The 55,990-nt window shown below is 74.7% G+C and carries 56 protein-coding genes (1 of these 56 only partly in view); 13 read left to right on the forward strand and 43 right to left on the reverse strand.

Going from position 1 to position 55,990, the window contains the following annotated elements:
• Window positions 1-183: 183 nt before the first annotated feature.
• Genes ccsB through hemL form a run of 6 tightly spaced genes read right to left on the reverse strand, consistent with a single transcriptional unit; the run spans window position 184 to window position 6,336 of the window.
• A complete protein-coding gene (ccsB, locus tag GV155_RS16880; RefSeq protein WP_160009841.1) occupies window positions 184-1,260 on the reverse strand; it encodes a c-type cytochrome biogenesis protein CcsB in 1,077 nt (358 codons plus the stop codon).
• Window positions 1,257-2,942: a cytochrome c biogenesis protein ResB gene (resB, locus tag GV155_RS16885; RefSeq protein ID WP_236554387.1), complete on the reverse strand. Its 1,686-nt coding sequence runs from the start codon at window positions 2,940-2,942 to the stop codon at window positions 1,257-1,259. The genes ccsB and resB overlap by 4 nt, the downstream gene beginning before the upstream one ends.
• Complete coding sequence (locus GV155_RS16890) at window positions 2,939-3,700, reverse strand: cytochrome c biogenesis CcdA family protein (protein ID WP_160009843.1); 762 nt, start codon at window positions 3,698-3,700, stop codon at window positions 2,939-2,941. Before GV155_RS16890 ends, resB begins: the two co-directional genes overlap by 4 nt.
• Window positions 3,693-4,274, reverse strand: a complete 582-nt coding sequence (locus GV155_RS16895) for a TlpA family protein disulfide reductase (protein WP_160009845.1) — start codon at window positions 4,272-4,274, stop codon at window positions 3,693-3,695. Before GV155_RS16895 ends, GV155_RS16890 begins: the two co-directional genes overlap by 8 nt.
• Window positions 4,271-4,972 (reverse strand): histidine phosphatase family protein, encoded by a 702-nt coding sequence (locus GV155_RS16900; RefSeq protein ID WP_160009847.1) that lies wholly within the window; start codon window positions 4,970-4,972, stop codon window positions 4,271-4,273. Before GV155_RS16900 ends, GV155_RS16895 begins: the two co-directional genes overlap by 4 nt.
• Window positions 4,969-6,336, reverse strand: a complete 1,368-nt coding sequence (gene hemL / locus GV155_RS16905) for a glutamate-1-semialdehyde 2,1-aminomutase (protein ID WP_160009849.1) — start codon at window positions 6,334-6,336, stop codon at window positions 4,969-4,971. The genes GV155_RS16900 and hemL overlap by 4 nt, the downstream gene beginning before the upstream one ends.
• Window positions 6,337-6,568: 232 nt before the next feature.
• On the opposite strand from hemL, the gene GV155_RS21010 reads away from it, so the two are divergent.
• On the forward strand, window positions 6,569-7,843 hold the full coding sequence (locus GV155_RS21010) for a lytic transglycosylase domain-containing protein (RefSeq protein ID WP_268892608.1): 1,275 nt from the start codon (window positions 6,569-6,571) through the stop codon (window positions 7,841-7,843).
• 435 nt (window positions 7,844-8,278) lie between these two features.
• Here the strand turns inward: GV155_RS21010 and hemB are convergent, their stop codons facing one another.
• The 7 genes from hemB to GV155_RS16945 form a co-directional block, all read right to left on the reverse strand.
• Complete coding sequence (gene hemB, locus GV155_RS16915) at window positions 8,279-9,283, reverse strand: porphobilinogen synthase (RefSeq protein ID WP_268892609.1); 1,005 nt, start codon at window positions 9,281-9,283, stop codon at window positions 8,279-8,281.
• Complete coding sequence (locus GV155_RS16920; protein WP_160009851.1) at window positions 9,280-10,920, reverse strand: uroporphyrinogen-III synthase; 1,641 nt, start codon at window positions 10,918-10,920, stop codon at window positions 9,280-9,282. The genes hemB and GV155_RS16920 overlap by 4 nt, the downstream gene beginning before the upstream one ends.
• An 80-nt stretch (window positions 10,921-11,000) precedes the next feature.
• Complete coding sequence (hemC, locus tag GV155_RS16925) at window positions 11,001-11,942, reverse strand: hydroxymethylbilane synthase (protein WP_160009853.1); 942 nt, start codon at window positions 11,940-11,942, stop codon at window positions 11,001-11,003.
• On the reverse strand, window positions 11,939-13,285 hold the full coding sequence (locus GV155_RS16930; RefSeq protein ID WP_160009855.1) for a glutamyl-tRNA reductase: 1,347 nt from the start codon (window positions 13,283-13,285) through the stop codon (window positions 11,939-11,941). The genes hemC and GV155_RS16930 overlap by 4 nt, the downstream gene beginning before the upstream one ends.
• Entirely contained in the window at window positions 13,282-13,995 is a 714-nt protein-coding gene (locus tag GV155_RS16935; RefSeq protein ID WP_236554388.1) for a redox-sensing transcriptional repressor Rex, read from the reverse strand. The genes GV155_RS16930 and GV155_RS16935 overlap by 4 nt, the downstream gene beginning before the upstream one ends.
• 196 nt (window positions 13,996-14,191) lie before the next feature.
• Window positions 14,192-14,437: a glutaredoxin family protein gene (locus GV155_RS16940; RefSeq protein WP_160009857.1), complete on the reverse strand. Its 246-nt coding sequence runs from the start codon at window positions 14,435-14,437 to the stop codon at window positions 14,192-14,194.
• The gene (locus GV155_RS16945; protein ID WP_160009859.1) at window positions 14,434-16,023 is read right to left on the reverse strand and encodes a class I adenylate-forming enzyme family protein; all 1,590 of its coding nucleotides are present in this window, start codon (window positions 16,021-16,023) and stop codon (window positions 14,434-14,436) included. The genes GV155_RS16940 and GV155_RS16945 overlap by 4 nt, the downstream gene beginning before the upstream one ends.
• A gap of 77 nt (window positions 16,024-16,100) precedes the next feature.
• Here GV155_RS16945 and GV155_RS16950 point away from each other — a divergent pair, with 77 nt between their 5' ends.
• The 3 genes from GV155_RS16950 to GV155_RS20855 all read left to right on the forward strand — a co-directional run bounded on the left by GV155_RS16950 (window position 16,101) and on the right by GV155_RS20855 (window position 19,353).
• Window positions 16,101-16,976, forward strand: coding sequence for an HAD family hydrolase (locus tag GV155_RS16950; RefSeq protein WP_160009861.1), 876 nt, complete (start codon window positions 16,101-16,103; stop codon window positions 16,974-16,976).
• A 93-nt stretch (window positions 16,977-17,069) separates the two neighbouring features.
• Window positions 17,070-17,825, forward strand: coding sequence for a sigma-70 family RNA polymerase sigma factor (locus GV155_RS16955; RefSeq protein ID WP_160009863.1), 756 nt, complete (start codon window positions 17,070-17,072; stop codon window positions 17,823-17,825).
• A 109-nt stretch (window positions 17,826-17,934) separates the two neighbouring features.
• A complete protein-coding gene (locus GV155_RS20855) occupies window positions 17,935-19,353 on the forward strand; it encodes a DUF5667 domain-containing protein (RefSeq protein ID WP_160009865.1) in 1,419 nt (472 codons plus the stop codon).
• Between the two features lie 43 nt (window positions 19,354-19,396).
• Here GV155_RS20855 and GV155_RS16965 read toward each other — a convergent pair whose 3' ends face one another.
• Window positions 19,397-20,482, reverse strand: coding sequence for a lysophospholipid acyltransferase family protein (locus GV155_RS16965; RefSeq protein ID WP_236554389.1), 1,086 nt, complete (start codon window positions 20,480-20,482; stop codon window positions 19,397-19,399).
• Window positions 20,483-20,607: 125 nt separating this feature from the next.
• Here GV155_RS16965 and GV155_RS16970 point away from each other — a divergent pair, with 125 nt between their 5' ends.
• Both GV155_RS16970 and GV155_RS16975 read left to right on the forward strand, forming a co-directional pair.
• Window positions 20,608-21,099 (forward strand): SigE family RNA polymerase sigma factor, encoded by a 492-nt coding sequence (locus tag GV155_RS16970; protein WP_160009867.1) that lies wholly within the window; start codon window positions 20,608-20,610, stop codon window positions 21,097-21,099.
• Window positions 21,100-21,136: 37 nt separating this feature from the next.
• Window positions 21,137-21,652 (forward strand): DUF2867 domain-containing protein, encoded by a 516-nt coding sequence (locus GV155_RS16975; RefSeq protein WP_160009869.1) that lies wholly within the window; start codon window positions 21,137-21,139, stop codon window positions 21,650-21,652.
• Between the two features lie 15 nt (window positions 21,653-21,667).
• Here the strand turns inward: GV155_RS16975 and GV155_RS16980 are convergent, their stop codons facing one another.
• The 3 genes from GV155_RS16980 to GV155_RS16990 are packed head-to-tail and all read right to left on the reverse strand — an operon-like array spanning window position 21,668 to window position 24,107.
• A complete protein-coding gene (locus GV155_RS16980; RefSeq protein ID WP_160011542.1) occupies window positions 21,668-22,315 on the reverse strand; it encodes a TrmH family RNA methyltransferase in 648 nt (215 codons plus the stop codon).
• Window positions 22,316-22,368: 53 nt separating this feature from the next.
• Window positions 22,369-23,148, reverse strand: coding sequence for a sugar phosphate isomerase/epimerase family protein (locus tag GV155_RS16985; protein ID WP_160009871.1), 780 nt, complete (start codon window positions 23,146-23,148; stop codon window positions 22,369-22,371).
• Window positions 23,148-24,107 (reverse strand): Ppx/GppA phosphatase family protein, encoded by a 960-nt coding sequence (locus GV155_RS16990; RefSeq protein ID WP_160009873.1) that lies wholly within the window; start codon window positions 24,105-24,107, stop codon window positions 23,148-23,150. Before GV155_RS16990 ends, GV155_RS16985 begins: the two co-directional genes overlap by 1 nt.
• Before the next feature lie 65 nt (window positions 24,108-24,172).
• Between GV155_RS16990 and GV155_RS16995 the strand changes: the two genes are divergently transcribed.
• The 3 genes from GV155_RS16995 to GV155_RS17005 all read left to right on the forward strand — a co-directional run bounded on the left by GV155_RS16995 (window position 24,173) and on the right by GV155_RS17005 (window position 26,420).
• Window positions 24,173-24,931: a hypothetical protein gene (locus tag GV155_RS16995; RefSeq protein WP_160009875.1), complete on the forward strand. Its 759-nt coding sequence runs from the start codon at window positions 24,173-24,175 to the stop codon at window positions 24,929-24,931.
• 121 nt (window positions 24,932-25,052) lie between these two features.
• A complete protein-coding gene (locus tag GV155_RS17000; protein WP_160009877.1) occupies window positions 25,053-25,688 on the forward strand; it encodes a VOC family protein in 636 nt (211 codons plus the stop codon).
• Window positions 25,689-25,691: 3 nt separating this feature from the next.
• Entirely contained in the window at window positions 25,692-26,420 is a 729-nt protein-coding gene (locus GV155_RS17005) for a class I SAM-dependent methyltransferase (protein ID WP_160009879.1), read from the forward strand.
• Window positions 26,421-26,473: 53 nt separating this feature from the next.
• Here the strand turns inward: GV155_RS17005 and GV155_RS17010 are convergent, their stop codons facing one another.
• The gene (locus tag GV155_RS17010; RefSeq protein ID WP_160011544.1) at window positions 26,474-27,511 is read right to left on the reverse strand and encodes a LacI family DNA-binding transcriptional regulator; all 1,038 of its coding nucleotides are present in this window, start codon (window positions 27,509-27,511) and stop codon (window positions 26,474-26,476) included.
• Between the two features lie 156 nt (window positions 27,512-27,667).
• On the opposite strand from GV155_RS17010, the gene radA reads away from it, so the two are divergent.
• Together radA and disA are read left to right on the forward strand one after the other, a co-directional pair.
• Window positions 27,668-29,134, forward strand: coding sequence for a DNA repair protein RadA (radA, locus tag GV155_RS17015; RefSeq protein ID WP_160009881.1), 1,467 nt, complete (start codon window positions 27,668-27,670; stop codon window positions 29,132-29,134).
• A 75-nt stretch (window positions 29,135-29,209) separates the two neighbouring features.
• Entirely contained in the window at window positions 29,210-30,292 is a 1,083-nt protein-coding gene (gene disA / locus GV155_RS17020; protein WP_160009883.1) for a DNA integrity scanning diadenylate cyclase DisA, read from the forward strand.
• A gap of 27 nt (window positions 30,293-30,319) precedes the next feature.
• On the opposite strand, the gene GV155_RS17025 is transcribed toward disA, so the two are convergent.
• A complete protein-coding gene (locus tag GV155_RS17025; protein WP_160009885.1) occupies window positions 30,320-31,162 on the reverse strand; it encodes a hypothetical protein in 843 nt (280 codons plus the stop codon).
• Between the two features lie 67 nt (window positions 31,163-31,229).
• On the opposite strand from GV155_RS17025, the gene GV155_RS17030 reads away from it, so the two are divergent.
• Window positions 31,230-32,096, forward strand: coding sequence for an A/G-specific adenine glycosylase (locus GV155_RS17030; RefSeq protein ID WP_160009887.1), 867 nt, complete (start codon window positions 31,230-31,232; stop codon window positions 32,094-32,096).
• 67 nt (window positions 32,097-32,163) lie between these two features.
• Here the strand turns inward: GV155_RS17030 and GV155_RS17035 are convergent, their stop codons facing one another.
• The 13 genes from GV155_RS17035 to GV155_RS17095 form a co-directional block, all read right to left on the reverse strand.
• Window positions 32,164-34,770 (reverse strand): ATP-dependent Clp protease ATP-binding subunit, encoded by a 2,607-nt coding sequence (locus tag GV155_RS17035; protein ID WP_201300218.1) that lies wholly within the window; start codon window positions 34,768-34,770, stop codon window positions 32,164-32,166.
• A gap of 209 nt (window positions 34,771-34,979) precedes the next feature.
• Entirely contained in the window at window positions 34,980-35,318 is a 339-nt protein-coding gene (locus GV155_RS17040; protein ID WP_160009889.1) for a histone-like nucleoid-structuring protein Lsr2, read from the reverse strand.
• 250 nt (window positions 35,319-35,568) lie between these two features.
• Window positions 35,569-36,360: a type III pantothenate kinase gene (locus tag GV155_RS17045; RefSeq protein ID WP_160009891.1), complete on the reverse strand. Its 792-nt coding sequence runs from the start codon at window positions 36,358-36,360 to the stop codon at window positions 35,569-35,571.
• Complete coding sequence (gene nadC, locus GV155_RS17050) at window positions 36,357-37,274, reverse strand: carboxylating nicotinate-nucleotide diphosphorylase (RefSeq protein ID WP_236554390.1); 918 nt, start codon at window positions 37,272-37,274, stop codon at window positions 36,357-36,359. The genes GV155_RS17045 and nadC overlap by 4 nt, the downstream gene beginning before the upstream one ends.
• Window positions 37,271-39,016 (reverse strand): L-aspartate oxidase, encoded by a 1,746-nt coding sequence (locus GV155_RS17055; RefSeq protein ID WP_160009893.1) that lies wholly within the window; start codon window positions 39,014-39,016, stop codon window positions 37,271-37,273. Before GV155_RS17055 ends, nadC begins: the two co-directional genes overlap by 4 nt.
• 9 nt (window positions 39,017-39,025) lie before the next feature.
• Window positions 39,026-39,448 (reverse strand): aspartate 1-decarboxylase, encoded by a 423-nt coding sequence (gene panD, locus GV155_RS17060; RefSeq protein WP_160009895.1) that lies wholly within the window; start codon window positions 39,446-39,448, stop codon window positions 39,026-39,028.
• Window positions 39,448-40,350, reverse strand: a complete 903-nt coding sequence (gene panC / locus GV155_RS17065) for a pantoate--beta-alanine ligase (RefSeq protein ID WP_160009897.1) — start codon at window positions 40,348-40,350, stop codon at window positions 39,448-39,450. Before panC ends, panD begins: the two co-directional genes overlap by 1 nt.
• A complete protein-coding gene (locus GV155_RS17070) occupies window positions 40,347-41,279 on the reverse strand; it encodes a Rossmann-like and DUF2520 domain-containing protein (protein ID WP_160009899.1) in 933 nt (310 codons plus the stop codon). Before GV155_RS17070 ends, panC begins: the two co-directional genes overlap by 4 nt.
• A gap of 185 nt (window positions 41,280-41,464) precedes the next feature.
• The gene (locus GV155_RS17075) at window positions 41,465-42,436 is read right to left on the reverse strand and encodes a hypothetical protein (protein WP_201300219.1); all 972 of its coding nucleotides are present in this window, start codon (window positions 42,434-42,436) and stop codon (window positions 41,465-41,467) included.
• 7 nt (window positions 42,437-42,443) lie between these two features.
• Window positions 42,444-43,493, reverse strand: coding sequence for a sulfotransferase family protein (locus GV155_RS17080; protein ID WP_160009901.1), 1,050 nt, complete (start codon window positions 43,491-43,493; stop codon window positions 42,444-42,446).
• A gap of 85 nt (window positions 43,494-43,578) precedes the next feature.
• Window positions 43,579-44,523 (reverse strand): ABC transporter substrate-binding protein, encoded by a 945-nt coding sequence (locus GV155_RS17085; RefSeq protein WP_160009903.1) that lies wholly within the window; start codon window positions 44,521-44,523, stop codon window positions 43,579-43,581.
• A gap of 114 nt (window positions 44,524-44,637) precedes the next feature.
• Entirely contained in the window at window positions 44,638-45,414 is a 777-nt protein-coding gene (locus GV155_RS17090) for an ABC transporter permease (RefSeq protein WP_160009905.1), read from the reverse strand.
• The gene (locus GV155_RS17095; protein WP_160009907.1) at window positions 45,411-46,136 is read right to left on the reverse strand and encodes an ABC transporter permease; all 726 of its coding nucleotides are present in this window, start codon (window positions 46,134-46,136) and stop codon (window positions 45,411-45,413) included. The genes GV155_RS17090 and GV155_RS17095 overlap by 4 nt, the downstream gene beginning before the upstream one ends.
• Before the next feature lie 3 nt (window positions 46,137-46,139).
• On the opposite strand from GV155_RS17095, the gene GV155_RS17100 reads away from it, so the two are divergent.
• On the forward strand, window positions 46,140-47,153 hold the full coding sequence (locus tag GV155_RS17100) for an ABC transporter ATP-binding protein (RefSeq protein ID WP_442938849.1): 1,014 nt from the start codon (window positions 46,140-46,142) through the stop codon (window positions 47,151-47,153).
• A gap of 30 nt (window positions 47,154-47,183) precedes the next feature.
• On the opposite strand, the gene GV155_RS17105 is transcribed toward GV155_RS17100, so the two are convergent.
• From GV155_RS17105 to tilS, 11 genes are all read right to left on the reverse strand, one after another.
• Window positions 47,184-48,272, reverse strand: coding sequence for a GNAT family N-acetyltransferase (locus GV155_RS17105; protein WP_201300220.1), 1,089 nt, complete (start codon window positions 48,270-48,272; stop codon window positions 47,184-47,186).
• A 48-nt stretch (window positions 48,273-48,320) separates the two neighbouring features.
• Window positions 48,321-48,920, reverse strand: a complete 600-nt coding sequence (locus GV155_RS17110) for a hypothetical protein (RefSeq protein WP_160009909.1) — start codon at window positions 48,918-48,920, stop codon at window positions 48,321-48,323.
• Between the two features lie 9 nt (window positions 48,921-48,929).
• Window positions 48,930-49,475: a DUF3180 domain-containing protein gene (locus GV155_RS17115; RefSeq protein ID WP_236554391.1), complete on the reverse strand. Its 546-nt coding sequence runs from the start codon at window positions 49,473-49,475 to the stop codon at window positions 48,930-48,932.
• Window positions 49,472-50,041, reverse strand: coding sequence for a 2-amino-4-hydroxy-6-hydroxymethyldihydropteridine diphosphokinase (folK, locus tag GV155_RS17120; protein ID WP_160009911.1), 570 nt, complete (start codon window positions 50,039-50,041; stop codon window positions 49,472-49,474). Before folK ends, GV155_RS17115 begins: the two co-directional genes overlap by 4 nt.
• Window positions 50,038-50,412, reverse strand: a complete 375-nt coding sequence (gene folB, locus GV155_RS17125) for a dihydroneopterin aldolase (RefSeq protein ID WP_160009913.1) — start codon at window positions 50,410-50,412, stop codon at window positions 50,038-50,040. The genes folK and folB overlap by 4 nt, the downstream gene beginning before the upstream one ends.
• Window positions 50,409-51,281, reverse strand: coding sequence for a dihydropteroate synthase (gene folP / locus GV155_RS17130; protein WP_160009915.1), 873 nt, complete (start codon window positions 51,279-51,281; stop codon window positions 50,409-50,411). The genes folB and folP overlap by 4 nt, the downstream gene beginning before the upstream one ends.
• A gap of 29 nt (window positions 51,282-51,310) precedes the next feature.
• The gene (folE, locus tag GV155_RS17135; protein WP_160011554.1) at window positions 51,311-51,916 is read right to left on the reverse strand and encodes a GTP cyclohydrolase I FolE; all 606 of its coding nucleotides are present in this window, start codon (window positions 51,914-51,916) and stop codon (window positions 51,311-51,313) included.
• 16 nt (window positions 51,917-51,932) lie between these two features.
• Window positions 51,933-54,026, reverse strand: a complete 2,094-nt coding sequence (ftsH, locus tag GV155_RS17140) for an ATP-dependent zinc metalloprotease FtsH (RefSeq protein WP_160009917.1) — start codon at window positions 54,024-54,026, stop codon at window positions 51,933-51,935.
• A gap of 134 nt (window positions 54,027-54,160) precedes the next feature.
• Window positions 54,161-54,712, reverse strand: coding sequence for a hypoxanthine phosphoribosyltransferase (hpt, locus tag GV155_RS17145; RefSeq protein ID WP_160009919.1), 552 nt, complete (start codon window positions 54,710-54,712; stop codon window positions 54,161-54,163).
• Between the two features lie 26 nt (window positions 54,713-54,738).
• Entirely contained in the window at window positions 54,739-55,587 is an 849-nt protein-coding gene (locus tag GV155_RS17150; RefSeq protein WP_160009921.1) for an Ig-like domain-containing protein, read from the reverse strand.
• 155 nt (window positions 55,588-55,742) lie between these two features.
• Window positions 55,743-55,990 carry the 3' portion of a tRNA lysidine(34) synthetase TilS gene (tilS, locus tag GV155_RS17155; protein WP_160009923.1) on the reverse strand. Its footprint extends 760 nt past the window's final position, so 248 of the gene's 1,008 nt are visible here — the last part of the coding sequence; its start codon lies off the right edge, out of view; it ends in the stop codon at window positions 55,743-55,745.

Raw genomic sequence — 55,990 nt, forward strand, 5'->3', positions numbered from 1 at the left:
CAACTCGAAGAACTCATCGCGCTCTTCGTAGGAGACGTAACGCTTCGCCATCTACAACACCTCTGCTCAGGTGTTGCTACGACCATCTGAATCCGCGTCGTCACGGCGCCGCACCAGACGAAGTAACACAGCGTTACAGCGCGCGCGGCGCCCGGATCGCGCTTGGCGCCCGGCCCGTCGGGGCTACAGCAGGCGTGGTCCCGGGTCGCCGTCGCCCGCGACCACCGCGCCCGGCTCGGCCGGGCCGACCAGGGCCGGGGCGGCGTACGAGTGCTGGCTCGTCGTGGAGAAGTAGTTGATGCCGATGAAGTTGAACCACAGCGTGGCCAGGCCCAGCAGCGCCAGGTAGGCCGCCTTGCGCCCACGCCAGCCGGCGGTGGTGCGCGCGTGCAGGTAGGCGGCGTAGACGACCCAGGTGATGAACGCCCACACCTCCTTGGGGTCCCAGTTCCAGTAGCGCGACCAGGCCTCGTGCGCCCAGATCGGGCCGGTGATCAGGACCGCGAAGGTCCAGACCGGGAAGGCGAAGGCGTGGATCCGGTAGGACGTGGAGTCCAGCCGCGCCAGCGACGGCGCGCGGCCCAGCAGGCCGGTCGTGGCGTCGGGGCGGCGCTCCTTGACCAGGTAGATCAGCGAGAGCAGCCCGCCGAGGGTGAAGGCGCCGGTGGCGATCACGGCGGAGACGACGTGGATGACCAGCCAGTACGAGTTCAGCGCCTCGGTGAGCGGCGCGACCGGGCTGTGCAGCCAGATCACGGCCACCATCAGCACCGCCAGCACGAACCCGACGACCAGCGGGGCCATCCAGTCCAGCCGGAAGCGACGGCGCACCACGACGTACATCAGCGCGACCACGAAGGTGCCGGCCAGCGTGAACTCGTACATGTTGCCCCAGGGCACGCGGTTGGGGTCCGCGGCCATCCCGCGGCCCACCAGCGAGATCCCGTGCGCGACCAGCGCGACCACGGTGAGCAGCAGGCCGAGGCGCCCGAAGAGCGCGACGCGGTACGACGCCTGGCCGGTGTCGCCCGCCCCGTTGCGGGGGCCGGTCGCGACGGCGACGCCTCCCCCGGCCGCACGGGCGGCGCTCGCGGTGCTCCCGGCGCCCGTCGTGCTCGCGGTGGCGCGCGTGGCCTCCACGGCGCCGGGCTGGCGGAGCGCGGCCCACTCGACCAGGTGCGCCAGCAGCGCGAGGAAGTACACGATCCCCGCGGCCCCGACGGCCTGGTTGGAGAGCATCTCCCATGCGGTGTCGCTCACGACTCGTCCTCTCCTGCACGTCCAGCTCGTCCTGCGCCGCGGGCGGTGCCGTCCGCGGGTCCTCCGAGGGCGGCGACGAGCTTGTCCAGCTCGTCCGGCCCCGCGTCCTCGTCGTCGGGCTCGGGCCCGGCGCTGGAGCGGCGCAGCACGGCCACCTCCACCATGCTCCCACCGCCCTGGTCAGCCTTCCGCGCGCGCACCCAGATCCGGCGCGGGCGGATGAACAGCGAGCCCAGCAGGCCGATCAGCGCGAGCACGACGCCGGCCAGCGCGATCTCCTTGCCGGGGGTCTGGCTGATCTGCACCCGGGTCCACGGCTCGACGCCCTCGAAGGTGACCGAGCCGAGGTCGTCGGGCAGGTCGGCGGTCTGACCGGGCTGCAGGTCGAGCCGGTAGCGCGACCCGTCCTCCTCGGTGACCTTCGGGGCGCCGTCCTTGTCCAGCACGTAGATCGACTGCGGCGAGCCGTCGTCGAGACCGAGGTCGCCGGCGAAGACCTCCATCGACAGCGTGGGGTTGCGGTCGTCGCCCATCACGTTGACCGGGTCGCCGTCGATCATCACGTAGGTCGGGTAGAAGAGCCCCTCGAGCCCGACGTCGGGCTCCGAGAGGGTCGACTTCGCCACGCCGTACGACAGCAGGCCCTGGTCCTGGGGCAGGAAGACGACCGGCTGCGAGTACATGACCTCGCCCTCGGTGTCGCGCACGGTGATCACCGGGGCGTACCCGTGCCCGATCAGGAACACGTCGGTGTCGCCGATCGAGAGCGGGTGGTTGACCCGGAGGTCGTACTGCTCCGTCTCGGCGTCCGGGCTCTCCTGGTAGGTCAGGCCGGCCTGGAAGCCGCGCGCCATCCCACGCCCGGCGCCGGACTCGATCCACTCCGCGCTGAACTCGTCGAGGGTGAAGGAGAACGGCTCCATGTCGGTGGGGTCGAACAGCGAGCCGGGGTTGAAGTCGTCGTACTGCGAGAGGTTGTTGGCGAACCCGGTGCCCTGGATGACGATCACGCCACCCTGGTAGCCGAAGAGCCCCCCGAGCCCGAAGCCGACCATCACCACGATCACCGACACGTGGAACAGCAGGTTGCCGGCCTCGCGCAGGTAGCCCCGCTCGGCGGCCACCCAGCCGCCCTCGGGCCCGGCGTCGTCGTCGACGCGGACCCGGTAGCGCCGCCGGCGCAGCTCGCGGCGGGCGTCCTCGAGGACGGTGTGCGGGGAGGCGGAGACGCGGTACGCCGCGTGCTCGGGCAGCCGGGCCAGGTTGCGCGGGGCGGCCGGCGGCTTCGCACGCAGACCGCGCCAGTAGACGAACGTGCGCGGGACGATGCAGCCGATCAGCGACACGACCAGCAGCAGGTAGATCGCGGAGAACCAGGGCGAGTCGTAGACCGAGAACAGCCCGAGCCGCTCGTAGATCGGCGCCAGCGTCGTGTGGGAGTCGCGCCACCGCGACGCCGCCAGGGAGTCGACCGAGTCCTGCGGGACGACGGACCCCGGTACGGCGGCCAGCGCCAGCAGGAGCAGCAGCACCAGCGCGGTGCGCATCGAGGTGAGCTGGCGCCACGACCACCGGCCCATCTCGCGGATCCCGAGCTCGCCGGGCCGGCGGGCGGGCGGCGCCTGCGGCGGCTCCGGCTGGGAGCCGGCCGCGGGCTGGGTCTGCTCGACGTCGGTACTCACACGCTCACCTCGAAGTCGCTGACGAGCTGGATCTGGACCCAGGTGACCAGCTGGTCCCAGGCGCCGGTGACCAGGGCGAGACCGACCAGGACGAGCATCAGCCCGCCGATCCGGGTCACCCACGCCTGGTGGCGCCGGACGAAGGAGACCGCACCGAGCGCCCGGCGGTAGGCCAGGCCGGCGATCACGAAGGGGATGCCGAGCCCGACGGCGTAGACCCCGGAGAGCAGCGCGCCGCGGGCGGCGGTGGCCTCGTTGACCGACAGGGTCAGGATGACGCCGAGGGTGGGCCCGATGCAGGGCGTCCAGCCGAGGCCGAAGATGATCCCGATCAGCGGGGCCGCGGCCAGGCCGACGGCCGGGACCTTGTGGACCCGCCACTCGCGCTGGAGCGCCGGGACCAGCCCGGCGAAGGCCAGGCCGAGCACGATGATGACCACGCCGGAGACGACGGTGATCTCGCGCTGGTACTCGCGCAGCCACTGGCCCAGCGCGCCGGAGGCGGCGCCGATCGAGACGAAGACGGCGGCGAAGCCGAGGACGAAGAGCAGCGAGCCCAGGAGCATCCGGCCGCGGTGGTCGGCGGCCTTGCCGTCGGCCAGGTCGGCGCCGGAGAGGCCGGTGGCGTAGGACAGGTAGCCGGGCAGCAGCGGGATGACGCAGGGCGAGAAGAACGAGACCAGGCCGGCGAGCAGGGCCACCGGGAGGGCCAGGGCCAGGGATCCGGCCGCGGCCTGCTGGGTGAACCACTCAGCCATCGGTGCGCACCCCGTCGACGACCTGCTCCAGCGTCAGCGCGGAGGGGATCTCGCCGCTGAACAGCGCGCCGACCCGGCCCTCCTCGTCGAGGACGACGGTGCTCGGCATCGACTGCGGCTGGTAGGGCGCCGGGAAGGCCAGCAGGGGCGCGGCGGTGTCGTCGTAGAACGACGGGTAGGTGACCCCGACCTCCTTCTCGAAGGCCTCGGCGGTGCCCAGCCCGGGGTCGCGGGTGTTGATCCCGACGAAGGTCGCGTCGAGCTCGTCGGCCGCCGCGACCAGCATCGGCATCTCCGAGCGGCAGGGCCCGCAGCCGGACCACCACACGTTGACCACGGTGACCTCGCCGCGGCTGTCGGCGAGGTCGAGCGGCTCGCCCTGGATCGACTCCCCGCTCAGCTCGACCGGCTCACCGCGGTCGGCCTCGGGGATCTCGACGACGTTGCCCATCCCGCCGACGTACTGCAGGTCGCCGGTGCCCTCGAGCCCGCTGCAGCCGGCGAGCAGCAGCGGGGCCGCGGCGACGGTGGCGAGCAGCGCGGCACGCCGGGCACGACCGGGGGCGCGGCTCATCGCCCACCCTCGCCCGGGGCCTGGTAGGTGCCGCCGGAGGAGAAGGCCTGGGCGCGCTCGGCGGCCGGGATCAGGTCGGCGGCCGGCTCGGAGTAGGTCAGCGTGACCAGCCGCTCGTCGTCGAAGTGCAGCGAGGTGACCGAGCACAGCGTGCAGCGCCGGTTCTTCGGCAGGTGCAGGAAGGGCCGGCCCTCGACGTGCAGCCGGGTGGTCCAGATCGGCAGCTGGTGGGAGACCACGACGGCCTCGTGGCCGAGCGCCTCGCGGCGGGCGTCGTGGATCGCGGCCATCATCCGGCCGACGATCAGGCGGTAGGGCTCGCCCCAGGACGGGCGCCACGGGTTGTAGAGGTGCCGCCAGGTGCGGGGGTCCTTGAGCGCGTTGTGGCCGTTGCCGAACCGCTCGCCCTCGAAGACGTTGCCGGACTCGATGACCCGCTCGTCGGTGCGCACCGCGAGGCCGCGCGCGGCGGCCAGCGGCGCGATCGTCTCCTGCACCCGCTCCAGCGGGGAGGCGCGCAGGTGGACGATGTCGCGGTGACCCAGCGCCTCGGCGACCTTGTCGGCCATCGCCAGGCCGCGGGTCGAGAGGTGGAAGCCGTCGCGGCGGCCGTAGAGCACCCCGCGCGGGTTGTGGACCTCACCGTGGCGCAGCAGGTGCACGACGGTCCGGGTGGTGCCCGGCGCCGGGGCGCTCACGCCCGTCCCCCGGCGGCGGCGGCGGCGGCGGTGTCCTGGGCGGCGGCCGCGGCGCGGGCGGCGTCGGGCAGCGCGGCCAGGATCGTCGAGATCGCGCGGTCGTCGTGCGCGGCGGAGAGGAACCACGCCTCGTAGGCCGACGGCGGCAGGTAGACGCCGCGGTCGAGCATGGCGTGGAAGAAGGCCCCGTAGGCCGCGGCGTCGGTGCGGGAGGCCTCGGTGAAGTCGCGCACCGGGCCCTCGGTGAGGAACACCGAGAACATCGTGCCGGCGGACTGCACCGCGTGGGCGACGCCGGCGGCGTCGAGGGCCTCGGTGACGCCGGCCTTGACGACCTCGCCGGCCTTCGTGAGGTGGTCGTAGACCTCGTCGGTGGCCAGTCGCAGCGTGGTCAGCCCGGCGGTGGTGGCGACGGGGTTCCCCGACAGCGTGCCGGCCTGGTAGACCGGCCCCTCCGGGGCGAGGCGCGACATGACGTCGGCGCGGCCGCCGAAGGCCGCGGCCGGGAAGCCGCCGCCCATGACCTTGCCCATCACCACCAGGTCGGGCGTCCAGCCCTCGACGGCGCCGTCGATGCCCCAGTAGCCCTGGCGGCTGGCGCGGAAGCCGGTCATCACCTCGTCGGAGACGAAGAGCGCGCCGTGCTCGGCGCAGGTGCGGGACAGGAACTCGTTGAAGCCGGGCTCGGGCGGGACCACGCCCATGTTGCCGGGCGAGGCCTCGGTCACCAGGCAGGCGATCCGGTCGCCGTGCTCGGCGAAGGCGGCCGTCACGGCCGCGCGGTCGTTGTAGGGCAGCACGAGGGTGAGCTCGGTGGCCGAGGTCGGCACGCCGGGCGTGCCGGGGACCGCGAAGGTGGCCAGCCCGGAGCCGGCCGAGGCCAGCAGCGCGTCGACGTGGCCGTGGTAGCAGCCGGCGAACTTCACCACGACGTCGCGCCCGGTGAAGCCGCGGGCCAGCCGGATCGCCGACATCGAGGCCTCGGTGCCGGAGGAGGTGAAGCGGACCTTCTCCACCGGCGCCCGGGACACGATCTCCTCGGCCAGCTCGACCTCGGGCACGGTCGGGGCGCCGTACGACGTCCCGCGCGCGACCGCGGCCTGGACGGCGGCCTGGACCTCGGGGTGGGCGTGGCCCAGGAGCATCGGCCCCCACGAGCAGATCAGGTCGACCATCTCGTTGCCGTCGGCGTCGGTGAGCCACGCTCCCTGGGCCGAGGTGATGAAGCGGGGGCTGCCCCCGACCGCGGCGAAGGCGCGGACCGGCGAGTTCACGCCGCCGGGCGTGACCGCCCGGGCTCGCTCGAACAGGGCCTCGGAGGCGGGCGCGGCGGACGGCGTGCTGGACGGCGTGGCAGAGGGCACCTCCCCATCCTCCCGCGCCACGCAACGCCACCCAAACCGCACGGGGGTGGTCTCGGGCACGTCACACCCGGCTCGACGCCGGACCAGCACGTCGTACTGGGAGGACGAGTGTTCGCCCGATCTGCCCAGAGGGGTCCCGCTGGGACCTACCGACGCGTAACGTGACGGTCACTTGTGCGTTGTGTCACCTGTCAGGCCTTGTGGGAGGTCTGCGTCCACCGAGGAGTTGTGCATGTCCGACCCCCGCCGCCGCCGGCTGCAGCGTGCCACGGCGATCCTGCCGCTGGCGCTGCTCTCCGCGGCCGTCACCGCCAGTCTCGCCTCGCCGCAGGCCGCCCTGACGACCGTCGACGGGCAGCAGGCGCTGCCGAAGCCGGGCTCGCTGCCCGACGGGTCGACGCTGCCGGAGCAGGCCATCGAGGCGCCGGCCAGCCTGTCGTCGCCCAGCCGCTCCGGTGGGCTGGGCCTGGGCGGGCGTGAGGCGGCGGTGCAGAACGCCTCCACCAACGACATCCCCTCGGCCGCCCTGGCGGCCTACCAGCGGGCCGCGACCGTCGTGAACGCCGCCGACGAGTCCTGCTCGATCCCGTGGCAGCTGATCGCCGCCGTCGGCCGGGTCGAGTCCGACCACGGCCGCTACGGCGGCAACGTGCTCGACGACGAGGGCCTGGCCACGCCCGGCATCTACGGCGTCCCGCTCACCGGCAGCAACGGCACGGCGCGGATCACCGACACCGACGCCGGCCAGTTCGACGACGACCAGCGCTTCGACCGGGCCGTGGGCCCGATGCAGTTCATCCCCTCCACCTGGGCCGTGGTCGGGGTCGACGCCGACGGCGACGGCGAGCGGAACCCGCAGGACATCGACGACGCGGCCCTGGCCACGGGCGTCTACCTCTGCTCGGGCCCCGACGACCTCTCCGAGCGCCCCGGCCAGCGGGCCGCGGTGTTCCGCTACAACAACAGCAACTCCTACGTCGACCTCGTGATCTCGGTGATGGAGTCCTACCTCGGCGGCGACTTCACCAGCGTCCCGACCGGCACCACCGCCTCCGAGCCGATCGCCCCGGCCCCGGCGCCCCCGGTCCCGCCGACGCAGCGGCAGTTCCAGCCCGTGGCGCCGAGCACCCCGAGCGGCGGTGGCTCGAGCAGCACCCCGCCCGAGGCCTCGACCGGCGGCTCGACGACCGACGGCGGCGGTTCGACCACCACCCCGCCCGACTCTGGCGACGGTGGCTCCACCCCGGTCACTCCCCCTGCGACGGGCGGCGGCGGAACCGGTGGCGGCGGCCTCGGCGACCTCGGCGGTGCCGTCGACGACGCCCTCGGCACCGGTGGCGGTGGCGGTGGCGGCAGCACCGGCGGCGGCGGAGGTGGCGGCGGCGCCGGCCCGGTCGAGGAGACGCTGACCAAGGCCGAGGCGACGGCGCAGTGCCTGGCCTCGGGCATCGGAGCTCTGGAGGTCGCGAAGCTGGCCGCCTGTGTCGAGGACCTGGTGAACCCCTGACCCACCCGGTCCCCGGACCGACCGAGACCCCCGTACGGCAGCTGCCGTACGGGGGTCTCGTGCGTCTCATGCGTCCGGGTCGGCTCGGCGGGCCGCCCCGCGGGCGCGGGACGTCATCCGCCGCGACGCTCGGCCCGACCGCAGCTCGTATGACGTCCGCGGCCCGGCGGCTCGTCCACCAGGGCCAGACGTGCAAAGAACCCGTCTCAGCGGGCCCCCCGGCTCGCTCAAACGGGTTCTTGCTTGATCATGATGCGCATCCACCCCCCGGCGGAGGCATCACTCTCGGTGTTCGTGGAATCCCCCCGGATTCCGATCATCGATCAGGGCCCCCCGGCCCCTCCCGACAAGGTCAAGGGTACGACCGGGCGGACCGGCCACCCACCCCTGGCGAGACACACCTGTTCAACAGATGAGTAACAGCTCCGGGGGCCGTCAGCGGTGCGCGAGCAGCCGGGCTGCCTCGGCCGCCCAGTAGGTCAGGACCACGTCGGCCCCGGCCCGTCGGATCGAGGTCAGCGTCTCCAGGATGGCGGCCTCGCGGTCGATCCAGCCGCGCTCGGCGGCCGCCTCGAGCATGGAGTACTCCCCCGAGACGTTGTAGGCCGCGACCGGGACCTCGACGGCGTCGCGCACGCGGCGCAGCACGTCGAGGTAGGCCAGGGCCGGCTTGACCATCACGAGGTCGGCGCCCTCAGCGACGTCGAGCCGGGCCTCGCGCACGCCCTCGACGGCGTTGGCGGCGTCCTGCTGGTACGTCCGCCGGTCGCCCTGGAGCGAGGACCCGACGGCCTCGCGGAACGGTCCGAAGAAGGCCGAGGCGTACTTCGCGGAGTAGGCCAGCACCGAGACGTCGGTGTGCCCGGCGCCGTCGAGCGCGGCGCGCACGACCGCGACCTGACCGTCCATCATCCCGCTCGGCCCGACCATGTCGACGCCGGCAGCGGCGTGGGCACGGGCCATCTCGGCGTACCGCACGAGGGTCGCGTCGTTGTCGACGCGCCCGTCGGGCGTGAGCACCCCGCAGTGGCCGTGGTCGGTGAACTCGTCGAGGCACAGGTCGCTCATCACGGTCAGCGCCTCGCCCACCTCGCCGACGACGTCGGTGATGGCACGGTTGAGGACCCCGTCGGGATCGGTCGCGCCGGAGCCGACGGCGTCCTTGTGCTCGGGCACGCCGAAGAGCATCAGCCCGCCGAGCCCGAGCTCGGCGGCCTCGGCGGCCGCCCGGCGCAGGGAGTCACGGGAGTGCTGGACGACGCCGGGCATCGAGCCGATCGGCACCGGCTCGCTGAGGCCCTCGCGCACGAAGACCGGCAGCACGAGCTGCCGTGCCTCGAGCGACGTCTCGGCCACCATCCGGCGCAGCGCCGGGGTGGTCCGCAGCCGGCGCGGGCGCACCACCGGCACGCCCGCACCCTCCGGCAGCCCGCCGGTCACGACGACGAGGTCGCCTTGCGTCGGGCCGCGGGCTTGCGCTCCGACGGCCGGGTGACGGCCACGCCCTCCTCGAGCAGGCCGGAGCGCCGGGTCGCGCCGAAGTCGGCGAGCGCGTCGGCCAGGACACCGACGTCGGGCTTGGGCGACATCACGTCGACGCGCAGCCCGTGCTCCTCGGCGGTCTTGGCCGTCGCGGGGCCGATCACCGCGATGATCGTCGAGGGGTGCGGCTTGCCCGCGATGCCGACCAGGTTGCGCACGGTCGAGGAGGAGGTGAAGACCACCGCGTCGAACTTGCCCGTCTTGATCGCGTCGCGGGTCGGGGCCGGCGGCGGCGCGGCGCGCACGGTCCGGTACGCGGTCACGTCGTCGCACTCCCAGCCGAGGTCGACCAGGCCGGCCACGAGGTTCTCGGTGGCGATGTCGGCGCGGGGCAGGAAGACCCGGTTGATCGGGTCGAGCGTCTCGTCGTACTCCGGCCAGTCCTCCAGCAGCCCGGCGGCCGACTGGTCGCCCGAGGGCACCAGGTCGGCCCGCAGGCCCCAGGTGGCCACCGAGGCGGCGGTCTTCTCACCGACGCAGGCGATCTTGAGGCCGGAGAAGGCGCGGGCGTCCAGGCCGTACTCCTCGAACTTCTCGCGGACGGCCTTCACCGCGTTGACCGAGGTGAAGACGATCCACTCGTAGCGGCCCTCCACCAGGCCGCGGACGGCCTTGTCCATCTGCAGCGGGTTGCGGGGCGGCTCGACCGAGATGGTCGGCACCTCCTCGGGCACCGCGCCGTAGCCGCGCAGACGCGTCGACAGGGTCGCGGCCTGCTCCTTGGTGCGGGGCACCAGCACGCGCCAGCCGAACAGCGGCTTCGTCTCGAACCACGACAGCGTGTCGCGCAGGTCGACGACGTCACCGATCACGATGACCGCCGGCGGGGCGATCCGGGTGGCGCGGACGTCCGCGGCGACGTGCTCGAGGGTGGAGGTCAGCGTCTCCTGCTCGGTGGTGGTGCCGACCCGGGTGATCGCCACGGGCGTACGCGGGTCGCGTCCCGCGGCCACCAGCTCGGCGGCCGTGTCGCCGATGGTGCCGACGCCGGAGAGCAGCACCAGCGTGTCGTCGCCGGCGTAGCGGCTCCAGTCGACCTTGCCGCCGCAGGTCACGACCGAGACCGCGCGGCGGTCCTTGGTGGTCAGCGGGATGCCGGCGTAGGCCGGGACCGCGGAGACCGAGGAGACGCCGGGCACGACCTCGAAGCCGATGCCGGCCTTGACGCAGGCCTGCGCCTCCTCGGGCCCGGAGGCGTAGAGGAACGGGTCGCCGACCATCAGCCGGGCCACGCGGCGTCCGCGCTTGGCGTGCTTGAGCACCACCTTGGCCCGTGCGGCGTGGGTCAGCGGCTGGCCGTCCTCGCCGAAGCCGCCGTCGACGACCTCGGGGACGTCCTCGCCGGCGCCGAGCAGCGCCGCGACGAGCGCCTCGTGCTCGGGGACCTCGGTCACCACGACGTCGGCGTCACCGAGCACGCTGATCGCGCGCACGGTGAGCAGGTCGGGGTCGCCGGGGCCGGTGCCGACGAAGGAGACCCAGGGCTGGGTGTCGTTCGCGGCGTCCGCGGTGGTGGGGGTCGTGCCTCGCGTCATGGGGTCTGCACCTCTGCTGCTCTGCGGTCGTGCGGATGGTCGTTCCTGGCGTGGTGGTGCGGGTGGGTCGGTGGTCCTGGTCATGTGGGGGCCGCCTCGAGGTCGCCGGCGCCGTCGGCCAGCATCTCGGCGGCCAGCCGGGCGCCGAGCCCGGCCGGGTCGGAGACGGGACCGGCCGCGGAGCTGCGGACGGCGAGCCCGCCGTCGAGGGACAGCGCGACCGCGCGGACCCACAGCTCGTCGCCGTCCTCGCCCTCGACGAGCTCGGCCATGGCCCCGATCGGGGCCGAGCAGCCGCCCTCGAGCGTGGCGAGCACGGCCCGCTCGGCCTCGACGCAGGCCCGCGCACGGGGGTCGTCGAGGTCGGCCAGCGCGGTGGCCAGCGGGTCGTCGGTCCGGCACTCGACCGCCAGCGCGCCCTGCCCGGGGGCGGGGAGCACCTGGATCGGGTCGAGCACCTCGGTGACCTCGTCGAGCCGGCCGAGGCGGGCCAGGCCGGCGCGCGCGAGCAGGACGGCGTCGTACTCGCCGGAGCGGACCTTGCCGATCCGGGTGTCGACGTTGCCGCGCACGCCCCGCAGCTCGAGGCCCAGGCCGAGGGCGTGGACCTGCGCGACGCGGCGCGGGGAGCCGGTGCCGACGACGCTGCCGACGGGCAGCTCGCCGAGGGTCAGGCCGTCGCGGGCCACCACGACGTCGCGGGAGTCCTCGCGGCCGGGCACGGCGACCAGGGAGATGCCGGCGGCCGGGTAGGTGGGCAGGTCCTTCAGCGAGTGCACGGCCACGTCGACCCGACCGGCCAGCAGGGCGTCGCGCAGGGCGCCGACGAAGACCCCGGTGCTGCCGGCGGTGGTGCTCTCGACCAGCGGGGTGCCGGCGGCCTGGCTGCGGTCGCCCTCGGTGGTGACCTCGACCAGCTCGACCTCACGGCCGAGCCGCTCGCGGATCATCACCGCGATCGTCTCGGACTGCGTGGTGGCGAGCAGGGAGCGCCGGGTGCCGACGCGCACGGGAGCGTTCACGACGGCCCCTCCTCCCCGACCTTGGGACGGGTGACGGCGTCGACGGCCTCGGGGTCGAGGGAGAACAGCTCGGCGAGCGCGGCGGCGTACGACACCGCGCCCTGCTCGTCGGCGAGCTCCTTGACCCGGACGGTGGGCTCGTGGAGGAGCTTGTCGGCCACGCGGCGCAGGGTGTGCAGCACCTCGGCGCGCACCTCGGCCTCGAGCCCGGGCAGCCGGGTGTCGAGGCGACCCATCTCGGTGTCGACGACGCCGGTGGCCATCGAGCGCAGCGCCACGACGGTGGGCGTGACGCTGGCCTGGCGGCGTGCGGCCAGGAAGGAGGTGACCTCGTGGGTGACGATGTCGCGGACCTGCTCGACCTCGCGGCCGGCCTCGGTGTGCTGGAGCGTCTCGGCGAGCTCGGAGAGGCCGACCAGGCCGACGCCGGGGAGGTCGGCGACGGCCGGCTCGACGTCGCGGGGCAGGGCGAGGTCCAGCACGCACAGCGGCTCCCCGGCGCCGCGGCCGGCGGCCTGCCGGGCGGCGCTGACCTGGGCGGCGCTGACCAGGACGCCGGTGGCGCCGGTGCAGGTGATGACCACGTCGGCCTCGCCGAGCGCGAGGGGCAGGTCGGCCAGGCGCAGGGCACGGGTGGAGCCGGGCCCGGACCCGTCGGCGCGGGGGCCGTGCTCGGCGGCGAGCCGGTCGGCGCGCTCGGCGGAGCGGTTGACGACCGTGACCCGGCCCGCGCCGGCGCGGGCGACGGTGGCCACGGCGAGCCCGGCCATCGACCCGGCCCCGACCACGACGACGTCCTTGCCCGCGATCGCGCCGACCTGCGCCTCGGCGCGCGCCAGCGCCACCGAGACCAGCGACGGGGCGACCAGGTCGATGTCGGTCTCGGCGCGCGAGCGCTTGCCGACGCGCAGCGCCTGCTGGAACAGCACGTTCAGCGACGGTCCGACGGTGCCGAGCTCCTGGCCGGTGCGCAGCGCCTTGCGGGTCTGGCCGAGGATCTGGCCCTCGCCGACGGCCATCGAGTCGAGGCCCGCGGCGACCTGGAAGAGGTGGGAGACCGCGCCGTCGTCGTAGTGGACGTAGAGGTGCGGCAGCATCGACTCGTCCTCGCCGGCCTGGTCGATGAGCATCCGCGACAGGGTCTCGACGCTGCCGTGGAAGCGGTCGACGTCGGCGTAGATCTCGACCCGGTTGCAGGTGGCGATCACGGTCGCCTCGCTGACGCGGTCGGCGGTCGAGACGTCCTGGACCAGCTTGTGGACGGCGTCGTCGCTGAGCGCGACCTTCTCCAGCAGGGAGACGGGCGCGGAGCTGTGCGAGATGCCGACGACGAGGACGCTCATGCGGAGCCCACCTTCCGGGTCGGGGCCGTGGTCGTGGAGTCGAGGCCGGCCTTGCGCTGCTGGTGGTAGGCGAGGATCTGCAGCTCGATGGAGAGGTCCACCTTGCGCACGTCCACGCCCTTGGGGACGGCGAGCACCGCCGGGGCGAAGTTGAGGATGCTGGTGATCCCGCAGCCCACCATCCGGTCGGCCACGTCCTGGGCGGCCACGGCCGGGGTGGCGATCACGCCGATCGCGACCCCCTGGTCGCGCACCACGCCCTCGAGGTCGTCGAAGGGGCGGACCTCGACCCCGGCGACGACCTGGTCGTGCCGGTCGGGGTCGGCGTCGAGCAGCGCGACCACGCGGAACCCGCGGCTGCGGAAGCCGGAGAAGCTGGCCAGCGCCTGACCGAGGTTGCCGATGCCCACGATGACCACGGGCCAGTCCTGGGTCACGCCGATCTCGCGGGCGATCTGGTAGCGGAGGTACTCCACGTCGTAGCCGACCCCGCGGGTGCCGTAGCTGCCCAGGTGGGAGAGGTCCTTGCGGAGCTTGGCGCTGTTGACGCCGGCCACCGAGGCCAGGTGCTCGCTGGAGCAGGTGGCCGTCCCGGCGTCGGCCAGCGCGTTCAGGGCGCGCAGATAGACCGGGAGGCGCGCCACCGTGGCCTCCGGGATGTCCCGGGTCGCCTCGGCCGCACCGGGTCCGGCGGGTGTCCGTGAGGTCACTGCTCTGCTTTCCAGCCGCACGACGACGTCGGGGGCGCCTCGGTGTGTGGTGCGCGTGGCGGCGTCGTTCACTGTAGGAGTTTGTGAACGGGAGAACAAAACGAGCGACCGCAGGGGCTAGCACATGTGAGATGTCACACCGTGCAGGGGGGTCGCCCGATCCGCCGACCGCAGGTCGCCACGGGTCACCCGCGGGTCACCCGCGGGTGAGGGCGGCGCGCAGCCGCTGGGGGTCCACCCGCCAGAAGTCGTGCTGGCGGCCGTCGACGAAGGTCACCGGCACCTCCTCGCCGAAGCGCTCGCGCAGGGCGGGGTCGTCGTCGACGGAGACCTCGTCGAACTCCTCCCCCAGCTCGGCGCAGACCGCGGCGACGACCTCCCGCGCGACGTCGCAGAGGTGGCAGCCGGGCCGGCCGTAGAGCCGGACCCGTGGCGCGCTCACGACGGGTCCGCGGTCGCGTCGCGGAGCCGGGAGCGGGCGACCTTGCCGGTCCGGGTGCGGGGCAGCCGCTCGGCGGCCACGACCCGGGCCGGTCGCTTGAAGGCGGCCAGGTGCTCGCGGGCGTGGGCCTCGACGGCGGCCAGCACCTCCGCCGTGTCGGAGCCGGGCCGGGGCACCACGTGCGCGACGACGGCGTGCCCGGTCGACGGGTCGTCCACGCCGACCACGGCCGCGGCCAGCACCCCGGGCGCGGACACCAGCACGGCCTCGACCTCGACGGGGTAGACGGTGAACCCCGAGACCACGATCGTCTCGGCGACACGGTCGACCAGGAGCAGGTCGCCGGCCGCGTCCAGCAGCCCGACGTCCCCGGTGGCCCACCAGCCGTCCGGCCCGGGTCCGCCGACGCCGCCGGGCCAGTAGCCGCTGAAGAGGTGCCGCCCGCTGACCTGGACCTCGCCGGGGTCGCCGGCGGCCACCTCGCGACCCTCGGGGTCGACCAGCCGCAGTCCGACACCGGGCAGCGCGCGACCCACGGAGTACGCCTCGACCGGACCGCCCAGCGTGCTGGCCACGACCGGTGACGTCTCGGTGAGCCCGTACCCCTGGTGCACCACCAGGCCCGTGCGGGCGGTGAACTCCGCGGCGGCGGCCGGGTCCAGCGGCGCGGACCCCGACATCACCAGGCGTACGGGGCCCAGCCGGTCGGAGAGGTCCTCGACCGAGCGCCAGCGCTCCAGCACCCCGGGGGCGAGCGGCAGCACGCTGCAGGCCTCGTCCTCGATCAGGTCCAGGACGCCGCCGGGGTCGAAGGCGTCGGCCATCACCAGCTTGGCGCGCTGCCGCAGCACCGCACCGAGGACGGCGCAGAGCCCGTAGACGTGCGAGAGCGGCACCAGGCCGAGGACCACGTCGTCGCCGTGGACCAGGGGCGGTTCGACCTGCGCGACCTGCTCGACGTTGGCCCGCAGCGCGCGGTGCGTCAGCATCGCCGCGCGCGGGCGTCCGGTGGTGCCGGAGGTGTAGAGCAGGACGGCGAGCTGCTCGGCGTCGTGGAGGGTCGACGAGCGGCGGGCGCGCTCGGCGCGCAGGTGCTCCCAGGAGCGCTCCCCGGGCAGCAGGGTGGTGCCGACGGCGACCAGCCGGGGGCTGTAGGCCGCCCCGTCGGCCTGGAGCGAGGCCACGGCCGCGCGTACCGAGGTCACCGATCCCGCGTCGGCCAGGACCATCCGTGCGCCGCAGTCGAGGAGGAGCTCCGCCACCTCGGCCGGGGTCGAGCCGGGGCCGAGCGGCACCGCGACGGCCTGGGCGCGCAGCACGGCGAGGTAGCCGGTGACCATCTCGAGCCGGTTGCCCAGCACCAGCGCGACCCGGTAGCCGGCCACCACGCCGGCGTCACCGAGCCCGGTGGCCACCCGGGCCACCTCGGCGTCGAGCTCGCTCCAGGTCAGGCTCCGCCCGGACGCCTCGACCAGGGCCAGCTTGTCCGGCGACTCCCGGGCGGCGTGGACCAGGAGGTCGTCCAGGCCGGCGGCGGTCGGCGGGGGCGCAGGGGGGTCGACGGGGGGCGCAGCGGCGGCTGGCATGGGCGGATACTTCCACACCCCGGCACGGCGCGCCGGGGACCCGGCCGGGCGGCGACCGGCTGCCCTAGGCTCGGAGCGTGACCCCGTCGGAGCGTCCTCGACCGCGGCTGGACCTGCGCCAGCGCTCGATCCTGGCCGGGGAGGCCGCCGCGGCGGCGGCCGAGGTCGAGAACGCGCTCAGCCTGGTCGCCGACCCCACGTCGGCGGCGTTCTTCGACGTCGACAACACCGTCATGCAGGGCGCGAGCATCTTCCACCTCGCCCGCGGCCTGCACCGGCGCGAGTTCTTCACCACCCGCGACATCGTCGGCGCCGCCTGGAAGCAGGCCTACTTCCGGGTGGTCGGCGTCGAGGACCCCGACCACGTCTCCGAGACCCGCGAGGCCGCGCTCTCCTTCATCGCCGGGCACACCGTGGCCGAGCTCGAGGAGCTCAGCGAGGAGATCTTCGACGAGACCATGTCGCACCGGATCTGGCCCGGCACCCGCGCGCTGGCCCAGCTGCACCTGGACCAGGGCCAACGGGTCTGGCTGGTGACCGCGGCACCGGTCGAGATCGCCCGCATCATCGCGCGGCGCCTCGGCCTGACCGGCGCGATGGGCACGGTCGCCGAGCACGTCGACGGCGTCTACACCGGCCGGCTGGTCGGCGACATGCTGCACGGCCCGGCCAAGGCCGAGGCGATCCGGGCGCTCTCGGTGCGCGAGGGCCTGGACCTGGCGCGCTGCTCGGCCTACTCCGACTCCGTCAACGACCTGCCGATGCTGTCGCTGGTCGGCGACGCCTGCGCCGTGAACCCCGACGCCCGGCTGCGGGCCCACGCCCGCGCCGCGGGGTGGCGGGTGCGCGACTACCGGACCGGACGCAAGGCCGCCCGCGCCGGCCTGGTGCTGACCGCGGCCGCCGGGGCCCTGGGCGGCGCGGCCGCCGCCGGGCTGCGCCGCCGCTCCTGACAGCCCCCCGGCGAACCCCTGTGTCCCAGGTCTCCCGCGACTACACTCGGCAGGTCGCCCCAGGGCGGCAGCCATGGGAGGGGCGCAGAGCTGATGGTGCACGGCGAGCAGCACGAGCGCGGGCTGGAGGCCCTGCGTCGCGCCGTCGCCCGCGCCCTGCTCGCGGCCGACCCGCTGCCGGCGGGGCCCTGCCCCCCGGGGATGCTGCTCAACGCCGCGACCTCGCCGGCGGGCCCGGCCGGGCCGGGCGCTCCGTACGGCGACCACGGCGACGCCGCCTCGTCGGCGGAGGACGAGGGCGAGCGGAGCCGGCTGATCGCGCTGGTCGAGCTGGCCCGCGGTGGTGACGCGGAGGCCTTCGGGATGCTCTTCGACCACTACCACCCCCAGGTCTACCGGTTCCTGTACCACCGCACCCGCTCCGTGACGCTGGCCGAGGACCTCACCTCCGAGACGTTCTTCCGCGCGCTGCGCCGGATGCCGGACTTCCGGTGGCAGGGCAAGGACTTCGGCGCCTGGCTGATGACGATCGCCCGCAACCTCACCGTCGACCACTTCAAGTCCGGCCGGGTCCGGATGGAGTCGACCACCGAGGACATGAGCCGGCACGACGACGTCACCGAGAGCACCGAGGACGCCGTGCTGGCGGCCCTCACCCACGAGGTGCTGCTCGACGCCCTGCAGCAGCTCTCCGACGAGCAGCGCGACTGCCTGGTGATGAGGTTCCTGCAGGGCCTCAGCATCGCCGAGACCGCTGCCGTCCTCGGGCGCAGCGACGGCGCCGTCAAGCAGCTCCAGCTGCGCGGGGTGCGCAACCTCGCCAAGCTCGTCCCCGAGGACCTGCGGTGAACGCGACGCGCGTGGGCGACGACGCCGTAACCTCCGCCGCACGCCTGTCGTTGGGCGTCTCGAGCGGCGCGACGGACCAGTGGGCGCCCGAGACACCAGGACGGACCGCATGACTCCGGGGTTCACGACGCGTGCACGAGCGGACCGCTTCGACGCGTCGCTCGACGCGTCGCGCGACGCTGCCCCGCCGGGCGTCGACCCGGCCTGGCTGCGGCTCGTCGACCGGCTCCAGGCCGTCCCCGACGTGGCTCCCCGGCCGGAGTTCGCCTCCGCGCTGCGCGAGCAGCTGCTGGTCGCGGCCCGCAGCGAGCAGACGGCGACCGGGCTCGTCGCCGCGCCCCCCTCGCCCGACCCGCTGGACCGGCTGCGACTGGCGCCGGGACGCCCCCGGGGCCAGCGCCGGTTGACGGTGGCCGTGGCCGGCCTCGCGCTGGTCGGCGCCAGCGGCGGCATGGCCGTGGCCTCGCAGGGCGCCCTGCCCGGCGAGACCCTCTACCCCGTCAAGCGCGCCATCGAGGACGTCCGCACCGGCCTCGAGGACGACCCGTCGCAGAAGGGCACCCGCCTGATCGCCCAGGCCCGGGACCGGCTCACCGAGGTCGCCGCGCTGACCGTGGACGACGGCGCCGACCCGGTCGCCGTCGAGCAGACCCTGGACGACTTCGCCGCCCAGGCCGGCGAGGCCGCCGACCTCAAGCTCGAGGCGTACTACGCCTCCGGCAGCCAGGCCGAGGTGCTCGAGGTCCGGAACCTGGCCACCGACTCGGTGGCCGTCCTGGGCTCCCTCGAGCCCGTCGTGCCCGAGACCGCGCTGGGCGCCCTGCTGCGCGCGGCCCAGGACGTGCGGGCCTTCGACGCGGTGGCGCGGCAGGCCTGCGGCGGCTGCGGCGGACCCGTGGTGGACCTGGTCCCCGCCCTGGCGATCGACCCGGTCTCGGCCGACCTCGGCAGGGCCCTCGGCCTGCGCGAGCTCCGCGCCGCGGCGCAGCCCGGCACGAGCAGCGGGACGGGCGGCGAGGGTGGCGACGGCGGTACGCGGGCCGGCCGGCCTGACGGCGCTGCCACCGGCGGCGCCGGTGCCGGGCGAGCAGACGGTCGTCCGCAGGGCGGCGAGCGGGACGGCGGTCCGGACGGTCGGCAGGACGGCCGGCAGGACGGCCTCCCTGGCGGCGGTGCCTCGGTGCCGATCGACGGCGCCTCGGTCCCCGAGGTCGACGGTCCCCTGCGCGCCCTGACCGAGGGCGTCCGGGAGGGCCTGGGTCAGCTCGCCGGCTCCACCCCGCTCGGTGACCTGGGCGGAGGCCTGACCGGCGGCGGGTCCGACGGTGGGTCCGGCAGTGGGTCGGGCGGCGGGTCGGGCGGTGGGTCGGGCGGTGGGTCGGACAAGGGCTCCGACGGCGGCAAGGCCGACGGCCCGAAGAAGGGTGGCGGCAAGACCGGCGGCGGCGGCACGGGCGGCGGCTCGGGAGGCCTGCTCGGCGGGGCGCTCGAGGACGTCGACGACACCCTCGGCGGGATCCTGCCCTGACCGCGGCCGGACCCGAGGTCCGTCCGGCACCGCCGGGGGCGGCTCAGCCGAAGACGGAGTCGCGGTCCATCAGCAGCCGGTAGAGGGTCTGCTGGATCGTCTCGCGGACCTGGTCGGTCACGTCGAAGACCAGCATCGGGTCGTCGGCCGCACCGGGCTCGTAGTCGTCGGTGCGGATCGGCTCGCCGAACTCCAGCAGCCACTTCGAGGGCAGCGGGACCAGGCCGAGCGGCCCGAGCCACGGGAAGAGCGGGGTGATCGGGACGTACGGCAGGCCCAGCAGCCGGGCCAGGGCCGGGACGTTGCCGATCATCGGGTAGATCTCCTCCGCGCCGACCACCGCGAGCGGGACGATCGGGACGCCCGTGCGCAGCGCGGCCGAGACGAAGCCGCCGCGCCCGAAGCGCTGCAGCTTGTAGCGCTCGGCGTACGGCTTGCCGACGCCCTTGAAGCCCTCCGGCCACACGCCGACCAGCTCGCCCCCGCGCAGCATCCGCTCGGCGTCCTCCTGGCAGGCCAGGGTCGCGCCAGACTTGCGGGCCAGGGCGCTGACGACGGGGAGCCGGAAGACGAGGTCGGCGCCCAGGGGCCGCAGGAAACGGCCGGTGTGGTCGTGCACGCTGACCATGGTCATCAGGCCGTCGACGGGGATCGTGCCGGAGTGGTTCGAGACCACCAGCGCGCCCCCGACCTCCGGGATGTTCTCGGCGCCCCGGACCTCGATCCGGAACCACGAGCGCGCCAGCGGTCGCAGCGCGGCCAGCAGGAACCGCTCGGTGACCTCGGCGTCGAAGCCGTACTCGTCGACGGGGTAGTCGCCGGTCAGCCGTCGGCGCCAGAACGCCAGCAGCCGGGCCAGCTGCGGCTCCCACTGCTCGCCGAAGACCTCACGGGCCGCGGTCTGCAGCGCCCCGAGCCACTGGGCCGGCGACGCCTGCGCGAGCGGGTTCCGCTCCTGGGTGCGCGCCGCGGCGCGGCGCCCGGCCGTGGTCGGCACCGTCGCCGGCTCGACCGGCTCCGCGCCCGGGTCCGACGAGGCGGCCGGGGGCACCGCCACGAGGACCGGCTCGACGAGCTCCTCGGGGAGGTCCTCGACGGGGGGCTCGGCGGGGGGCTCGACGGATCCCACCTCCTCGACCGCTCGCGCGGGGGCATGTCGATCAGCTCCTGGGGCCCGTGGGGCTCCTACGACTCGTTCACCGGCTGGGTGGACGACCAGGTCCGGCTGGACGGGCCGCAGGGCGCAGGACCGGGATGAGGGACGCCGAGCGGGAGACCGCCTTCACCGCCTTCGTCACCGCGCGCCGCGACCACCTGCGCCGGATCGCCTATGCCGTCTGCGGCGACTGGCACACCGCCGACGACCTCGTGCAGACCGCGCTGGTGAAGGCCTACGTGGCCTGGCCGCGGATCCGGCGCGAGGGCGAGGAGGAGGCGTACGTGCGTCGGATCATCGTCCGCGCCAACATCGACCGGCACCGGCGCGCCACGAACCGCGAGCTCGTCGGCGTGCCGGAGCACGGCGGGTCCTGCGATCCCGAGCCGGTCGAGGAGCGGTCGGCGCTCCTCGACGCCCTCCAGGGCCTGCCCGAGATGCAGCGCAAGGCGGTGCTGCTGCGGTACTGGCTGGGGATGTCGACCGCGGAGACCGCCGCCGAGCTCGGGATCGCCGAGGGGACGGTCAAGAGCCACGCCTCACGGGGCCGGGAGCGGCTCCAGGCCCTGCTGGCCGACGCCGACCGGTGACACCGGCGGGGTGGCCGGGCCGCCGTACGCTCACGGGGTGAGAGCCTTCCCCACCCTCCAGCGCAGCGGCCGCTCGACGACCCTGGACCGTCCGGCCGCCGACGTCTGGGCCGCGGTGGCCTCGGCGCGCCCCGACGCGGACGGGCACGTCTGGTACGTCGACGCGCCCGGCTTCGTGGTCCGTGGGGCGATCGACCGGGTCGCCCTCGGCCGGGGCCGACGCTGGCCCCTGCCCGACCGCGACCTGCTGCGCAGCGGCGACCGGGCCGGGTTCTGGGAGGTCCTCGAGGTCGACCACGACAACCGCCGGATGACCATGCAGGCCTCGGTGCGGGCGCCGGGCACGGTGCGGATGGAGGTCTCGGTCGCCGACGCCGGCGCCGACTGGAGCGTGGCCACCCTGGCCATCTCCTTCGCCCCCCGCGGGGTGCTCGGCTGGACCTACCTGCTCACCGACCTCCCCGCCCGGGAGGTCGTGATGGAGCTGACGCAGAGCGCGCTGCTGGCCGACGTCGCGGCCGCCACCGGGGCGCGGGTCCGCACCGCCGGCTGACCTGACCCTGCCGGGTCAGCCCCGCCAGGTCTCCTCGGCGCCGAGGTCGGCGTGCTGGCGCACCCAGGTGTGCATCGCGATCGCGGCGGCCGCGGAGGCGTTGATGGAGCGGGTCGAGCCGAACTGCGCGATCGAGAAGGTCGCCTCGCACGCATCCCGGGCGTCCTCGGAGAGGCCCGGACCCTCCTGCCCGAAGAGCAGGCAGACCCGGCGGGGCAGCGCGAGCGTCTCGAGGTGCCGCGAGCCGGGCAGGTTGTCCACGCCGTAGAGCGGGGTGTCCTGCTCGGCGAGGTACGCCGCGAGGTCCGCGGCGGTCGGGTGGTGGCGCACGTGCTGGTAGCGGTCGGTCACCATCGCCCCGCGCCGGTTCCACCGCTTGCGGCCCACGATGTGCACCTCGGCGGCCAGGAACGCGTTCGCGGTGCGCACCACGGTGCCGATGTTGAAGTCGTGCTGCCAGTTCTCCACGGCCACGTGGAGGTCGTGGCGGCGGGTGTCGAGGTCGGCCACGACCGCCTCGAGCCGCCAGTAGCGGTAGCGGTCGACCACGTTGCGCCGGTCGCCGTCGCGCAGCAGGTCGGGGTCGTAGCGGGGGTCGTCGGGCCAGGCCGCCTCGCCGCCCGGCCACGGCCCGACCCCGACCTCGTCGGGGCCGTAGGGCATCGGGTCGTACGGCGCGCGCCGCTCGTCCTCGTCGGCCCCGGTCCCGCCCTCGCTCACGCCAGGTGCTCGCGCGCGAAGTCCAGGGACTCGCGCAGGTCGGCGACGCGCTCCTCACGGGTGCGGCAGCGCCGGGTGCTGATCTCGACCACGACCTCGCCGGTGAAGCCGGTCGACGCCACGTGCCGCAGGAACGCTGCGGCCCCGGTCGTGCCGCGTCCTGGGACGAGGTGCTCGTCCTTGGCGGTGCCGCTGCCGTCGGTCAGGTGCACGTGGCTCAGCCGGTCGCCGAGCCGCTCGGCCATCGCGACCGGGTCGGCCCGGGCGATCGAGGCGTGAGAAAGGTCGACGGTGGTGTGGGCGTAGGACTCCGCCGACGGGTCCCAGCCGGGCAGGTACATCTCGACGCCCCGCCGGGAGGAGGCGCGCCAGGGGTACATGTTCTCGACGGCGAAGGCCAGTCCGGTGGACTGCTCCAGCGCGGCGACGCCGTTGACGAAGTCGCGGGCGTACTCCTTCTGCCAGCGGAACGGCGGGTGCAGGACCACCACCTCGGCGCCGACCACGTGCGCCATCTCGGCCGCGCGCTCGAGCTTGCCCCAGGGCTCGACGCCCCAGACGCGCTGGGTGAAGAGCAGCGTCGGGGCGTGGATCGCGCTGATCGGCACGCCGTGGTGCTTCGAGAGCTGCGCGACCGCGCTGGTCTGCTGGCTGAGCCCGTCGACCCCGACCATCACCTCGACGGCGTCGTAGCCGAGGTCGGCGGCGTAGCCGAAGGCGTGCGCGGTCGACTCGGGGTAGACCGACGACGTCGAGAGCCCGATCCGGGGCGGCATCAGGCGCCCGGCCGGGACCTGGCGGACGGGTCCTCACCGAGCCGGTCGATCCGCTCGAGGATCACGCCCTCGCGCAGCGCCCACGGGCAGATCTCGAGCTCGGCGAGGTCGAAGATGTCCATGCAGGCCTCGGCCACGAGCGCCCCGGGGACGATCTGGTGGGCGCGGCTCGCGGAGACGCCGGGCAGCCCGGCGAGCTCCTCGACCGACAGCCCGACCAGCTCGGGCAGGCGTGCGCGCAGCGTGTCCAGGGCCAGGGTGCGGGGCACCAGCGGGCCGTCGTCGGACGGCGCGGCACCGCAGATCCGGGCCAGGGAACGGAAGGTCTTGGACGTCGCCGCGGCGCGGTGCGGCGGGCCGGCGCGCAGCAGCAGACCGGCGTCGCGGGCGATCTCGGCGCGGATCGTACGCCGCAGCGCCCGCAGGCTCCCGGCGTCCGCCGGGCCGTCGGCGAAGTGGCCGCGGGCCAGCCGGGCCGCGCCCAGCGGCAGCGACCAGGCCACGTCGGGCAGCTCGGAGGTGCCGCCGGCGATCTCGAGCGACCCGCCGCCGATGTCGAAGACGGCCAGCCGCCCGGCCGACCAGCCGAACCACCGACGGACGGCCAGGAACGTCAGCCGGGCCTCGTCCTCACCGGAGAGCACCGGGATCTCCACGCCGGTCTCGCGTGCGACGTGGGTCAGCACCTCCTCGGAGTTGACCGCGTCGCGCACCGCCGAGGTGGCGAACGGCAGCATCTCCTCGCAGCCCTTGTCCTCGGCGACCGCGACCGCCTCGGCGGTGAAGGCGGTCAGGGCGGCGACACCGTCGTCGGTGACGGCGCCGTGCTCGTCGAGGTGCTCGGCCAGGCGCAGCCGCTGCTTGTGGCTGGAGGCGGGCAGGGGTGCGGAACCGTCGTGGGCGTCCACCACGAGGAGGTGGCCGGTGTTGGAACCGATGTCGAGGACGCCGAGGCGCATGGGACCAACGTACCCGGGCGGGGCCTCCCCCCTCGCCCCGCTCCCCCGCGACGTAGGCTCCTGCGGTGCCCGAGGTCGACCTGGTGTTCCCCCGCGCCTTCGTGGAGTTCGAGAACCCCGAGGACGCCGACGAGGTGCTGCGCTGCGACCTCACCTGGCTCACGTCGCGCTACCGCTGCATCTTCGGCTCGGGCTGCGCCGGCATCTACGCCGATTCCCCCGACGTCGGCTGCTGCACGCTGGGCGCGCACTTCTCCGACGAGGACGACGAGCGCCGGACCGCCGGTTTCGTGGCGCAGCTGGACGAGCGGCTGTGGCAGCTCCACCCCGGCCGCGAGGTCACCGAGGCCGACTGGGTCGAGGTCGAGGACGACGCCCGCAAGACGCGGGTGGTCGAGTCCGGGGGCCAGCGCGCCTGCGTCTTCAGCAACCGGCCGGGCTTCGCCGGCGGCGCCGGCTGCGCCCTGCACGCCCTGGCGCTGGAGCAGGGGCGCGAACCCCTGGAGACCAAGCCGGACGTGTGCTGGCAGCTGCCGATGCGGCGCACCTTCCGCGACGTCGAGCGCGCCGACGGCACGGAGTACCTCGAGGTCACCATCGGCGAGTACGACCGCCGCGGCTGGGGCCCGGGCGGGCACGACCTCGACTGGTACTGCTCGGGCAACACCGAGGCGCACGACGCGCCGGAGCCGGTCTACGTGACCCACGCCCCGGAGCTGGTCGCGCTGATGGGACGGGGTGCCTACGACGAGCTGGTCGGGCACTGCGAGACCCACCTCGCGGCCCGTCCGCGGCTCGCGCTGCACCCGGCCGACCCGGCCTGAGGTCCGCCGGGGACGGTCCCGGGACCGCCCCACCCGGCCTGACCTCGGACGCGACCTCTCGACATCAAGACACCGGGACCCCGGTGTCAAGCCTCCACGCGGCTGTGCGCACAATCTCGTCATGCGCCTCGACCATGTCTCGTACGCAGCTGGACCCGATGGCCTGGAGGCCACGGCGGACCGCATCGGCGACCTGCTGGGCGCCACGTTCCTCGACGGCGGGATCCACCCCCGCTTCGGCACGCGCAACATGGTGCTGCCCCTGGCGGACCGCACCTACCTCGAGGTCGTCGAGGTGCTCGACCACCCGGCCTCGGACAAGGCGCCGTTCGGCCAGGCCGTCCGGGCCCGGTCCGTGCTCGGCGGCGGCTGGCTCGGCTGGGTCGTCGCGGTCGACGACATCTCCGAGGTCGAGGCCCGGCTGGGGCGTCCCTCGGTGGCCGGCAACCGGCACCGCCCCGACGGCGTCGAGCTGCGCTGGCACCAGATCGGCGTGAACAGCCTGATCGGCGACCCGCAGCTGCCGTTCTTCGTGTCCTGGGAGACCCCCGAGCTGCACCCCGGCGCCGAGAGCGACGGTCAGTTCTCGCTCGCCAGCCTGGAGATCGCCGGCGACCCGCAGCGCGTCAGCGAGTGGCTCGGGCAGTCGGTCGAGCAGCCGCTGGAGGACGTCAAGGTCGACTGGGTCGCCCCCCACGGCACGCCCGGCATCCTCGCCGCGGTGGTGCAGACGCCCACCGGGCTCGTCCGCATCTAGCGCGTGCTCCCCGGAGCGGTGCCCAGCCCGAACATCTGGCGCCACACCGACACCTACGAGCTCGAGAACCGCGCCGCCGACCCCGACGACCGGCTCTGGCAGGCGATGCGCGACGCCGTCCGGGCCGGCTCCGGCGGCGACGCGTTCGCCGGTCGCACGGTGCTCGACCTCGGCTGCGGCACCGGCTTCCACCTGCCCCGCTTCGCCGACGAGGTCGGCCCCGACGGCAGCGTGATCGGCGTCGAGCCGCACCCGTCCCTGGTCTCGCTGGCCCGCCGCCGCGTGCGTGGCCTGCCGCGCGTCGACGTCCGCGAGGGCGTGGCCCAGGAGGTCCCGCTGCCCGACGCGAGCGTCGACGTCGTCCACGTGCGCTGGGCCTACTTCTTCGGACGCGGCTGCGAGCCCGGCCTGGTCGAGCTGGACCGGGTGCTGCGTCCCGGCGGCACGGCGCTGGTCATCGACAACGACGGCGCCCGGTCGACCTGGGGGGCCTGGTTCCGCCGCGGCTACCCCCACCTCGACCCGCCGGAGGAGACCGAGCGGTTCTGGTCCACCCGCGGCTGGACCCGGGTCGGGGTCGACATGGGTTGGCGCTTCGACTCGCGCGCCGACCTGGAGGCGGTCGTGCGGATCGAGCTGCGGCCCGAGGTCGCCGACGCCGTGCTGGCCGGGCACCAGGGCCTCGAGGTGGACTACGCCGTCAACCTCTGGGTCAAGCACCGGCCGAGATGACGCTCGCGGACAGCCGAGATGACGGTTGCGGCGCCCCGAGATGACGGTTGCGGTCAGCTGGAGCCGCGGACGCTGAGCGTCGGGACGAGCAGCAGACCGGGCTCGGGCCGCGGCTGGTGCGTCATCACGCCCTCGAGCGCGCGGACCACCTCGACGGCCACCTGCTCGAGCGGCTGGCGTACCGAGGTCAGGCCGGGCAGGACGAGCTGCGCGGCCTGGGAGTCGTCGAACCCCACGACGGCGACGTCGCGACCGGCGCTCAGACCGCGGTCGGCCAGGGTGTGGAGCACCCCGATCGCCAGGGTGTCGGAGGCGCAGACGAACGCCGTGGGGCGGGCCTCGTCCAGCAGCACGGCGCTGGCCTCGCGACCGCTGGCCACGGTGTCCTCGACCCGGGAGGCCAGCCCGCTGGTGGGCAAGCCGCGGTCGCGCAGGCCGCTGCTCCAGCCCGAGCGACGGTCCTCGCCGATGGTGGAGTCCTTGCGCCAGCCGATCCAGGCGATCCGCTCGTGACCGCGGTCGAGCAGGTGGTCGGTGGCCAGACGGGTGCCGGCGGCGCCGTCGACGTCGACCCACGGGTGCGGCGCGCCCGGGTCGTCCCAGGGTCGGCCGAAGGCGACGAACGGGGCGCCCCGCTCGTCGAGCAGCCCGGCCTGGGGGTTGCCGAGGTAGGTGTCGGTGACCACGAACGCGTCGACGGCCGTGGCCCGCAGCAGGTCGTCGTAGCCGGCCAGCGGGTCCGTGCGGTCGACTGCGTCGAAGAGCAGCACGTGGTAGCCGGCGCCGCGGGAGGCCTCGACCAGCGAGTGCACGAAGCGGTCCATCGTGGCCTCGGCGGTGCCCTCGAGGTGCGGGCTGATCCGCAGGCCGAGCAGGTGCGAGGACCGGGTACGCAGGTTGCGCGCGGCCCGGTTGGGCAGGTAGCCCAGCTCCGCGATCGCCGCCCGCACCCGTTCCAGGGTGTCGGGGCGCAGCAGCTCGGCGTTGTTGACCGCGTTCGAGACCGTCTGGCGGGACACCCCGGCCCGCTCGGCGACGTCGGCGAGGGTCGGCGGCGACCCGGGCAGCCTGCCCGGCACGCGCTCCGGCATCCGGCCCACGGCGACTCCTTTGGATCGTTCCAGTCAGCGTACCGTCCAGGCCCGCCCGTCCCGCTCCCTCCCTGGGTGTGAACACCACCGCCCCACCACGTCGACGCCTGGGGACGGGTCGCGAGCGGTGTCGGCGCGATCGCCTAGGTTGCGGGGATGGCCAAGTCGAGCACCCGCGTCCGCGCCCTCTACCGCTGCAGCGAGTGCGGGTGGGAGACGGTCAAGTGGGTCGGGCGGTGCGGGGAGTGCCAGGCCTGGGGATCGGTGGCCGAGGCCGCGGCCGCGCCCGCGCGCTCGGCCGCCGCGACGCCCGTGACGACGCCGGCGGTGCCGATCGGGCAGGTCTCGGTCAGCGAGTCGGCCTTCCGCAGCAGCGGCGTCGGCGAGCTCGACCGCGTGCTCGGCGGCGGGCTGGTGCCCGGCGCCGCCATCCTGCTGGCCGGCGAGCCCGGTGTCGGCAAGTCCACGCTCCTGCTCGAGGTCGCCGCAAGCACCGCCGCGGCGACGGCCACCGGTGGCCCGCGGCGCGTCCTCTACATCACCGGCGAGGAGTCCGCCTCCCAGGTCCGGCTGCGCGCGGACCGCACGGGCGGCGTCCACGACGAGCTCTACCTGGCGGCGGAGACCGACCTGGGGGCCGTGCTGACCCACATCGAGCAGGTGCGCCCGCAGCTCATCGTGGTCGACTCCGTGCAGACCATCGCCGCGCCCGGCACCGAGGGCGTCCCCGGCGGCGTCACCCAGGTCAAGGAGGTCGCGGCGGCCCTGATCCGGGTGGCCAAGACCCGCAACATCACCACCGTGCTGGTCGGGCACGTCACCAAGGACGGCTCGATCGCGGGCCCCCGCGTGCTGGAGCACCTCGTCGACGTCGTGCTGCACTTCGAGGGCGACCGGGAGAGCAGGTTCCGGATGGTGCGGGCGATGAAGAACCGCTTCGGCCCGGTCGACGAGGTCGGCTGCTTCGACCTGTCGTCCACCGGGATCCGCGCCGTCACCGACCCCACCGGGCTCTTCGTGGAGGACCACCACGGGCGGGTCTCGGGCACGTGCGTCGCGGTGACCATGGAGGGTCGCCGACCGCTGCTGGCCGAGGTCCAGGCGCTGGTCACCCCGTCGCCGCTCGAGCGCCCCCGTCGCACGGTCTCGGGCCTCGACGGCTCCCGGATCGCCATGGTGCTGGCGGTCCTGCAGCAGCACGCCAAGGTGATGCTGCACCACCACGACGTCTTCGCCTCCACCGTCGGCGGGGCCCGGCTCTCGGAGCCGGCCAGCGACCTCGCCGTGGCTGCGGCGATCGTCTCCGCCACCACGCTGACCCCGCCCCCGGTCGGGGTGGTCGCGATGGGCGAGATCGGGCTGGCCGGGGAGCTGCGGCGGGTGCGCGACCTCGAGCTGCGCGTGGCGGAGGCCGCCCGGCTCGGGTTCAAGATGGCCGTGGTCCCGATGGAGCCCGGCTCGCGGCGCACGCCCCGGCGCGACGCCGCCCGGATGGTCGACGGCCTGCGCGTGGTCGAGGCCCCCGACGCCGTGTCCGCCCTGCGCCTGATGGGTCTGCTCGGCACGCCCCGGCTGACGCTGACCAGCGCCGACGAGTCGATGCCGTCGCAGCGGCCCCGATGACCCGGGGCGTGTCCTAGACTGCCGACCGGCCGGCGACCGGACCCACCGTCGCGGCACCACGGAGGGAGCACGACCGTGCCCACGGACCGTCCCGACGCCGCCACCCGCCTGCGGGAGACGCTGGCACTGATCGCCCCCGGGACTCCCCTGCGCGACGGGCTCGAGCGCATCCTGCGCGGGCGCACCGGCGCCCTGATCGTCCTGGGCTCCGACGACCTGGTCCGCTCCATCGCCACCGGCGGCTTCGAGCTGGACGTGCCCTTCACCTCCACCGGCCTGCGCGAGCTGGCCAAGATGGACGGCGCGATCATCGTCGACACCGACATCACCCGGATCCTGCGCGCCGCGGTGCACCTGATGCCCGACCACACCATCACCTCCGACGAGACCGGCACCCGCCACCGCACCGCCGACCGGGTGGCGCGCCAGACCGGCTTCCCGGTGATCTCGGTGTCGCAGTCGATGCAGATCATCGCCGCCTACGTCGACGACAACCGCTTCGTGCTCGAGGACTCCGGCCAGATCCTCTCCCGCGCCAACCAGGCCCTCGCGACGCTCGAGCGCTACAAGATGCGGCTCGACGAGGTCTCGAGCACCCTCTCGGCGCTCGAGATCGAGGACCTGGTCACGGTGCGCGACGTGGCCGTGGTCGCCCAGCGGCTGGAGATGGTCACCCGGATCGCCCGTGAGATCGAGGGCTACGTCCTCCAGCTGGGCACCGACGGCCGGCTGCTCGCCCTGCAGCTCGACGAGCTCGTCACCGGCGTCGACGTGGAGCGCGGCCTGCTGGTGCGTGACTACGTGGCCGCCACCCGCGGCGACCGGACCCCCCGCGAGCTGCTCGACGACCTCGAGGCGCTCTCCGCCACCGACCTGGTCGACCCGGCCGCGACGGCCGCCGTCCTGGGCCTCGGCGGCAGCGAGCACCTCGACGGCGCCGTCACCCCGCGCGGCTACCGGCTGCTGGCCCGCGTGCCGCGGCTCTCCCCCGCGGTCGTGGAGCGGCTGGTCGACCACTTCGGCTCGCTGCAGAAGCTCCTGTCGGCCGGTGTCGGTGACCTGCAGACCGTCGACGGCGTGGGCGAGCTGCGGGCCCGCGGCGTCCGCGAGGGCCTGTCGCGCCTGGCGGAGTCGACGATCCTTGAGCGTTACGTCTGACCGCCGTCCGACCCGGTCCGACCGCCGTCAGTCCTGGGCGGCGTCCCTGCGGTCCTGCCGCGCGGCCTTCTGCTCCTCGGCGTCGGCCTGGTCGGCCGACTCCTGCGCCTGCGCCTGGTCCGCGACGATGTCGCGGGGGTCGACCAGCTCGAACTGGACGTCGTTGGGCTCACCACCCAGCGAGGAGGCCACCACGTGGTAGTAGCCGGGTGCGGCGTACGGCGTGGTCCCCGGGCAGTCCTCGGCGGAGCGCTTGGCGTCCCAGACCAGGGACGTCGTGGTGGTGCTGTCCGCGCGGACGGTGAGCGTGGAGCGGGTCAGCCGCCCGGGGCACTGCTGGCTGGACCAGACGTCGTCGTCGCCGGAGGTGATCTTGACCGTGAGGTGGGCCGGTCCGGTCTGCCAGGTGCACGCCTCGGTGGCCACGGTGCGCAGGTTCAGCAGCACGCTGACGTCGCTGCCGGCCACCGCCCCCTCGACCACCGGCGTCACCACGACGTCGGCGTCGGAGCACCGGCCCTCGGGCTCGGCCAGCGGGGCGGTCGCGGCCTCGCGGGCGGCGCGCTCGGCGGCCCGCTCCGCCGCCTCCTCGGCCTCGGCGGCCGCCTCGGCCTCGGCGCGCTGCGCGTCGGCGGCGTCGACCTCGGCCTGGTCCGTGGCGCTCATCGTGGGCCCGGCGCTGGGCAGCGGCGCGTCCGGTGCCGTGGCGGCGGTGTCGTCGGCCACGGTGGTCGCCGCACCCGGCTCGTCCCCGCCGCCGCCGAGAGCGCGGAGCACCACGACGACCAGCAGCAGGAGCACCGCCAGGACGACCAGCCGGCGCCGCCAGTAGACCCCGGGCGACAACGGGCCTCGCACCAGGGAGCTCATGGGCGAACGGTAGCCAGCCCGGAGGGCGAGATCGGTGACGCCACACCGGGGGCCGACAATGGGGGCGATGAACGAGCTGCACGCCCCGGTCCTGGCCTGGTACGACGCCCACGCGCGCGACCTGCCCTGGCGCGAGCCGTCGGCGTCGGCGTGGTCGGTGATGGTCTCCGAGCTGATGCTCCAGCAGACGCCGGTGGCCCGGGTCCTGCCCGTCCACGCCGCCTGGCTGGAGCGCTGGCCCACCCCTGCCGACCTCGCCGCGGAGCCGACCGGGGAGGCCGTGCGCGCGTGGGGGCGGCTGGGCTACCCGCGACGCGCCCTGCGCCTGCACGCCGCGGCGACGACGATCGTCGCCGAGCACGGCGGGGAGGTCCCGACCTCGCACGCCGTGCTGCTCACGCTCCCGGGCGTCGGCGAGTACACCGCCGCGGCGATCGCCACCTTCGCCTTCGGCCAGCGCCACGTCGTGCTGGACACCAACGTGCGTCGCGTCCTGGGCCGCGTGGTGGGCGGCGTCGAGCTGCCCGGCGCCTCGCTCACCCGGGCCGAGCGGGAGCAGGCGGCCGCGCTGCTGCCCGAGGACCCGCCCACCGCCGCGACCTGGTCGGTGGCGGTCATGGAGCTCGGTGCGCTCGTCTGCACGGCCGCCAACCCCCGCTGCCCCTCCTGCCCGGTCGCCGACCGCTGCGCGTGGGTCGCTGCTGGCCGACCGGCCTACGACGGGCCGCCCCGCCGCGCCCAGACCTGGGCCGGCACCGACCGCCAGTGCCGTGGACGGCTGCTCGCGGTGCTCCGTGACAGCGAGGGCACGGTGCCCCTCGCCCGCCTCGAGCAGGCCTGGGCCGACGAGCCGCAGCGCGTGCGCTGCCTGGCCGGGCTCGTCGACGACGGCCTCGCGGTCCGCCTCGACGACGTCCGCTACGCCCTGCCCTGACCGGACGCACCGGAGCCCCGGACCAGGACGGTCCGGGGCTCCGGGGTGCTACGGGTGGTGCTGCCGGTCAGACCGGCGGAGCGGGGGGTGCCACGGCCCCGGCAGCGCCGGGCTCGCCGTCGTCACCGTTGCCCTTGGGCACGTCGCGGGGACCGAGGTCCTCGGACCCGCCGACCTCGGCGCTCTCCAGCGGCGGGAGGTCCGGCAGCTCGCCGACCTTCTCGCCACGGAAGGTGAAGGTCGCGGTCGGACCCTCGCCCTCGACGCCCACCAGGATGATCTGGCCGGGGCCGACCTCGCCGAAGAGCATCTTCTCGGCGAGCACGTCCTCGATCTCGCGCTGGATCGTGCGGCGCAGCGGACGCGCACCGAGCACCGGGTCGAAGCCCCGCTCGGCGAGCAGGCGCTTGGCCGGGTCGGTCAGCTCCAGCTTCATGTCGCGGTCGCGGAGCCGCAGCTCCACGCCGGCGACCATGTTGTCGACCATCGCCACGATCTGCTCCTGCGAGAGCGGCGGGAACACGATGGTCTCGTCGACGCGGTTGAGGAACTCGGGACGGAAGTGCTGCTTGAGCTCCTCGTTCACCTTGTTCTTCATCCGGTCGTACGAACCGGCGGTGTCACCGGTCTGGGCGAAACCGAGGCCCTGGCCCTTGGCGATGTCCCGCGTACCGAGGTTCGTGGTCATGATGATGACGGTGTTCTTGAAGTCGACCACGCGGCCCTGGGAGTCGGTCAGGCGACCTTCCTCCAGGATCTGCAGCAGGCTGTTGAAGATGTCCGGGTGGGCCTTCTCGACCTCGTCGAACAACACCACCGAGAACGGCTTGCGGCGCACCTTCTCGGTGAGCTGGCCGCCCTCCTCGTAACCCACGTAGCCCGGGGGCGAGCCGAAGAGCCGCGAGACCGTGTGCTTCTCGCCGTACTCGCTCATGTCGAGCTGGATGAGCGAGTCCTCGTCGCCGAACAGGAATTCCGCGAGCGTCTTGGACAGCCACGTCTTGCCGACGCCCGAGGGGCCGGCGAAGATGAACGACCCACCGGGCCGCTTGGGGTCCTTCAGGCCGGCGCGAGTACGTCGGATCGCCCGGGAGAGCGCCTTGACGGCCTCGTCCTGGCCGATGACGCGCTTGTGCAGCTCGTCCTCCATCTTGAGCAGCCGCGAGGACTCCTCCTCGGAGAGCTTGACGATCGGGATGCCGGTGGCCACGGCGAGCACCTCGGCGATCAGCTCCTCGTCGACCTCGGCGACGTCGTCCATGTCGCCGGCGCGCCACTGCTTCTCGCGCTCGGACTTGGCCAGGATGAGCTGCTTCTCCTCGTCACGCAGACGCGCGGCGGCCTCGAAGTCCTGACCGTCGATGGCGGCCTCCTTGCGGGCGCGCACCTCGCCGATCTTGTCGTCGTACTCGCGCAGGTCCTCGGGCGCCGTCATCCGGCGGATCCGCAGCCGCGAGCCGGCCTCGTCGATCAGGTCGATCGCCTTGTCGGGCAGGAAGCGGTCCGAGATGTAGCGGTCGGCCAGGGTCGCGGCCGAGACCAGCGCCTCGTCGGTGATGGTGACCCGGTGGTGCGCCTCGTAGCGGTCGCGCAGGCCCTTGAGCATCTCGATCGTGTGCGCGATCGAGGGCTCGGCGACCTGGATGGGCTGGAAGCGGCGCTCGAGCGCGGCGTCCTTCTCGAGGTACTTGCGGTACTCGTCGAGGGTGGTCGCGCCGATCGTCTGCAGCTCGCCGCGGGCCAGCATCGGCTTGAGGATGCTGGCGGCGTCGATGGCGCCCTCCGCCGCACCGGCCCCGACGAGGGTGTGGATCTCGTCGATGAACAGCACGATGTCACCGCGCGTGCGGATCTCCTTGAGCACCTTCTTCAGCCGCTCCTCGAAGTCGCCGCGGTAGCGGCTGCCGGCCACGAGCGCGCCGAGGTCGAGGGTGTAGATCTGCTTGTCCTTGAGCGTCTCGGGCACGTTGCCGCGCACGATGTCCTGGGCCAGGCCCTCGACGATCGTGGTCTTGCCGACGCCGGGCTCACCGATCAGGACCGGGTTGTTCTTCGTGCGCCGCGAGAGGATCTGCATGACCCGCTCGATCTCCTTCTCGCGCCCGATCACCGGGTCGAGCTTGCCCTCGCGACCGTCCTGGGTCAGGTTGCGGCCGAACTGGTCGAGGACCAGCGAGGAGGACGGCGACTCGGCGCCGCCGCCCGAGGTGGCGGCTGCGGCGGAGGACTCCTTGCCCTGGAAGCCCGAGAGCAGCTGGATGACCTGCTGGCGCACGCGGTTCAGGTCGGCGCCGAGCTTCTGCAGGACCTGCGCGGCGACGCCCTCGCCCTCACGGATCAGGCCGAGCAGGATGTGCTCGGTGCCGATGTAGGAGTGACCGAGCTGCAGCGCCTCGCGCAGGGACAGCTCGAGCACCTTCTTGGCGCGCGGGGTGAAGGGGATGTGGCCGCTGGGGGCCTGCTGGCCCTGGCCGATGATCTCCTCGACCTGGGCGCGCACGGCCTCCAGCGAGATGTCGAGGCTCTCGAGGGCCTTCGCGGCGACTCCCTCGCCCTCGTGGATGAGGCCGAGCAGGATGTGCTCGGTCCCGATGTAGTTGTGGGAGAGCATGCGGGCCTCTTCCTGGGCCAGCACGACCACCCGGCGGGCTCGGTCTGTGAACCGCTCGAACATGCAGTGCTCCTCGGGGGCTTGAGGGGTGCCCGACCCGCCTGGGCTGACGGGTGGGCGTTCAGGACTATCAACCCCGTCCACAGCCTAGACGTTCCCACCCACGGACCAAGGGTCGTCCGCCGACAGCGAACAAGCCCGCCCCGACGCGCCGGACCCCCGCGCGCACCGAGGTGCGGGCGGGGGTCCGGGGTGGTGCCAGGGGTGCGTGGTCAGTGCGCGGCGTCGTACGCCTCGCGCACGTCGGCCGGGATGCGACCGCGGTCGGGCACCTCGTGGCCGGCCTCGCGCGCCCACTCGCGCACGTCCTTGGCGGCGGGGCCGCCGGCGGTCGAGCCGGTGGAGGAGGCCGACCGCTTGGTCGTGCGGCGGCCGGAGCCGACCTTGCGGGCGTGGCCCACGTAGGCCGAGAGGGCCTCGCGCAGACCGGCGGCGTTCTCCTCGTTGAGGTCGATCTCGTAGCTGGTGCCGTCGAGCCCGAAGGAGACGGTCTCGGAGGCGTCACCGCCGTCGAGGTCGTCCTCGAGAACGATGTGGACCTTCTGTGCCATGGGGGTTTCCTTGCTCTCTGCTCACGGGGGTGGAGAACCATCGAATTCGATGGGGCGCAATGCTTGATAAGCGCCCCGACGAAAACGAAGTTAGCACACGTTTCTTCTTGTGCACCAGAAAGCAAGATCCGTTAGCGAGGTGACCTCGGACCCCTTGTCCGAATTGTCCCGGACAATCGCGACGAAGGTCCCGACACCACCACCTCACCGATATTCGCGAGGTCGGTCCGGACGACCGACGAGAAAACGCTCAGGCGAAAGCGGAATTGCGCGAGAACACCAGTCCGAGGCCCTCGAGCGCGAGGTGCGGGACGTGCTCGGTGAAGCAGACGCACTCCCCCAGCACCACCGGTGCGAGGTGGCCGGTGGCGACCACCGCGACCTCGGCCGCGGGCGCGCCGAGCTCGGCGACCACCCGCGCGACCATGCCGTCGACCAGCGCGGCGCCCCCGAGGACGAGCCCCGACTGCAGCGCCTCGACGGTGTTGCGGGCGATCGCGGTCCGCGGCCGGACCAGCTCCACCTCCCGCAGCTGGGCGCCGGAGCGGCCGAGGGCGGCCGAGGCCACCTCCAGGCCCGGGGCGATCGCCCCGCCGACGTAGCGCCCCGCGGCGTCGAGGACGTCGAACGTGGTCGCGGTCCCGCCCAGGCCCACCACCACGGCCGGACCGCCGAACCGGTGCGCCGCGGCGACGGCGCCGACGACCCGGTCGGTGCCGACCTCGCGCGGGTTGTCGGTCAGCACGGGCAGGCCGGTACGGACCCCCGGCCCGACGACCACGTGCGGCACCCCGCCGACGTGCACGCGCAGCATCTCGCGCCACTCGTGCAGCACCGACGGCACCGCCGAGCTGACCGCCACCCCGTCGAGGTCGGGCACGGCCGCGCCGACCCCGGCGAGCAGGCCGCGCAGCAGCACCGCCCACTCGTCGGCGGTGCGACGCTCGTCGCTGGCCACCCGCCAGGTGGGACCGACCACGCCGTCGTCGAGCAGGCCCAGCACGGTGTGGGCGTTGCCGACGTCGACCGCGAGCAGGCTCACGACAGCAGGTCGAGGCCGAGGTCGAGGACCGCCACCGAGTGCGTCAGCGCCCCCACCGAGACGAAGTCGACGCCCGTGGCGGCGACCTCGGCGGCCCGGTCCAGGCTCATCCGACCGGTGGCCTCCAGGGTGGCGCGTCCCGCGGTGAGCCGCACGGCCTCCGCCATCGTGGCGGTCGCCATGTTGTCGAGCATGACGTGCGAGCACCCCGCGGCCAGCACCGCGACCAGCTGGTCGAGGTCGGTGACCTCGACGTGGACCACGAGGTCGGGGAAGCGCGCGCGGACCGCCTCGTAGGCCGCCACCGCGCCGCCGGCCGCGAGCACGTGGTTGTCCTTGACCATGGCCGCGTCGGCCAGCGAGAACCGGTGGTTCGTGCCGCCGCCGCAGCGCACGGCGTACTTCTGCAGGGCGCGCAGCCCCGGCAGCGTCTTGCGGGTGTCGAGCACGCGGGTGCGTCCCCCGCCCTCGGCCAGCGCGTCCACCCAGCGTGCCGTCGCGGTGGCGACGCCCGAGAGGTGGCAGACGAGGTTGAGCGCGGTCCGCTCCCCGGTCAGCAGGCCGCGCACGGGGCCGGCGACCTCGAGCACCCGGTCACCGGGCTCCACGCGGGTGCCGTCGGCGGCGCGGTGCCGGACCTCGACGTCGTCGCCCAGGACGTGGCGCCAGACCAGCTCGGCGACCGCCAGCCCGGCCACGACGCCGCCGTCGCGCGCCCCCATCACCGCGCGACCCCGCGCGTCGTCGGGCACCGTCGCCGCGCTGGTCACGTCGTCGGCGACCGGCCCGCCCGCGAGGTCCTCGTCGACGGCCGCGACCACCAGCGCGTGCACCGCGCGGGGGTCGAGGCCCGCCGCGGCCAGCTCGTCACGCAGGGCGACCGGCAGCGCGTCGTAGGCCGGACGCGCGATCACGGCACGACCCCGACCGGGGCGGTCCGGACCGGGGCGGTGTCGACCGGGGCGGTGTCGGTGGCCGCCGCGGGCGACCAGGAGGTGCCGAGCCGCCCTGCGTCGTCCAGCCGCAGGTCGACGTGGCCGGCGAACCGGGCGTCGTCGCGCTCGGGGTGGTCCTCGCGCCAGTGCGAGCCGCGGGTCTCGTCGCGCACGGTCGCGGCGGCGACCAGGGCGCTGCTCACGGTGACCAGGTTCGTGGCCTCCCAGGCGTCGACGCCGAGCGCGTCGGCCGGCCGGTCGGCGAGGGCGTCGAGCACGGCAGCGGCGTCGGCCAGCCCGTCGGCCGAGCGGAGCACCCCGGCCCGCGCGGTCATCGTCTCCTGCAGCACGCCCCGCACGGCGCCGTCGACGGCGCCGGGCGCGCGCGTCTCGTCGGCGGGGTCGCTCCAGCCGCGCAGCTCCTCGGGCAGCACCTCGGCGATGCGGCGCGAGAAGACCAGACCCTCCAGCAGCGAGTTCGAGGCCAGCCGGTTCGCGCCGTGCACGCCCGAGCAGGCCACCTCGCCGGTGGCGTAGAGGCCCGGCACGTCGGTGCGGCCGTGCAGGTCGGTGCGGACCCCGCCGGAGGCGTAGTGGCAGGCCGGGGCGACCGGCAGCAGCTGCGTGGCCGGGTCGACGCCGTGCCGACGCGCCGTGGCCAGGATGGTCGGGAAGCGCCGCTCCCAGAAGGCGGCGCCGAGGTGGCGGGCGTCGAGCCAGACGTGCGGACGGCCCTGCTCGTGCATCCGGCGGGTGATCGCCTTGGCGACCACGTCCCGCGGCGCGAGGTCGGCCAGCTCGTGCACCCCGGTCATGAACCTGTCCCCGGCGTCGTCGACGAGGAACGCGCCCTCGCCGCGGACGGCCTCGCTGATCAGCGGCTGCTGACCGCGCGAGGCCGGCCCGAGCCACATCACCGTGGGGTGGAACTGCACGAACTCGAGGTCGCGCAGGGTCGCCCCCGCGCGCAGCGCCAGCGCCACGCCGTCCCCGGTGGAGACCGAGGGGTTGGTGGTCTGGGAGAAGACCTGGCCCAGGCCGCCGCTGGCCAGCACGACCGCCCGGCAGCGGACCGCGCCGACGCCGTCGCGCTGCCCCTCCCCCATCACGTGCAGCGTCACCCCGGCGACGCCGCCGTCGGCGGCGCGCAGCAGGTCGAGGGCCAGCGCGTGCTCGACGACCTCGATCTCGGGCGCGCGGGCCACCGCCGCGGTCAGCGCGCGCTGGATCTCCGCACCGGTCGCGTCGCCGCCGGCGTGCGCGATCCGGTCGCGGTGGTGCCCGCCCTCACGGGTCAGCGACAGCACGCCGTCGGGGTCGTGGTCGAAGACGGTGCCGAGCGCGATCAGCTCGCGGACGGCCTCGGGACCCTCGGTGACCAGCGCGTGCACGGCGTCCCGGTCGCAGGCGCCGGCGCCGGCGACGAGGGTGTCGAGGAGGTGCTCGGCCGGGGTGTCCCCGGGGCCGAGGGCCGCGGCGATCCCGCCCTGCGCCCACTGCGTGGAGCCGGCCGACAGCACGTCCTTGGTCACCAGCAGCACCGTCCCCCGCCCCGCCAGCCGGGCACGCAGGCGCAGCGCGGCGGTCAGCCCGGCGATGCCGCTGCCGACCACGACGACGTCGGCGGTGGTCGTCCAGCCCGGCGCGGGGGCCGCCAGCCGCGCGGGCACCCCCGCGGCCGGCCCGTCGACCGGTGGCACGCGTACGGGGCCCGTGGTCATCTGAGCAGGCTACTGCCGGGCCGAGACGACGTCGCCGCGCACCAGCCCGCTGCCGGCCGGTGCCTCGGCGGGGTCCAGCCCGGTGGCGAGCACCCGGTTCGCGGCGTCGACGAAGACCACGTGCGGGCGGAGCTCGCGCGCCTCCTCGGTCGTCATCTGGCCGTAGGCGATCAGGATGACGAGGTCACCGGGGTGCACCAGCCGGGCCGCCGCCCCGTTGATGCCGAGCACGCCGCTGCCGCGCTCGCCGGCGATCGTGTAGGTCTCGAGCCGGGCGCCGTTGGTGATGTCGACGATGTGCACCAGCTCCCCGGGGAGCAGGTCGGCGGCGTCCAGCAGGTCCTCGTCGACGGTCACCGAGCCGACGTAGTGCAGGTCGGCCTGGGTCACGGTCGCGCGGTGGATCTTGCTCGTCATCATCGTGCGCAGCATCAACCGCTCCGTTCGCTCGGGGTGCCCAGGACGGCGGGCAGGTTGTCGATCAGGCGGGTGGCCCCGACCCGCGCCGCGATCAGCACCCGGCACGGGGTGCCCGGTGCGGGGTCCTCGGGCAGCGGCCCCAGGTCGGGGTCGGTGATCTCGAGGTAGTCCAGGTCGACCCCGGGCGAGGCGCGCAGCTCGGCGCGGGCGGCGGCCAGGGCCGCGGGGAGCCCGTACGCCGCCTCGGCCACCGCGGCGTGCAGGGTGCGGGGCAGCGCCGTGGCGGCCTCGCGCTGCTCGGCGTCGAGGAACCGGTTGCGGCTCGACAGGGCCAGGCCGTCGGGCTCACGCACCGTCGGCGCCCCGACCACCTCGACGCCCAGGCAGAGATCGACGACCATCCGCCGCACCAGCACCAGCTGCTGGTAGTCCTTGTCGCCGAAGACGGCCACGTCGGGCCGGACCAGGCCGAGCAGCTTGGCCACCACGGTCAGCACGCCGCGGAAGTGGGTGGGGCGGGTCCGCCCCTCCAGCCGCTCGGCGAGCGGACCCGGCACCACCGTGGTCATCCCGGTGACCGGGTCGGGGTCGGGCCCTCCCGGGTAGACCTCGCCCACCGACGGCGCGAAGACCAGGTCGGCGCCCTCGGCGGCGCAGACCTCGAGGTCGGCCTCGAGGGTGCGGGGGTAGCGGTCGAGGTCCTCGCCGGGCGCGAACTGCAGGGGGTTGACGAACACCGACACCACCACCGGGCCGTCGCCGGCCCGCGCCCGGGCCTCCCGCAGGAGGCTGGCGTGCCCGGCGTGCAGGGCGCCCATGGTCGGCACCAGCGCGACCCTCGCTCCGGACCGGCGGGCCGGGGCCAGGGCGTCCTGCAGGGCGGCACGGGTGGTGAGGACCTGCGGTCGCGTCACCGCACGTCACCGGCGGCCGGGTCCGCGACCCCGGCCCGGTCGGAGCCGGTCGCGGCGTCCAGGACCTGCACGAGGGCGTGGGCCCGCAGCGGGACCAGGCGCCCGTCGGTGACCGCGCGGGCGACGGTGGCGCGCGCGAGCGCGACGTACGAGCCGAGCGCCTGGGGCGCGGAGGCGCGCAGGTCGGCGAGGTGGGCGGTCACCGTGCCGACGTCCCCGCGGACGATCGGACCGGTGAGGGCCGCGTCGCCGTGGGCCAGGGCGTTGTCGAGGGCGGCGCCGAGCAGCGGGCGCAGGGTGCCGGCGGGGTCGTCGACCCCGGCGGCGGCCAGCATCTCCATCGCCTCGGTCACCAGCGTGACGAGGTGGTTCGCCCCGTGCGCCAGTCCCGCGTGGTAGAGCGTGCGCATCTCCTCGGGCACCCACGTGGGCCGGGCGCCGAGGTCCGCCACCAGCGCCTCGGCGACCTCCCGCTCGCCGGGCCCGCAGGTCATCCCGACCACGCAGCCGGTGAGCCGGTCGAGGTCGAGGCGCGTGCCGGTGAAGGTCAGCGCGGGGTGCAGCGCGAGCGGCCGGGCACCGACGGCGCGCGCCGGCTCGAGGACGGCCAGGCCGTGCCGGCCGGAGGTGTGGGCGACCAGCTGGCCGGGGTGCAGGGCACCGCTGTCGGCCAGCACCCGCACGACGTTGGGCAGCATGTCGTCGGGCACGGTGAGCAGCAGCAGGTCGCAGGCGCGGGCGACCGCGCTGGGGCGCTGCGGCTCGAGCCCGGGCAGCAGGTCGGCGATCCGGGCGCGCGAGGCGTCGGACTCACCGGCGACCGCGACGACGCGGTGACCGCTGGCGTGCAGGCGGGCGGCGAGGACGGCGCCGACGCGTCCTGCGCCGACCACCCCCACCCGCAGGCTCCCGCCGGGGAGGTGCGACATGGTCCAGCCTTTCGGTTCCAGTCCCGCCGCCCACCCTGGTCGGGGCCGGTCCGGGTACCAGACGTCGTGCTCGTGGTGTCAGGTCAGACCGTACGCCGCGCCGCGCGCCCCCACACCCGCCTCCGGGTGTGACGTGGCCGACAGACCGGCAGCGGGGTGACAGGCGGGCCGACAGGCGGGCCGGGTCAGCCGAGCGCGGCCGCCGCGTCGCGGACCCGCTGCAGGCGCCGGCTGCGGGCGGCGGGGCCCTCCCTCGGGTCGACGACCTCGAACGGCCGGGGGCGGCCGGGCAGCCAGGTGCGCACGACGTGGTCGACCACCCCGGTGCCCTCCGGCGCCACCACCTCGTGCAGCCCGTCCGGCACGCGCCCGGCCCTCAGGTCGCGCACGACCTCCCACTCGCGGCGCTTGCGCTGGTGGGTGCGGGCCGAGAAGGCGGTGGGATCGGTCCAGTGGTCGAACTCGTCGTCGTCGAGGTGCTTCAGCTCGACGACGAGACCGGCGGGCAGGACGCGGGTACGGATACCGGGTGGCGTGGTGCGGATCTCCCACGACGGCGCCTTGGCGTAGACGTAGTCGGGCCCGGTCGGGAAGCCCCACTCCTCGACGTTGCGCCAGCCGAGGTCGACCCAGGCGTGGCCGTCGTCGACGAGGTAGACGCCGTGCCGGGGCGCGCGGACCACGACGGGGGTCCGCCCGACCTGCCAGCCGACGTCGCCGAGGGTGGCCTCGCCCTCGGCGGTCAGCGTCATGTCGCCGTCCCACTTCCACGACCACCGGGTGCGGACCTGGGCGAAGCACCAGTTGTAGAAGTAGGCCAGGGAGTGCACCGAGTCCGGGGGCGTCGCCTCGTGCTCGGCCCCCGCCCGGGCCACCGGGAAGGGGTAGTCGAGCACCCGCAGCCGGTGCCCCAGGCCCAGCCGCGCGGCGGCCGCGACGGCCACGGCGGCGCTGCCGTCGCGCGAGCCGTTGTCGACGAGGAGCACCTCGTCGCAGGCGCGCAGCAGGGGCGGGAGGGCGTACGGCAGCCAGCGCGCCTCGTCACGCACGCGCAGCACCGCCGTCGCGCCGTCGCGCAGGCGGCCCCGGTCCCAGGGCCACGTCGCGTCGTAGGCGTGCTCGCCCTCCCGGTTGCGCAGCGGCGGGCGGGTGATCACCGGCGGGTCACCGGGGCCGGCCGACCGCGCGCCGCAGGCCCCGGCGCACGGGGCCCGGGACCATCGCGCGCAGGCCGTGCGGCACGGTGTCGGCCGTGTGCGGCCCGGCGTCCGGCGGCGTGGGGGGTCGCCGGTCCCGCCGGGCGGCGAGCACCGAGGACCGGGTGACCGCCTCGGCGTCGGAGTAGAGGTCGACGTAGGCCGCCCGCAGCTCGTCGAGGCGGGCGTGGGCCTCCGGGCCGTCGGCACCGGGCCCGGCCAGCAGGTCCAGCTCGGTCCAGGTCTCCTCGACCAGCTCCCGCAGCGAGGCCGGGAGGTCCAGCTCGCCCAGCCCGGTCGTCGTGCGGTGCAGCGACGGGTCCACGAAGCGGTGGCCGTCGCGCACCCGCTCCGACGTCGGCTCCCGCAGCGCGACGAGGTCCAGCACCCGCCCGACGTGCGTGGTGGCGCGCACCCAGTCCTCGAGCAGGTCGGCGTAGCGGACGAGCACGCGCGGTCCGGCCGCGTCCTCGCCGACCGGGCACCTCGTGGCCCGCTCGACGTGCAGCTGCATGTTGAGCCAACCGGCCGCGAGGTGCGCCGCGCCGAGGCGGTCGCCGTAGTGCGTCTGCCTGCTGGCCACCACCTCGCCGGGGGCCCGGACCACCGTCGCCAGCACGGGACGGGCGCCGACGCGCAGGGCCGCGGCACGCCACAGCGGGACGAACCAGCCCAGCCGGGGGTCCTTGAGGACCAGGTCGGTGCCGGGGGCGAGCTGCTCCTCGAGCCAGCCGGCCACCCGGATGCGTGCGGCCTCGTCGGTGCACACCTCGGCGGCGTCCCACCACGCCGAGGGCCGGGCGTCGGCGACCTGGACGCCCACGCCCCGCAGCAGCCGCTCGTGCAGGTCGACGACCCACTGCGGCTCGGAGAAGCCGCGGGGGTTGCTGGGGTCGGGCCCGACCTCGGGCTGCGGCACCGACAGGCCCAGGACGCGGGCCAGACCGGCGAACGTGCTGGTCCCGCTGCGCCCGGCCCCGGCGACCAGCAGCACGGCGGGCGCCTGGGACTCGGTCACGGTCGGTGAGCCTAGAGGGTCCCGCCGGGGCCGACCGGGCATGGCACCGGACCCCGGTCGGCGGGGAACATCGGCCGGCCGTCGCTCAGAGCAAACCCTGCTCGGTGAGGAAGTCGGTCGCGACGTCCTCGGGCTGCTCGCGGTCGACGGCCACCCGACCGTTGAGCTCGGTGAGGTTCTCGGTGGTCAGCGCCGCCATCAGGGGGTTCAGGACCTCCTCGACGTCGGGGTTGGCCTCGAGGAACTCGGTGCTGACGGCGGGCACGAGGTTCTGCGCGGGCTGGATCTGCTGGTCGTCCTCGAGGACGACCAGGCCCTGGCTCTCGAGCGTGCCGTCGGTGGTGCTGGTCTCGCCGAGCTCGACCTCGCCGTCGAGGACGGCCTGGTAGGTCTGGTTGCTGGCGTAGCCCAGCGGGAGGACCTCGGTGACGTCGATGCCGTACTCGTCGGACAGCCCGCCCTCGCAGTCCAGCCGGCCCTCGCAGTCGGGGGCGGCGGCGAGGGCGACCGACTCGCCCTCCAGGTCGGAGAGCGTCGCGAGGTCGTTCTCCTCGGCGAACTCCTGGGTGACGAAGAAGGCGTTGGAGTCGGCGGCGGCGGACGGCTCCAGCAGGGTGATCCCGGCGCCGGTCAGCAGGTCGCCGCCCTGCTCGACCAGCTCGGCCCCGTCGCCGGCGGTGAAGGGCTCGGCCTTGGCACCGTTCTCGCTGGCGTTGAGGAAGTTCACGATGCCGCCGACGTACTCGGGCACCACGTCGACGTTGCCCGGGAAGTCGGCCATGTAGGCGTCGCGGGCGTCGACCAGGGTGACCTCGGTCGTGTAGCCGGCCTCGGTGAGGAGCTGGTCGTACATCGCGGCGACGAGGGCGGCCTCGGGGAAGCTCTGCCCGGCGATGGCCACCGAGCCCTTGTCGCCGGAGCCCTCGGAGGAGCTGCCGGAGGAGTCGGAGGCGAGGTCGTCGCCGGCGCAGCCGGCGAGGAGGACGGCGCTCGCGGAGGCCACCGCGGCCAGGGTCAGGCGGAGCTGCATGGGAGAGGTCCTTGTGTGTCCCGCGGTGTGAGCCGCGCGTGTCCGGGGGCCCGCGGCCCGCCCGCGACGCGGGGTGGAGGGGCCGGTGGCGCTGTCGAGGAGGAGCCTAGGCCGTCACGCCGACGACGCCGTCACCCCTGGAGCCGATGATGCGTGACCGTGACCATCGGGCTCCTCGACCCGACCGGCAGCCCCGGCGGCCGGGCCGGCCGGCACCGGTCGTACGGCGCGCTGCACGAGCGCCGCGAGCCCCTCCAGGACCAGCGCGACCACGGCGACGACCACGGCGCCGGCCAGGCCCTTGCCGTAGTCGGTGCGGAAGAACCCGTCGGTGATCACCCGGCCCAGACCGGGCCCGGCGACGAGCGCGGCGATGGTCGCGGTGGCCCACACCTGGACCAGCGCCAGGCGCACGCCCGAGACCACCAGCGGCAGGGCCAGCGGCAGCTCCACGCGGAAGAAGCGCTGCCGACCGGACATGCCCATCCCGGTGGCCGCCTGCACCACGTCGGCCGGCACCTCGCGGACGGCGACGTAGGCGTTGGTGATGATCGGAGGCAGCGCGAAGAGGGTCAGCGCGATCAGCGTGGCCAGGCCGGCCCGGCCGTACGGCCCGAGCGTGTCGGTGCCGGGGAAGTCCGCGGTGACCAGCAGCGCCAGCAGCGCGAACGTCGGCACCGCCCGACCGACGTTGGAGATGTTGATGGCCAGGAAGCCACCGCGGCCGAGGTGGCCCAGCCAGAGCGCGACCGGGAGCCCGACCGCGACCGCGACGAGCAGCGCGGTGACGGTGAGCAGCAGCTGCTGGCCCAGGAGCTGCAGCATGCCGCCGCTGCCGGACCAGTTCCCGCCGTCGGTGAGGTAGGCCCACATGTCGACCAGGACGGTCATGCGCGCACCCCCCGGGTCCACGGCGTGAGCAGCCGCTGCAGCACCACGATGGCGACGTCGAGCACCACGGCCAGCGCCACGCAGAGCACGGCGGCGGTCAGCAGCTGGGCGCGGAAGTCGGTGGAGACGCCCTCGCTGATCAGGTTGCCGAGCCCGCCGTAGGCGACCAGGGACCCGACGGTGGTCAGCGCGACCGTGGAGACGGTGGCGACCCGCAGCCCGGCCATCACCACCGGCAGCGCGAGCGGCAGCTCGACCTTGAGCAGCAGCCGCGTCGGGCCGTACCCCAGGCCCCGTCCGGACTCCAGGACGTCCTCGGGCACCGCCCGCAGCCCCTCGAGCATCGCGCGGACCAGGACCGTGAGGGCGTAGAGCGCCAGCCCGATCACGACGGTGACCGGGCTGAGACCGGTGAAGGGCACGAGCAGCGGGAAGAGCGCGAGCGAGGGCACGGTGTAGAGGCCGGTGCTGACGCCGAGCACGCCGGCCTCCAGCCGCGGGAACCGGCGCGCCAGCAGCGCCAGCGGCAGCGCCACGGCCACGCCGAGCACCACCGCCGCGAGCGTGATCGCGACGTGCTGGAGCAGCGCGTCGAGGATCTGCGACTGCCGGTCCTGCACGTAGTCGAGGCAGAACCACTCGTTGACCAGGCGGCTGTAGCAGCTCGGCCCCGACGCGGCCTCGACGGACGGGACCGCGGCTCCGGCCACCAGTAGGGTCACCGCATGGACACTACCGGCGCGGCGTCCCGCGCTGACTCCGACGGGCCCGGCGAGACGATGATCCGGCTGTCGGGGGTCGGCAAGACCTACCCGGACGGCACGGTCGCGGTCCACGAGCTCGACCTCGAGGTGCGCCGCGGCGAGCTGGTCTGCCTGGTCGGCCCCTCGGGCTGCGGCAAGTCGACGACGCTGAAGATGATCAACCGGCTGATCGAGCCGTCCACCGGCCGGATCGAGATCGACGGCCAGGACGTCACCGACCAGGACCCGGTCGCGCTGCGCCGCGGCATCGGCTACGTCATCCAGCAGGTCGGGCTGTTCCCGCACCAGAAGGTGATCACCAACGTGATGACCGTGCCCCTGCTCTACGGCGAGTCGAAGGCCACCGCGCGCGCCCGCGCCGCGGAGCTGCTCGACACCGTCGGCCTGGACGCCGCGACCTACGGCCCGCGGTACCCCCACCAGCTCTCGGGCGGCCAGCGGCAGCGGGTCGGCGTGGCGCGCGCGCTGGCTGCCGACCCCCCGGTGCTGCTGATGGACGAGCCCTTCGGCGCCGTCGACCCGGTCGTCCGGGTCCGGCTCCAGGACGAGTTCCTGCGCCTGCAGCGCGACCTCGGCAAGACCGTCGTGCTCGTCACGCACGACATCGACGAGGCCGTCCGGATGGGCGACCGGGTCGCGGTCTTCGCCGAGGGCGGCCGGCTCGCCCAGTACGGCACGCCGGCCGAGGTGCTCGGTCGACCGGCCGACGACTTCGTGGCCGACTTCGTCGGCTCCACCCGCGGCCTGCGCCGGCTGACCGTCACCCCGCTGGCCCGCGAGCACCTCGACCCGGTCGACGGCGTCACCGGCGGCCAGCTCGGCGGGTCCGTCTCGCTCGGGGTCAGCCTGGAGGAGGCCCTGGCCGAGATGCTGCGCCGCGACAAGCCGATGGTCGCGGTCCGCGAGGGCGCGCAGATCGTCGGCGTGCTGACCCCCGACGGCGTCCACCGGGCGCTGCGGGCCTCCCTGGCCTGAGCGCGTCCCGGGCGGGCCGGGGGCCCTGGGTCAGTCGACCGGCACGTCGCGGTGCCAGGACTCGGTGACGTACTTGGTGCGCCAGCCCAGCGAGCCGTACAGCCCGTCGGCGCCGGTGGAGGAGTCGGCGTCGACCTCGAGCCCCACGCGGTCGCGGTCCCGGGCCGCGGCGTCGGCGATGATCGTGTGCAGCAGGCCCTTGGCCACGCCGCGGCCGCGGGCGGCCTCGCGGACGCCGATGTAGGAGACGTACGAGCCATCCGGGCCGGTGCTGCTCTCCGAGACGGTGCCGACCAGGGCCCCGACGGCCCGCGGCTCCGAGCCGTCGACGGTCTCGGCCAGCCACCAGTGGTCCCAGCGGTGGCCGGGGTCCTCGCGCAGGCGGTGCAGGAACTCCTCGAAGGTCTCCTCCCAGGAGTTGAAGTGGTCCAGGAAGGCCTCCTCGAGCACGTCGTGGACGTCGCGCAGGTCGTCCTCGTCGGGCATCCCGCTGCCGGCGCGGCGCACCAGGCGGAACCGCACCCCCTTCTCGGGGCGCTCCCAGCCGGCCGGGTCGGGGACCAGGGCGGCCTCCTCGGGCTGCACCGGGCGGTTCATCTGCCACCAGGTCCGGACCTTCTCGAAGCCGGCGTCACGCAGCCACCGGGCCTGCCGCTCGTCCCCCTCGAAGGCGCCGGTGTCGATCTGCTGGACCTCCAGGCCCCGGGCCGCACCGACCTCGCGGGCCTGGCCCACGGCCCACTCCACCAGCACGTCGGAGCACGCCCGGGCGACCCCGTCGGGCAGGCCGCGCTCGACCACGTGCAGCAGGAGCATCCGGCCCCCCGCACGGTCGTGCACGCTGCCCCAGGCACGGGCCGTCCCGTCGGCGTCGCGCACCACGACGTTCGAGCGGGTGCGCAGGCCCCGCTCGGAGACCTCGACCAGCACGTCCTCCTCGGCGGCCCCGGCCCAGCCGCGGCCCTCCTTCTCGTGGGCGCGCAGCAGCACGGTCAGCCGGGCGACGTCGTCGGGGTCACCGGGGTCGGGGACGTCGACGGTCCAGTCGCCGGGCAGCCCGGGCAGGTCGGGAAGGAGCTGCTCGGGGTCGGTCTCGAATCGGGAGTCCTCGGGGATCACGGTCAACGATCATGCCGCAACCGCCCGGACGGCCTCCGGCCGGAGGGCTCAGGCGCGCTTGCGCAGCGCCGGGGACACGGCCCACGCGGCGCGCTCGGCCTCCAGCGCGGTGGTGAGGACCAGGTGCTCGTCCTCGAGCTCGGCGAGGCGGACGATCGCCTCGGCGGCCCGCTCCTCGGCCTGGTCGAGCAGGCCGGTCAGCAGCCGGCCCTCGGCCTCGGCCCGGTCGGCCCGGTCGTGCTCGCGCTCGACGGCCAGCCGGGCCTCGGCGACCTCGGTCCGCGCCCCGGCCAGCTCCTCGACCAGGCCCGAGATGGTGCTGCGGTGACCCTCGAGCGTGGTCGTCGTGCGGCGCACGTAGTGCTGCTGCTCGGCGACGCGGTCCGCGGTCAGGTCGCGGTAGGCCTGGGCCTGCTCCGCACGGTCCTGGGCGGCGTCGCGACGGGAGTCGGCGAGCTCGGTGTGCGTGATGCGGGTGGCCGTCGCGCCCAGGAGGACCGCGACCACGGCGGCCCCGAGCAGCGGTCCCGACCCACCGACCACGGCGGCACCGACCACCGCGACGGCGGCGAGGGCGAGCAGGACGCAGGCGACGAGCACCCGGGCGGAGCGCTGACGACGCCGGGAGGGCAGGGTCGGGGAGGTCATGCCCGCAGGCTAGGGCGCCGGGGGCTCCGGGGGGACGCGACACGCGCGCTCGAGGAGCATCGCGCTCAGCACCACCAGGCCGGCCGCCGCGGTGGTGAGCAGCGAGCGGAGGACGCGCTGGTCGGCCAGCTGGGACGGGTCGCCCAGCCACGCGACGGCGTACCCGACGTAGCCGCCGCCGACCAGGGCGCCGACGACGGCGCTGGCGCGGGCCAGCAGCAGACGGTTCACGGCCAGCTGCGGCTGCTCGGCCACCCGGTGCGCGGGCAGGGCCGCGCGGGTGGCCCGGGCGGTGGCGAGCAGCACGGCGGACACCACGACCAGGACCAGCGCCTGGGACCAGCCCACGACCGGGGCGATGCCCCCGGCCCACTCGACCGCAGGACGGACCAGGCGGCCCAGGACCACTCCGGCCAGGGCGACGCCGAGCAGCGCCGTCAGCGAGGTCGGCACCATCCGGTCGCCAGGCCCGTCACCGGGCCCGTCGCCGGGCCCGCCGACGCGCGGCTCGCGGTCCGGGTCGCCACCGGCGGGGCCCCGCGGGGCCGGGCTCACCCGAGATCGAGCTCGAGGTCGTCGCGTCGGGTCAGGCCCGACCCGTCGAGGGCGGCCAGCAGCTCGACGACGGGGCCGTGGTCGGGCAGCACCGCGTCGGGCTCGAGGTCGGCCCAGGGCTGGAGGACGAAGGCGCGCTCGTGGGCCCGCGGGTGCGGCAGGCGCAGCGAGTCGTCGTGGCTGCGACGGTCGCCGACCACGATCAGGTCGACGTCGAGGGTGCGGGGGGCGTTCACGACGTCGGTGCGCTCGCGGTCGTAGACGTCCTCGATGGCCAGGGCGCGCTCCATGAGCCGGTGCGCGGCCAGCGTGGTGTCGACCAGGACGACGGCGTTGAGGAACGGCTCGGAGCCGGCGGGGGCGCCGACCGGCTCGGTCTCGTAGACCGGGGAGACGCCGGTGACCCAGACGTCGGGGGTGTCGGCGATCGCGGAGACCGCCCCCTGGAGGCAGGACATGCGGTCGCCGAGGTTGGAGCCCAGGGCCAGCACGACGCGACGGATCGGTCGCATCTCACCGGTCAGGGTGTCGGCATCGACGATGTTGGGGTTCGGGGTCTCGGTCACTGGCCCTCGCGTCTCCGGGTGATGGTCAGGGCGACGTCGGAGAACGCCACCTGCAGTGGGGCATCCGGCTTGTGGACGGTGACCCGGGCCCATTGAACACCACCGTCTGCGAGGCAGACGTCGGCGATCCGCTGGGCCACGGTCTCGATCAGGTCGACCGGATCGTTCTGCACGGCAGCGTGCACCGCGGCCCCGAGGGTCCCGTAGTCCACGGTGCGGTGCAAGTCGTCGGAGGCCGCGGCCTCCCGGGTGTCGAGCCCCAGCACGAGGTCCACCACGAAGCGCTGGCCGTCGCGACGCTCGTGCTCGAAGACGCCGTGGTGGGCCCAGCACTCCAGGCCGGTGACGGCCAGCTCGTCGGGCGCGCTCACGGGCGGTCCGGGCCGGGGACGGTCGGGGCGGGGGCGGTGGTGCGGGGCATGCCCAGACGCTCCCACACCGCCAACGCGTCCCGGGTCCCGCGTACGTCGTGCACGCGCACGCCCCACACGCCCTGGCCGGCCACCAGGACGCTCAGGGCGTGCCCGGCGACCTCCCGCCCGGACACCGGGCGGGGACCGCCCTCGTCGGCCAGCAGGCGGCCCAGGAAGGACTTGCGGCTCGCCCCCACCAGCAGCGGCAGGCCGAGCACGGTCACGTCCGCGAGGTGGCGCAGCAGCTCCCAGTCGTGCTCCCCCCGCTTGGCGAAGCCCAGGCCGGGGTCCAGGACCAGCCGGTCGGCCGGCACCCCGGCCGCGAGCACGGCCTCGACCCGCTGCGACAGCTCGCGGTGGACCGCGGCGACCACCCCGCCCGGCTCGTCGTAGACCGCGAGGTCGCCCATCCGGTCCGCGTGGGCGCGCCAGTGCATCGCGACGTAGGTCGCCGCCGAGTCCGCCACCACGTCGAGGACCCGCGGGTCGGCGAGACCGCCGGAGACGTCGTTGACGAGCCGGGCCCCGGCGGCGACGGCCGCGGCGGCGACCTCCGCGCGCATCGTGTCGACCGAGACCACCGCGCCGGCCGCGACCAGCTCGCGGATCACCGGCACCACCCGGTCGAGCTCCTCCGAGACCAGCGGCCGGGTCGCCCCGGGCCGGGTCGACTCCCCGCCGATGTCGACGAGGTCGGCGCCGTCCGCGACGAGCTGCAGGCCGTGGGCGACGGCGGCGTCGGTCGCGGCGTACCGACCGCCGTCGGAGAAGGAGTCCGGGGTGACGTTGAGGACCCCCATCACCAGGGGGCGGACAGGGGCCGGCATGGGCGCGACGCTACCGCCGACGGTCCGGCTCAGCGGCCCCGGTGGATGAGGCTCATCGCCTCCGAGCGGGTGGCCGCGTTGCGCATCACGCCGCGCACCGCGGAGGTGATCGTGCGGGCGCCGGCCTTGCGGACCCCGCGCATCGTCATGCACAGGTGCTCGGCCTCGATCACGACGATCACGCCGCGGGCGTCGAGGATCCCGACCAGCGCGTCGGCGACCTGCGTGGTCAGCCGCTCCTGGACCTGGGGCCGCTTGGCGTAGACGTCGACCAGGCGGGCCAGCTTCGAGAGCCCGGTGATCTTGCCGTTCGAGGCCGGGATGTAGCCGACGTGGGCGACCCCGGTGAAGGGCACCAGGTGGTGCTCGCACATCGACCACAGCTCGATGTCGCGCACCAGCACCATCTCGTCGTGGCCCAGGTCGAAGACGGTCGTCAGCACGTCCTCGGGCTGCTGGCGCAGCCCGGCGGTGAGCTCCTCGTACGCCCGGGCGACGCGGGCCGGCGTCTCGCGCAGTCCCTCGCGCTCGGGGTCCTCCCCGATCGCGTGGAGCAGCTCGCGGACGGCCGCCTCGGCGCGGGCGTGGTCGAAGGCGGGCGGCTCCCCGGTCGGCAGGGAGGCCGCCGAGATGATGTCGGTCACCGCGACCTCAGAGGGTCCCCGAGGGGCCCGCCCCGGGCGCGGGCGGGACCGGGCCGGAGCCGCCGCCGTCCGGGGGCAGCGTCGGGTCGTGGACGTCGCCGTCGGCGCCGGGAGGGGTCAGGATCGTGCCGGAGTCGGCGGCCGGGAAGTGCCCGTTGGCCTGGGCGTGGGCCAGGGCGCGGTCCTTGATCTCCTGCGGCACCTCCACCGGCGGTATCACCGAGGGGTTGCGCGAGGGCGAGCCGGTCCAGGCGGGGCGGTCGGGCCGGCGGCGCAGGGCCTCGAAGACCTCGGCGATCTCCTTCTTGTCCAGGGTCTCGCGGTCGAGCAGCGCGAGCACCAGCTCGTCGAGGACGTCGCGGTTCTCCTCGAGGATGTCGAAGGCCTCCTGGTGCGCCACGGCGAGGAGCTTCTTGGTCTCCTCGTCGACGGCGGCGGCGACGTCCTCGGAGTAGTTGCGCTGGTGGCCCATGTCGCGGCCCAGGAACGGCTCGGAGGTGGCGTCGCCGAGCTTGATCGCGCCGAGCCGCTCGGTCATGCCGTACTGGGTGACCATCGCGCGGGCCAGGTTGGTGGCCTTCTCGATGTCGTTGCCGGCACCGGTGGTGGGGTCGTGGAAGACCATCTCCTCCGCGGCGCGGCCGCCCAGCATGTAGGCCAGCTGGTCGAGCATCTGGCTGCGCGTCTGGGAGTAGCGGTCCTCGTCGGGCAGCACCATCGTGTAGCCCAGGGCCCGTCCGCGCGGCAGGATCGTGATCTTGTGGACCGGGTCGGTGCCGGGCAGCGCCGCGGCCACCAGGGCGTGGCCGCCCTCGTGGTAGGCGGTGATCAGCTTCTCGTGCTCGTTCATCAGCCGGGTACGGCGCTGCGGGCCGGCGATCACGCGGTCGATGGCCTCGTCGAGGGCCTCGGCGTCGATCAGCTTGCCGCCGTTGCGCGCGGTGAGCAGGGCGGCCTCGTTCAGGACGTTCGCGAGGTCGGCTCCGGTGAAGCCGGGGGTGCGTCGGGCGACCGAGACGAGGTCGACGTCCTCGGCCATCGGCTTGCCGCGGGAGTGGACCTGCAGGACCTGGTGGCGGCCCTTGAGGTCGGGGGCGTCGACCTGGATCTGGCGGTCGAAGCGGCCCGGGCGCAGCAGCGCGGGGTCGAGCACGTCGGGACGGTTGGTCGCCGCGATCAGGATCACGCCGCCCTTGACGTCGAAGCCGTCCATCTCGACCAGCAGCTGGTTGAGGGTCTGCTCGCGCTCGTCGTGACCGCCGCCCATGCCGGCGCCACGGTGGCGGCCGACGGCGTCGATCTCGTCGATGAACACGATCGCCGGGGCGTTCTCCTTGGCCTGCTCGAACAGGTCGCGGACGCGGGAGGCACCGACGCCGACGAACATCTCGACGAAGTCGGAGCCGGAGATCGAGTAGAACGGCACACCGGCCTCGCCGGCCACCGCCCGCGCCAGCAGGGTCTTGCCGGTGCCCGGGGGGCCGTAGAGCAGGACGCCCTTGGGGATCTTGGCGCCGACGGCCTGGAACTTCGCAGGCTCCTGGAGGAACTCCTTGATCTCGCCGAGCTCCTCGATCGCCTCCTCGCAGCCGGCGACGTCGGCGAAGGTCGACTTCGGCATGTCCTTGGAGATCAGCTTCGCCTTGGACTTCGCGAACTGCATGACCCCACGGCCGCCGCCGCCCTGCATCCGGTTCATCAGGAACAGGAAGATGCCGACGATCAGCAGGATCGGCAGGAACGCCCCGAGCAGCTGGCCCAGGAAGCTGGGCTGCGGGTTCTCGGAGTTCGACTCGCTGATCGTGCCCGCGGCGACCTGCTCGTCGACGGCGTCGACGATGCCCTCGATCTGGCCGAGCACGTAGGCGGACTGCACCTGCTCGCCCTCGTCGCGCACGCCGTCGTCGAGCGTGGCCTGGATGGACTGCTCACCGTCGATGAGGGTGATCTCGTCGACCTGGCCCTCGGCGATGTAGGACTCCATCTGCGAGGTCGGCACCTCGTCGTACCCGCCTCCGGGGACGAAGAAGTTCAGGGCGACCAGGACCGCCACGACGGCGACCACGATCCAGACCCAGGGACCCTTGAGCGCTTTCTTCACAGACTTCTCTCGACCTCAGGCAGATGGGCGCCGCGACCTGCTCCGGCGGGTGAGGCCGGTCCGGCCGGCGCACGGTGGACTGACTTGCGACGGTACACGTGGACGGCAACGCCGCCCACGCGCAGCAGCAGGGCTCAGGAGTAGACGTGCGGCGCCAGCGTCGCGATGTCGCGCAGGTTGCGGTAGCGCTCGCGGTAGTCCAGGCCGTACCCGACGACGAACTCGTTGGGGATGTCCCAACCGACGTACTTGACGTCGACCGGCATCTGGAGGGCCTCGGGCTTGCGGAGCAGGGTCGCGATCTCGACGCTGGCGGGGTTGCGCGAGGAGAGGTTCGCGGTCAGCCAGGACAGGGTCAGCCCGGTGTCGATGATCTCGTCGACGACCAGCACGTGCCGGCCGGAGATGTCGCTGTCGAGGTCCTTGAGGATCCGGACGACGCCGCTGGACTTGGTGCCCGAGCCGTAGGACGACACCGCCATCCAGTCCATCTCCAGGTGCCGGCCGAAGGCCCGCGCCAGGTCGGCCATCACCATCACCGCGCCCCGGAGGATGCCCACGATGACCAGGTCCTGGCCCTCGTAGTCCTCCTCGATCTGGGCGGCCATCTCGGCCAGCCGCTCGCGGATCTGGGCCTCGGTGAACAGGACGTTGACCAGGTCCTGCTCCACGTGCGACGCATCCATGGCGGGAAGCCTCCCACAGGGTCGGCTCAGCGGCGCCCGGTGCCCTTGCCCTTCCTCGGCGGCTGGTCGACCTTGACCGCGGTACGGCCCGAGGTCGCCCGCACCAGGTCGGAGCCGGCGTAGCGGACCGTGAGGGTGTGCTTCCCGGGCTTGAGGGCCGGCAGCGTGAAGGCGGCGCGACCGTCGTCCTGGCGGGTCAGCGGCTGCCGGCCCCGGGTCCGGCCATCGACGCCCAGCAGGAGCCTCCCGGTCACCGGGTCGACGTCCGGGCTCGTCACGGTGACGGCCAGGCGCGCGGTGCGCCCGGGCTTCGAGACGTCGCGGGAGGCCTTGAGCCGGACCGTGGCGTCGGCCTTGCGCTCGAGGGTCATCACGGCGGTGCCCAGCTCCTTGACCTCGCCGGGCTGCTTCTTGCCTCCTCCGACGACGACGGCATCGTCGAGGGTGCGGGCCCGGTACGGGTCGGCGGCCCCCTCGGGGCTGGAGAGGCGGACCTCGTACGACGCGGTGCGCCCCTGCGGGACGTAGAGCCGGTAGAAGCCGTGTGCGGGGCCGTCGGCCGGGTCGGCGTAGGTGAGCCACGACGAGACCGGCTCCGCGTCGGCGTCCGCGGCGAGGTCGTCGACGTCGAAGGCCTGCACGACCACGTCGTCCAGGCGCCGTCCGGCCTGGTCGACCACGAGGCCCTCCAGCCAGGCCCGCCCCTGCGGGGGCGCGTCGGGGGTGGCCAGGAGGCCCGTGCCGGCGACGGCATCGGGCGGCGCCGCCGCGACGGGGCCGGCGGCGACCCCTGCCACGAAGCCCAGGCCGGGGACGACGGCCGCCGTCAGGGCTCCGGTGGCGAGCAGGGCGAGCGGCGAGCGGCGTGCGGCCATGGAGGGTCCTCGGGAGTACGGCGGAGGTCGGCGGGGCGGGAGGCCCGGCCCCTCGGGGGGATGGGACCGGGCGTCTCCCGCACCCGGTGTCTCGGCCGTCGTGACGGCGGGCTTGAGGGCTGCCCGGCCGCGGTCCCGCCGGACCCGGCCCCGGCCTAGTCCGGGACCACCGTCGGGGTGAACCGCAGCGTGCCGGCCGCCAGCGACCCCGTGACGTGCCCGGGCAGCTGCACCTGGCCGCGCAGGCGTCCGGCGACCAGGCGGTCCAGCGCGGTGACGTGCACGTGGAAGAGCTCGGCGGCCGGCGACCCGGCCCGCAGCGCCGCCGCGCGCAGGACGCGGGTGCGCACGGCCGGGGGCAGGCCGGCGAGCGGGGCCAGGTCGAGCGCCCCGTCGCCGACCG

Origin of the sequence: Nocardioides sp. AX2bis, assembly GCF_902506435.1 — a bacterium.
Lineage (GTDB): Bacteria > Actinomycetota > Actinomycetes > Propionibacteriales > Nocardioidaceae > Nocardioides.

What these genes read in the sequence shown, in the direction of transcription:
- GV155_RS16890 (WP_160009843.1), bottom strand. Translation starts at nt 3,700, where the DNA reads ATGGCTGAGTGGTTCACCCAGCAGGCCGCGGCCGGATCCCTGGCCCTG.
- GV155_RS16895 (WP_160009845.1), bottom strand. Translation starts at nt 4,274, where the DNA reads ATGAGCCGCGCCCCCGGTCGTGCCCGGCGTGCCGCGCTGCTCGCCACC.
- GV155_RS21010 (WP_268892608.1), top strand. Translation starts at nt 6,569, where the DNA reads ATGTCCGACCCCCGCCGCCGCCGGCTGCAGCGTGCCACGGCGATCCTG.
- GV155_RS16920 (WP_160009851.1), bottom strand. Translation starts at nt 10,920, where the DNA reads ATGACGCGAGGCACGACCCCCACCACCGCGGACGCCGCGAACGACACC.
- GV155_RS16930 (WP_160009855.1), bottom strand. Translation starts at nt 13,285, where the DNA reads ATGAGCGTCCTCGTCGTCGGCATCTCGCACAGCTCCGCGCCCGTCTCC.
- GV155_RS16945 (WP_160009859.1), bottom strand. Translation starts at nt 16,023, where the DNA reads ATGCCAGCCGCCGCTGCGCCCCCCGTCGACCCCCCTGCGCCCCCGCCG.
- GV155_RS16955 (WP_160009863.1), top strand. Translation starts at nt 17,070, where the DNA reads ATGGTGCACGGCGAGCAGCACGAGCGCGGGCTGGAGGCCCTGCGTCGC.
- GV155_RS20855 (WP_160009865.1), top strand. Translation starts at nt 17,935, where the DNA reads ATGACTCCGGGGTTCACGACGCGTGCACGAGCGGACCGCTTCGACGCG.
- GV155_RS16970 (WP_160009867.1), top strand. Translation starts at nt 20,608, where the DNA reads ATGAGGGACGCCGAGCGGGAGACCGCCTTCACCGCCTTCGTCACCGCG.
- GV155_RS16980 (WP_160011542.1), bottom strand. Translation starts at nt 22,315, where the DNA reads ATGCCCTACGGCCCCGACGAGGTCGGGGTCGGGCCGTGGCCGGGCGGC.
- GV155_RS16985 (WP_160009871.1), bottom strand. Translation starts at nt 23,148, where the DNA reads ATGCCGCCCCGGATCGGGCTCTCGACGTCGTCGGTCTACCCCGAGTCG.
- GV155_RS16990 (WP_160009873.1), bottom strand. Translation starts at nt 24,107, where the DNA reads ATGCGCCTCGGCGTCCTCGACATCGGTTCCAACACCGGCCACCTCCTC.
- GV155_RS17000 (WP_160009877.1), top strand. Translation starts at nt 25,053, where the DNA reads ATGCGCCTCGACCATGTCTCGTACGCAGCTGGACCCGATGGCCTGGAG.
- GV155_RS17010 (WP_160011544.1), bottom strand. Translation starts at nt 27,511, where the DNA reads ATGCCGGAGCGCGTGCCGGGCAGGCTGCCCGGGTCGCCGCCGACCCTC.
- radA (WP_160009881.1), top strand. Translation starts at nt 27,668, where the DNA reads ATGGCCAAGTCGAGCACCCGCGTCCGCGCCCTCTACCGCTGCAGCGAG.
- GV155_RS17025 (WP_160009885.1), bottom strand. Translation starts at nt 31,162, where the DNA reads ATGAGCTCCCTGGTGCGAGGCCCGTTGTCGCCCGGGGTCTACTGGCGG.
- GV155_RS17030 (WP_160009887.1), top strand. Translation starts at nt 31,230, where the DNA reads ATGAACGAGCTGCACGCCCCGGTCCTGGCCTGGTACGACGCCCACGCG.
- GV155_RS17035 (WP_201300218.1), bottom strand. Translation starts at nt 34,770, where the DNA reads ATGTTCGAGCGGTTCACAGACCGAGCCCGCCGGGTGGTCGTGCTGGCC.
- GV155_RS17040 (WP_160009889.1), bottom strand. Translation starts at nt 35,318, where the DNA reads ATGGCACAGAAGGTCCACATCGTTCTCGAGGACGACCTCGACGGCGGT.
- GV155_RS17055 (WP_160009893.1), bottom strand. Translation starts at nt 39,016, where the DNA reads ATGACCACGGGCCCCGTACGCGTGCCACCGGTCGACGGGCCGGCCGCG.
- panD (WP_160009895.1), bottom strand. Translation starts at nt 39,448, where the DNA reads ATGCTGCGCACGATGATGACGAGCAAGATCCACCGCGCGACCGTGACC.
- GV155_RS17070 (WP_160009899.1), bottom strand. Translation starts at nt 41,279, where the DNA reads ATGTCGCACCTCCCCGGCGGGAGCCTGCGGGTGGGGGTGGTCGGCGCA.
- GV155_RS17085 (WP_160009903.1), bottom strand. Translation starts at nt 44,523, where the DNA reads ATGCAGCTCCGCCTGACCCTGGCCGCGGTGGCCTCCGCGAGCGCCGTC.
- GV155_RS17090 (WP_160009905.1), bottom strand. Translation starts at nt 45,414, where the DNA reads ATGACCGTCCTGGTCGACATGTGGGCCTACCTCACCGACGGCGGGAAC.
- GV155_RS17100 (WP_442938849.1), top strand. Translation starts at nt 46,140, where the DNA reads ATGGACACTACCGGCGCGGCGTCCCGCGCTGACTCCGACGGGCCCGGC.
- GV155_RS17110 (WP_160009909.1), bottom strand. Translation starts at nt 48,920, where the DNA reads ATGACCTCCCCGACCCTGCCCTCCCGGCGTCGTCAGCGCTCCGCCCGG.
- folP (WP_160009915.1), bottom strand. Translation starts at nt 51,281, where the DNA reads ATGCCGGCCCCTGTCCGCCCCCTGGTGATGGGGGTCCTCAACGTCACC.
- hpt (WP_160009919.1), bottom strand. Translation starts at nt 54,712, where the DNA reads ATGGATGCGTCGCACGTGGAGCAGGACCTGGTCAACGTCCTGTTCACC.
- GV155_RS17150 (WP_160009921.1), bottom strand. Translation starts at nt 55,587, where the DNA reads ATGGCCGCACGCCGCTCGCCGCTCGCCCTGCTCGCCACCGGAGCCCTG.